This is a genomic window from Burkholderia paludis (genome assembly GCF_000732615.1).
Lineage (GTDB): Bacteria > Pseudomonadota > Gammaproteobacteria > Burkholderiales > Burkholderiaceae > Burkholderia > Burkholderia paludis.
This window is the reverse complement of sequence record NZ_JPGL01000054.1, coordinates 1-56,785: the sequence shown is the minus strand read 5'-3', so window position 1 is coordinate 56,785 and position 56,785 is coordinate 1. Positions and strand designations below refer to the sequence as shown.

Annotated in this window: 49 protein-coding genes (1 of these 49 cut by a window edge); 19 read left to right on the top strand and 30 right to left on the bottom strand. The window is 67.7% G+C overall.

All coding sequences use genetic code 11. From position 1 onward, the window contains the following. From GQ56_RS0128110 to GQ56_RS0128085, 6 genes are all read right to left on the bottom strand, one after another. Positions 1-702, bottom strand: partial view of a succinylglutamate desuccinylase/aspartoacylase family protein gene (locus GQ56_RS0128110; protein ID WP_031401824.1) — the 5' portion only. The gene continues 414 nt to the left of window position 1, outside the view; 702 of the gene's 1,116 nt are visible here — the first part of the coding sequence; the start codon lies at positions 700-702; its stop codon lies off the left edge, out of view. A 226-nt stretch (positions 703-928) separates the two neighbouring features. Beyond that, a complete protein-coding gene (locus tag GQ56_RS0128105; RefSeq protein ID WP_031401823.1) occupies positions 929-1,711 on the bottom strand; it encodes an ABC transporter substrate-binding protein in 783 nt (260 codons plus the stop codon). Between the two features lie 226 nt (positions 1,712-1,937). After that, a complete protein-coding gene (locus GQ56_RS0128100; RefSeq protein ID WP_031401822.1) occupies positions 1,938-2,858 on the bottom strand; it encodes a LysR family transcriptional regulator in 921 nt (306 codons plus the stop codon). Between the two features lie 265 nt (positions 2,859-3,123). Further along, positions 3,124-3,717, bottom strand: a complete 594-nt coding sequence (locus tag GQ56_RS0128095) for a hypothetical protein (protein ID WP_031401821.1) — start codon at positions 3,715-3,717, stop codon at positions 3,124-3,126. 205 nt (positions 3,718-3,922) lie between these two features. Then, positions 3,923-5,311, bottom strand: coding sequence for an NCS2 family permease (locus GQ56_RS0128090; RefSeq protein ID WP_031401820.1), 1,389 nt, complete (start codon positions 5,309-5,311; stop codon positions 3,923-3,925). A 544-nt stretch (positions 5,312-5,855) separates the two neighbouring features. Next, positions 5,856-6,533, bottom strand: coding sequence for a TetR family transcriptional regulator (locus GQ56_RS0128085; protein WP_031401819.1), 678 nt, complete (start codon positions 6,531-6,533; stop codon positions 5,856-5,858). Between the two features lie 48 nt (positions 6,534-6,581). Between GQ56_RS0128085 and GQ56_RS0128080 the strand changes: the two genes are divergently transcribed. Next, the gene (locus GQ56_RS0128080; protein ID WP_031401818.1) at positions 6,582-7,247 is read left to right on the top strand and encodes an O-methyltransferase; all 666 of its coding nucleotides are present in this window, start codon (positions 6,582-6,584) and stop codon (positions 7,245-7,247) included. A gap of 124 nt (positions 7,248-7,371) precedes the next feature. Here the strand turns inward: GQ56_RS0128080 and GQ56_RS0128075 are convergent, their stop codons facing one another. The 3 genes from GQ56_RS0128075 to dkgB all read right to left on the bottom strand — a co-directional run bounded on the left by GQ56_RS0128075 (position 7,372) and on the right by dkgB (position 10,035). Further along, positions 7,372-7,899, bottom strand: coding sequence for a DUF3455 domain-containing protein (locus tag GQ56_RS0128075; protein WP_031401817.1), 528 nt, complete (start codon positions 7,897-7,899; stop codon positions 7,372-7,374). 149 nt (positions 7,900-8,048) lie between these two features. After that, positions 8,049-9,164, bottom strand: a complete 1,116-nt coding sequence (locus tag GQ56_RS0128070) for an alkene reductase (protein ID WP_031401816.1) — start codon at positions 9,162-9,164, stop codon at positions 8,049-8,051. Positions 9,165-9,228: 64 nt separating this feature from the next. Next, positions 9,229-10,035 (bottom strand): 2,5-didehydrogluconate reductase DkgB, encoded by an 807-nt coding sequence (gene dkgB, locus GQ56_RS0128065; RefSeq protein WP_031401815.1) that lies wholly within the window; start codon positions 10,033-10,035, stop codon positions 9,229-9,231. A gap of 222 nt (positions 10,036-10,257) precedes the next feature. Here dkgB and GQ56_RS0128060 point away from each other — a divergent pair, with 222 nt between their 5' ends. After that, entirely contained in the window at positions 10,258-11,193 is a 936-nt protein-coding gene (locus GQ56_RS0128060) for a LysR substrate-binding domain-containing protein (RefSeq protein WP_031401814.1), read from the top strand. 52 nt (positions 11,194-11,245) lie between these two features. On the opposite strand, the gene zwf is transcribed toward GQ56_RS0128060, so the two are convergent. The 3 genes from zwf to GQ56_RS42055 all read right to left on the bottom strand — a co-directional run bounded on the left by zwf (position 11,246) and on the right by GQ56_RS42055 (position 14,206). Next, entirely contained in the window at positions 11,246-12,721 is a 1,476-nt protein-coding gene (gene zwf / locus GQ56_RS0128055) for a glucose-6-phosphate dehydrogenase (RefSeq protein ID WP_031401813.1), read from the bottom strand. Positions 12,722-13,124: 403 nt separating this feature from the next. Beyond that, the gene (locus GQ56_RS0128050; RefSeq protein WP_031401812.1) at positions 13,125-13,703 is read right to left on the bottom strand and encodes a peroxidase-related enzyme; all 579 of its coding nucleotides are present in this window, start codon (positions 13,701-13,703) and stop codon (positions 13,125-13,127) included. Then, positions 13,700-14,206, bottom strand: coding sequence for a TetR/AcrR family transcriptional regulator (locus tag GQ56_RS42055; protein ID WP_235212780.1), 507 nt, complete (start codon positions 14,204-14,206; stop codon positions 13,700-13,702). The genes GQ56_RS0128050 and GQ56_RS42055 overlap by 4 nt, the downstream gene beginning before the upstream one ends. Before the next feature lie 228 nt (positions 14,207-14,434). On the opposite strand from GQ56_RS42055, the gene GQ56_RS0128040 reads away from it, so the two are divergent. Then, positions 14,435-15,625 (top strand): M20 aminoacylase family protein, encoded by a 1,191-nt coding sequence (locus GQ56_RS0128040; RefSeq protein ID WP_031401811.1) that lies wholly within the window; start codon positions 14,435-14,437, stop codon positions 15,623-15,625. Between the two features lie 52 nt (positions 15,626-15,677). Further along, entirely contained in the window at positions 15,678-17,009 is a 1,332-nt protein-coding gene (locus GQ56_RS0128035; protein ID WP_031401810.1) for an MFS transporter, read from the top strand. A gap of 52 nt (positions 17,010-17,061) precedes the next feature. Here GQ56_RS0128035 and GQ56_RS0128030 read toward each other — a convergent pair whose 3' ends face one another. After that, positions 17,062-17,982 carry a LysR family transcriptional regulator gene (locus tag GQ56_RS0128030; RefSeq protein ID WP_031401809.1) on the bottom strand — a complete coding sequence of 307 codons (921 nt, stop codon included), beginning with the start codon at positions 17,980-17,982 and terminating at the stop codon, positions 17,062-17,064. Positions 17,983-18,119: 137 nt separating this feature from the next. Here GQ56_RS0128030 and GQ56_RS0128025 point away from each other — a divergent pair, with 137 nt between their 5' ends. Together GQ56_RS0128025 and GQ56_RS0128020 are read left to right on the top strand one after the other, a co-directional pair. Next, positions 18,120-18,893, top strand: coding sequence for a transporter substrate-binding domain-containing protein (locus GQ56_RS0128025; protein ID WP_031401808.1), 774 nt, complete (start codon positions 18,120-18,122; stop codon positions 18,891-18,893). 47 nt (positions 18,894-18,940) lie between these two features. Then, a complete protein-coding gene (locus GQ56_RS0128020; RefSeq protein ID WP_031401807.1) occupies positions 18,941-20,056 on the top strand; it encodes a succinylglutamate desuccinylase/aspartoacylase family protein in 1,116 nt (371 codons plus the stop codon). 377 nt (positions 20,057-20,433) lie between these two features. Here the strand turns inward: GQ56_RS0128020 and GQ56_RS0128015 are convergent, their stop codons facing one another. Beyond that, the gene (locus GQ56_RS0128015) at positions 20,434-21,420 is read right to left on the bottom strand and encodes a LysR family transcriptional regulator (protein ID WP_031401806.1); all 987 of its coding nucleotides are present in this window, start codon (positions 21,418-21,420) and stop codon (positions 20,434-20,436) included. A 141-nt stretch (positions 21,421-21,561) separates the two neighbouring features. Here GQ56_RS0128015 and GQ56_RS0128010 point away from each other — a divergent pair, with 141 nt between their 5' ends. Continuing rightward, entirely contained in the window at positions 21,562-22,881 is a 1,320-nt protein-coding gene (locus GQ56_RS0128010) for an MFS transporter (protein ID WP_031401805.1), read from the top strand. A gap of 332 nt (positions 22,882-23,213) precedes the next feature. Further along, positions 23,214-24,728 carry a M81 family metallopeptidase gene (locus GQ56_RS0128005; RefSeq protein ID WP_031401804.1) on the top strand — a complete coding sequence of 505 codons (1,515 nt, stop codon included), beginning with the start codon at positions 23,214-23,216 and terminating at the stop codon, positions 24,726-24,728. 66 nt (positions 24,729-24,794) lie between these two features. On the opposite strand, the gene GQ56_RS0128000 is transcribed toward GQ56_RS0128005, so the two are convergent. Continuing rightward, a complete protein-coding gene (locus tag GQ56_RS0128000; RefSeq protein ID WP_031401803.1) occupies positions 24,795-25,580 on the bottom strand; it encodes an IclR family transcriptional regulator in 786 nt (261 codons plus the stop codon). Positions 25,581-25,890: 310 nt separating this feature from the next. On the opposite strand from GQ56_RS0128000, the gene pcaF reads away from it, so the two are divergent. After that, positions 25,891-27,093: a 3-oxoadipyl-CoA thiolase gene (gene pcaF, locus GQ56_RS0127995; protein ID WP_031401802.1), complete on the top strand. Its 1,203-nt coding sequence runs from the start codon at positions 25,891-25,893 to the stop codon at positions 27,091-27,093. Positions 27,094-27,201: 108 nt separating this feature from the next. Here the strand turns inward: pcaF and GQ56_RS0127990 are convergent, their stop codons facing one another. From GQ56_RS0127990 to GQ56_RS0127980, 3 genes are all read right to left on the bottom strand, one after another. Beyond that, a complete protein-coding gene (locus GQ56_RS0127990) occupies positions 27,202-27,681 on the bottom strand; it encodes a DUF523 domain-containing protein (RefSeq protein WP_425322005.1) in 480 nt (159 codons plus the stop codon). A 123-nt stretch (positions 27,682-27,804) separates the two neighbouring features. After that, positions 27,805-28,365, bottom strand: coding sequence for a GNAT family N-acetyltransferase (locus tag GQ56_RS0127985; protein ID WP_043301688.1), 561 nt, complete (start codon positions 28,363-28,365; stop codon positions 27,805-27,807). After that, positions 28,362-29,219: a class I SAM-dependent methyltransferase gene (locus GQ56_RS0127980; protein ID WP_031401799.1), complete on the bottom strand. Its 858-nt coding sequence runs from the start codon at positions 29,217-29,219 to the stop codon at positions 28,362-28,364. The genes GQ56_RS0127985 and GQ56_RS0127980 overlap by 4 nt, the downstream gene beginning before the upstream one ends. Positions 29,220-29,536: 317 nt before the next feature. On the opposite strand from GQ56_RS0127980, the gene GQ56_RS0127975 reads away from it, so the two are divergent. Both GQ56_RS0127975 and GQ56_RS0127970 read left to right on the top strand, forming a co-directional pair. Next, on the top strand, positions 29,537-31,081 hold the full coding sequence (locus tag GQ56_RS0127975) for a methyl-accepting chemotaxis protein (RefSeq protein ID WP_031401798.1): 1,545 nt from the start codon (positions 29,537-29,539) through the stop codon (positions 31,079-31,081). Positions 31,082-31,494: 413 nt separating this feature from the next. Next, positions 31,495-33,039, top strand: a complete 1,545-nt coding sequence (locus tag GQ56_RS0127970) for a methyl-accepting chemotaxis protein (protein ID WP_031401797.1) — start codon at positions 31,495-31,497, stop codon at positions 33,037-33,039. 66 nt (positions 33,040-33,105) lie between these two features. On the opposite strand, the gene GQ56_RS46720 is transcribed toward GQ56_RS0127970, so the two are convergent. The 6 genes from GQ56_RS46720 to GQ56_RS0127940 all read right to left on the bottom strand — a co-directional run bounded on the left by GQ56_RS46720 (position 33,106) and on the right by GQ56_RS0127940 (position 38,832). Then, positions 33,106-33,381: a hypothetical protein gene (locus tag GQ56_RS46720; RefSeq protein WP_235212779.1), complete on the bottom strand. Its 276-nt coding sequence runs from the start codon at positions 33,379-33,381 to the stop codon at positions 33,106-33,108. 239 nt (positions 33,382-33,620) lie between these two features. Beyond that, complete coding sequence (locus GQ56_RS42045; protein ID WP_075123047.1) at positions 33,621-34,112, bottom strand: hypothetical protein; 492 nt, start codon at positions 34,110-34,112, stop codon at positions 33,621-33,623. Beyond that, on the bottom strand, positions 34,112-34,786 hold the full coding sequence (locus GQ56_RS42040) for a M35 family metallo-endopeptidase (protein ID WP_075123046.1): 675 nt from the start codon (positions 34,784-34,786) through the stop codon (positions 34,112-34,114). Before GQ56_RS42040 ends, GQ56_RS42045 begins: the two co-directional genes overlap by 1 nt. Beyond that, positions 34,773-35,327, bottom strand: coding sequence for a PAAR domain-containing protein (locus tag GQ56_RS42035; protein ID WP_075123045.1), 555 nt, complete (start codon positions 35,325-35,327; stop codon positions 34,773-34,775). The genes GQ56_RS42040 and GQ56_RS42035 overlap by 14 nt, the downstream gene beginning before the upstream one ends. Before the next feature lie 662 nt (positions 35,328-35,989). After that, a complete protein-coding gene (gene gabD, locus GQ56_RS0127945) occupies positions 35,990-37,459 on the bottom strand; it encodes an NADP-dependent succinate-semialdehyde dehydrogenase (protein ID WP_031401795.1) in 1,470 nt (489 codons plus the stop codon). A gap of 89 nt (positions 37,460-37,548) precedes the next feature. Beyond that, entirely contained in the window at positions 37,549-38,832 is a 1,284-nt protein-coding gene (locus tag GQ56_RS0127940; RefSeq protein ID WP_031401794.1) for a 4-aminobutyrate--2-oxoglutarate transaminase, read from the bottom strand. Between the two features lie 126 nt (positions 38,833-38,958). Between GQ56_RS0127940 and pdxR the strand changes: the two genes are divergently transcribed. Further along, a complete protein-coding gene (pdxR, locus tag GQ56_RS0127935; RefSeq protein ID WP_031401793.1) occupies positions 38,959-40,470 on the top strand; it encodes a MocR-like pyridoxine biosynthesis transcription factor PdxR in 1,512 nt (503 codons plus the stop codon). 131 nt (positions 40,471-40,601) lie between these two features. On the opposite strand, the gene GQ56_RS0127930 is transcribed toward pdxR, so the two are convergent. Genes GQ56_RS0127930 through GQ56_RS0127920 form a run of 3 tightly spaced genes read right to left on the bottom strand, consistent with a single transcriptional unit; the run spans position 40,602 to position 43,791 of the window. Next, positions 40,602-42,092, bottom strand: a complete 1,491-nt coding sequence (locus tag GQ56_RS0127930; RefSeq protein WP_031401792.1) for a YfcC family protein — start codon at positions 42,090-42,092, stop codon at positions 40,602-40,604. A gap of 29 nt (positions 42,093-42,121) precedes the next feature. Next, positions 42,122-42,895, bottom strand: a complete 774-nt coding sequence (locus tag GQ56_RS0127925) for an IclR family transcriptional regulator (protein ID WP_031401791.1) — start codon at positions 42,893-42,895, stop codon at positions 42,122-42,124. Further along, the gene (locus tag GQ56_RS0127920) at positions 42,892-43,791 is read right to left on the bottom strand and encodes an N-formylglutamate amidohydrolase (protein WP_031401790.1); all 900 of its coding nucleotides are present in this window, start codon (positions 43,789-43,791) and stop codon (positions 42,892-42,894) included. Before GQ56_RS0127920 ends, GQ56_RS0127925 begins: the two co-directional genes overlap by 4 nt. Before the next feature lie 352 nt (positions 43,792-44,143). On the opposite strand from GQ56_RS0127920, the gene GQ56_RS0127915 reads away from it, so the two are divergent. After that, on the top strand, positions 44,144-45,247 hold the full coding sequence (locus GQ56_RS0127915; RefSeq protein ID WP_031401789.1) for a porin: 1,104 nt from the start codon (positions 44,144-44,146) through the stop codon (positions 45,245-45,247). Between the two features lie 26 nt (positions 45,248-45,273). On the opposite strand, the gene GQ56_RS0127910 is transcribed toward GQ56_RS0127915, so the two are convergent. Next, positions 45,274-46,110 (bottom strand): DMT family transporter, encoded by an 837-nt coding sequence (locus GQ56_RS0127910; protein WP_031401788.1) that lies wholly within the window; start codon positions 46,108-46,110, stop codon positions 45,274-45,276. A gap of 110 nt (positions 46,111-46,220) precedes the next feature. Here GQ56_RS0127910 and selD point away from each other — a divergent pair, with 110 nt between their 5' ends. The 3 genes from selD to GQ56_RS0127895 all read left to right on the top strand — a co-directional run bounded on the left by selD (position 46,221) and on the right by GQ56_RS0127895 (position 49,281). After that, a complete protein-coding gene (gene selD / locus GQ56_RS0127905) occupies positions 46,221-47,285 on the top strand; it encodes a selenide, water dikinase SelD (protein ID WP_031401787.1) in 1,065 nt (354 codons plus the stop codon). 64 nt (positions 47,286-47,349) lie between these two features. Next, positions 47,350-47,940 (top strand): LysE family translocator, encoded by a 591-nt coding sequence (locus tag GQ56_RS0127900; RefSeq protein ID WP_031401786.1) that lies wholly within the window; start codon positions 47,350-47,352, stop codon positions 47,938-47,940. Positions 47,941-48,213: 273 nt separating this feature from the next. Beyond that, on the top strand, positions 48,214-49,281 hold the full coding sequence (locus tag GQ56_RS0127895; protein ID WP_031401785.1) for a purine-nucleoside phosphorylase: 1,068 nt from the start codon (positions 48,214-48,216) through the stop codon (positions 49,279-49,281). Positions 49,282-49,487: 206 nt separating this feature from the next. Here the strand turns inward: GQ56_RS0127895 and GQ56_RS0127885 are convergent, their stop codons facing one another. Beyond that, complete coding sequence (locus tag GQ56_RS0127885) at positions 49,488-49,781, bottom strand: DUF4148 domain-containing protein (RefSeq protein ID WP_027790465.1); 294 nt, start codon at positions 49,779-49,781, stop codon at positions 49,488-49,490. 393 nt (positions 49,782-50,174) lie between these two features. Further along, positions 50,175-51,179: a putative multidrug efflux transcriptional regulator CeoR gene (gene ceoR, locus GQ56_RS0127880; protein ID WP_031401784.1), complete on the bottom strand. Its 1,005-nt coding sequence runs from the start codon at positions 51,177-51,179 to the stop codon at positions 50,175-50,177. 224 nt (positions 51,180-51,403) lie between these two features. Here ceoR and GQ56_RS0127875 point away from each other — a divergent pair, with 224 nt between their 5' ends. The 3 genes from GQ56_RS0127875 to ceoB are packed head-to-tail and all read left to right on the top strand — an operon-like array spanning position 51,404 to position 56,760. Further along, the gene (locus GQ56_RS0127875; protein WP_031401783.1) at positions 51,404-52,264 is read left to right on the top strand and encodes an alpha/beta hydrolase; all 861 of its coding nucleotides are present in this window, start codon (positions 51,404-51,406) and stop codon (positions 52,262-52,264) included. 32 nt (positions 52,265-52,296) lie between these two features. Beyond that, positions 52,297-53,514 carry a multidrug efflux RND transporter periplasmic adaptor subunit CeoA gene (gene ceoA, locus GQ56_RS0127870; RefSeq protein ID WP_031401782.1) on the top strand — a complete coding sequence of 406 codons (1,218 nt, stop codon included), beginning with the start codon at positions 52,297-52,299 and terminating at the stop codon, positions 53,512-53,514. Positions 53,515-53,559: 45 nt separating this feature from the next. Next, positions 53,560-56,760 (top strand): multidrug efflux RND transporter permease subunit CeoB, encoded by a 3,201-nt coding sequence (ceoB, locus tag GQ56_RS0127865; RefSeq protein ID WP_031401781.1) that lies wholly within the window; start codon positions 53,560-53,562, stop codon positions 56,758-56,760. The last annotated feature ends 25 nt before the right edge of the window (positions 56,761-56,785 follow it).

Here is a 56,785-nt window from a genome sequence, read left to right as displayed (position 1 = left end):
GCCGTTCGGGATCGGGAAACGATCGCCGAAACGGTTGCGCAGATCGGACCAGCAGAAGCTGTGGATCTCGTCGAACGGGTTGCCGACCGAGTTCAGCGCGAGCAGCGACGCCTGCGCGTCGAGATAGCGCGACAGCGGTTCGACGTCCGGCCACAGATCGGGATTCGTGTAGAGGTGCATGACCGCATCGCTGTCGCAGTGCAGGTCGAGCACGATATCGGCGTCGAACGACAGCTTCTGCAGCGCGAGGCGCTGCGAGTCGAGCTCGGTGCGCGGCTTCTGCTCGTCGAGCGCTTCGCGCATCGCGGCGCGCACGGCCACGAGGTTGCGCTGCGCGTCGCTCGTGAGCCGGCTTTCGACGCGCGGCAGCACGAGCGCCGCGAGATCGTAGAAATTGCGGTTGAAGTTCTGCATCGAGCCGAGCTCGAAGCGGCCCAGGTGATCGCCGAACACGTGCTGCGACAGGCCGATCGGGTTCGGCACGGGCACGACGACGATTTCGCCGCGCAGCTTGCCGGCCGTCTCGAGCGCGGCGATCTTGCGGCGCAGCAGCGTGGCGACCAGCATGCCGGGCAGTTCGTCCGCGTGCAGCGACGACTGGATGTAGACCTTTTTGCCGCCGCGCGGGCCGTAGTGGAAGCTCGTGATCTGGCGTTCGGTACCGACGGCGGGGGAAATCAGCGGATGGGTCTGCGTTTGCATGATGAAGGGAGGGCGGCGCAGCCGCGAATGTCCGGTGTGCGTGGAAGATCGATTGTACGTTGCCTTCCTCGCCGCCATCAAACCGGCGCCAGAACACCCGGTTTCCCTTTGAGAATCATCAGGTTGGCACGAAAAAAATAATGCGGCCGGCGCCGTGCGCGCAAAAAAAACGGGCTCCTCCCGGAGCCCGTCTGCAGCGCGGCGCATCGCGCGCCGGCGTGCCGTGTTACTTGCCGTAGACGTCGAAATCGAAATACTTCTTCGCGATCTTGTCGTACGTGCCGTCCTTGCGCATGCCGGCGATCGCGCCGTCGATCTTCGACTTCAGGTCGGCGTCTTCCTTGCGCAGGCCGATGCCGGCGCCTTCGCCGAGCGTCTTCGGATCGTCGAGATCCTTGCCGGCGAAGTCGAAGCTCGCGCCGCGCGGCGTCTTCAGGAAGCCGATCTCGGCTTGCACCGCGTCCTGCAGCGCGCCGTCCAGGCGGCCGGAGATCAGGTCGGCATAGACCTGGTCCTGGTTCTGGTAAGGCACGACGTTCACGCCCTTCGACGCCCAGTAGGTCTTCGCGTACGTTTCCTGGATCGTGCCCTGCTCGACGCCGATCGACTTGCCCTTCAGCGATTCGGCCGTCGGCATCAGGCCGGCGCCCTTCTTCGTGACGAGGCGGGTCGGCGTGTTGAACAGCTTCGCCGAGAACGCGATCTGTTCCTGACGCGCCGGCGTCATCGACATCGACGACAGCACGCCGTCGAACTTGCGGGCCTTCAGCGCGGGGATCATTCCGTCGAAGTCGTTTTCGATCCACACGCACTTTGCCTTCATGCGGCGGCAGATTTCGTTGCCGAGATCGACGTCGAAACCCACAACCTTGCCGTCAGCACCTTTCGATTCGAAAGGCGGGTAGCTTGCGTCGACGCCGAACCGCACGGTCGTCCACTCCTTCGCGTACGCGCTGCCGGTCGAAACGGCAAGCAGGGCAACGGTCACAGCCGCAAGAATTTTTTTCACTCGGTGACTCCTCGTTTTGTTCGATGGGTGCGCGGTTGTGCCGCGCCGTAAGCCTTCGGCCCGGCGCGGCTTCGCGTCAGGCTGTCCGTTTCGCCCGCCCGATGCGGGCGCGCGACGTGCGCAAGATTATCAAGACAAAATACCGGCGGGGCGCCTAGGACAAGCCCCGATACCGGGCCCGGCGGCGGCGCGTCAGGCGCGCCGCCGTTTCAGACACAGGAACGATTCAGCCGAGCGTTTCGTTGACGGCGCGCTGCAGGCAGGCGACGAACTGCGACACGGCCGGCGTGGGCAGCAGGTCGCGCCGCGAGATGATCGACAGGTCGAAGCGCGGCATGCTTTCGTCGAGTTCGGCCGTGCGGACGCCGAGCGGCGCGACCATCGCGGCGAGCGGGCGCGTGAAGCAGCCGATCACGTCCGAGCGCGCGACGAGCCCGAGCGTCACCGCGAACGACATCGGCGAGCGCAGCATGCGCTTCGGCAGCGGCAGCCCGCGCGCCTCGAACATTCCCACCATCACGCTGTGCGGAAACTGCTCGGCGCCGACGGTGACGATCCACTCGGCGTCGAGCAGTTCCTCCAGCCGGCGCGCGTGCGCGAGCGGGTGGCCGTCGCGCATCACGACGGTGAATTCGGTCGACAGCAGCGGCGCTTGCGTGAAATCGCGGTCGAGCGCGGGCACATGGTGCATCGCGGCGATGTCGAGCGTGCCGTTGCGCAACTGCGCGAGCGCGTCGGGCACCGTCACTTCCTCGAGATGCAGGTTCACGTCCGGCATCGACCGGCGGAACGCCGTCACCGCGTGCGGCAGCGCCGTCAGCGCGATCGACGGCATCGTGCCGACCGCGACGCGTCCCGACATCTCGCCCTTCACCTGCTCGACGGCCTCGACCGTGCGGCGGATGTCGCCGAGCAACTGCTCGGCGCGCGGCAGCAGCGCCTGGCCGCAGGCGGTCAGCTCGACGCCGCGTACGCTGCGCGCGAGCAGTTCCGCGTTGAGCGCCGTCTCGAGCTCGCGGATCGTATGCGTGATCGCCGGCTGCGTGACGCCGAGTTCGCGCGCGGCGGCGCGCAGGCTCTTGTGGTGCGCGGCGGAGACGAACGCCTGGAGCTGCGCGAGGTTCAGGGGATTGCGAATGCGGGTCATCGATCGGATCCGGTGGCGGTGTTCGGTAGCGATCCTGAAGAATCTCGCGTGCCGGTGCGTGCGCGGGACGTCCGGCAATACCGCTGCGGCGCATGCCGCGCGGCGATCCTGCCGTCGCGCCGGTGCGGTGGCTCGGGCAGGCGGCGGGCGCTGTCGCGGTTGCGACGGGGCGCGTCGTCGGGCTGGCCGTGCGCGAGCCGTTCCGACGGGGGCGGCGCGAACCGGCTGCCGGCGCCGACGGGCCGACGTTGCGCGACGCGCAACGCTATGCCAGCGCCGTTTCGACGGCCGCCAGCGTGCGGCGCCGAATCCAGCCGCTCGCGAGCCGGATCGCGAGCCAGTACGGCGTGAACAGCAGCCGCGTGCGGGCGGTCGGGCAATGCACGAAGGTTTCGGTGCGCAGGACCTGCGAGCCGGCGGGCCGCCCGACCACCTCGAAGCGCAGCACCAGCCGCGCGTCGCGCGGGTCGTCGTGCCGGACGAACGCCGCCGTGTCGGCGATCGTCCGCACGCCGAAGTCGGGGCGCCAGAAGCGGCCGACGAGGCCGAGCGACAGCGACGTATCGTCGCGTTGCAGCACCGTGAACGTGTGGAGGCCGAAGCGTGCGCGTGCGCGGCGAGGGGTGCCGTGGCGCAGCGAGGCGGCGAGGGTCGTCGGGAATTCGCGGACGTTGAGCAGCGCGTCGACGATCGGATCGGTGCGCATGTCGATCGCGGTGACCGCCTCGATGATGCGTGCCGGGGCGGCGTCGATCGGCTTCGATTCGTGCATCTCGTGGAAGCCGAACGACGGGATGAACGGGGGCTTGCACGCCGAGGTCCGGGTGCTCGATTCGGAGACGATGCCGAGTGCGTTCATGGTGGCTTCCGGGCGAAAACCGCGATCGTAGCACCGGCGCGCAATGCGTGCCCGGCTGCTTCGCTCGGGGTGCCGCCGCCGTTGAAAAAAAGCCTGGAAACACGTGTTCCCAGGCCTGGAGACCATCGGCGACGATGGTGGAGGAGACGAAGGTCGTCCCGATGCGCGCCGTCCTTCAGCCGGCGACGGCGCGCCCGATGCGCGCTCAGATCGCCCAGCCGCCGAGATAGAAGACGACCAGCACGGCCGCGATCAGCACGGTGCCGACATTGAGCTTGCGGAATTCGCCGCTGGCGATGCGGCCGATCACGAGCGTCGAGAAGCCGAGCATGATGCCCGTCACGATGTTCGCGGTCAGCACGATGAACACGGCGCACACGAGGCCCGACATCGCGTCGACCATGTCGTCCATGTGCAGCCTGCTCACGCTGCCGAGCATCAGCAGGCCGACGTACATCAGCGCGGGGGCCGTGGCGTACGACGGCACGAGGCCCGCGAGCGGCGAGAAGAACATCACGACGAGGAACAGCAGGCCGACCACGGCCGCCGCGAGGCCCGTCTTCGCGCCGGCGGCCACGCCGACGCTCGACTCGATGTAGGCCGCCGCCGGTGCGCCACCGAGGAAGCCGGAGAAGATCGAGCTGAGCGAATCGGCGGTCAGCGCGCGGCCGCCGTTGATGATGCGGCCGTTCTCGTCGAGCTGGCCGGCCTGCCCGGCGACCGCGCGAATCGTGCCGGTCGCGTCGAACACGGCGGTCATCACCAGCGCCAGCACGCTCGGCAGCACGGCCATCGACAGCGCGCCCTTGATGTCCATCGCGCCGATCAGCGACGCATGGCCCGGTGCGCTCAGCGACGGCAGCGCGAAGATGCCGTGATACTTCACGGCCGGATCGAACACGAGGCCGAACACCGAGATCGCGATCACGACGAGCAGGATGCCGCCCGGCACGCGGCGCTTCTCGAGGCCGAAGATCGCGGCGAGGCCGACGACCGACATGATGACCGGGAACGCGGTGATCTGGCCGAGCGAGACCGGCAGGCCGGCGCCCGGGTTCTTGATCACGAGGCCGACGTCGTTCGACGCGATCAGCAGCAGGAACAGGCCGATGCCGATGCCGGTGCCGTGCGCGACGCCCGCGGGCAGGTTGCGCAGGATCCACGAGCGCACGCCGGTCACCGAGATGCCGGTGAACACGAGGCCCATCAGGAACACGGCGCCGAGCGCGACCGTCGGGTGCAGGCCCTTGCCGAGCACGAGGCCGAACGCGGTGAACGCGGTCAGCGAGATCGCGCAGCCGATCGCGATCGGCAGCTTCGCCCACAGGCCCATCAGCAGCGAGCCGAACGCGGTGGTGAGGCAGACCGCGACGAACACGGCGCTCGTGTCGAAGCCGGCCTTGCCGAACATGCCGGGCACGACGAACACCGAATAGACCATCGCGAGGAAGGTGGTGACGCCGGCAACGATCTCGCGGCGCTGCGTGCTGCCGCGCGATGAAATGCCGAAGTACCGGTCGATGACTCCCTTGGTGCCAAAGTCAGTTTCTTCCGCGCCGACGCCGACCGTCGGCTGCACCGGGGTATCACTCATGAGCTTGCTCCTTTATCAGCATGCTGAAACGGCCCGTAGCGAACCGTCGTCAGGGTGTCTCGTATCTGGTTGGGATGGTCGGCAGCGTCGTGGGGACGAATGACGCGTGATGCGTGTCGTTACGTGCGCATCGAAACGAGCGCGAGGGTGTCGCGTCGGACGACGCGTGGTGTGGTCGACCCCGTCACGTGTGCTTTGCCGTAGCGAAGGTTAGGCGAGCCGCTCATCACGTCCCATCGGGGGACGAGCATGCAGCGCATGTCGCAGCGCTTATATCGGCGTGCGACCGGGCTCCGTCGCGACGACACGCGTGTATACGCCTAGTTCGAATCCGTTAAGGCGACTATTTGAACGCGGGGCCGGCGGGCAGGGCGGGAGCGGGTGAGACATGGGATATTGCAAATCACTTTCATTGAGGCTGTGCGCACGCATGCGGATGACGGCCGCGGCGTGCGACGCGATGCGCGGCCGTGCGCACGCGGCACCCGGATGATACCGGTGCCGCGCGCGGCTTGCGCTCGCGTTCGTTCCGTCCCTCGTCGCGTCAAGCGCGCGCGAGATGCGCGAGGTACGCGCAGAACATGTCGGCCATCGCGGAGGAATGAGCGTCGATTTCCGTCGGCGTGCGCTCGGTTTCGGAGAACGCCTTGCCGCCCGCCGTGAGCGTCGTCATGATCAGCTCGCAGGCCAGCGCATGCGTGGCGTCGGACACCTCGGGCAGCGCTTCGCGCATGAACGCGCTGAAGATCCGGTTGCCCTCGGCCTTCACTTCCTGCGCCTCGGGCGCGTCGCGATAGAGGGGCGCGGCGTCGTCGAGTGCGATGCGCATGCGCGCCTCGTCGCATTCCGAGCGGATGAACGCGTGGACGGCAGTGCGCAGCCGCTCGGGCGGTGTCTGTTGCGTGTCCTGCAGCATCCCGCACAGCATGTCGGAGGTCTGCCGCCATTCGTCGTGCTGCAGCCGGAACAGCACCGATGCCTTGTTCGGGAAGTACTGGTACAGCGAGCCGACGCTCACGCCGGCGCGTTCGGCGACGCGGGCCATCGTGAAGCGCTGCGCGCCTTCGGTCGCCAAAACCTGAATAGCGGCCTGGAGGACGTCTTCGACGAGACGGGTCGAGCGCGCCTGCCGAGGCAGCTTGCGCGTGGCGATCGGGGCGTTGCGGCGGGCGGTCATGGGCGGTTTGCCAATGCGAATAGTAAAACCTGAATAGTTCGTCATATTCTAGTCGGGTGCAACGACGCACTCAACCCGATACCGGAGATTCGCATGACCACTCTTGCGCTCGACCCGCTGGCTTCGCTGCTGGCGCGCCTGTTCGACGAAGCCGATTCGTTGTCGCCGGCGACGAGCCCGGCCTTCGCCGGCCTGTCGCACGACGAGCAGACGCGACTGATGCGCAGCAAGACGGGCTACACCGATCTGTATGCGCGCCTGAAGGACTTCCCGCTTCCCGTGTCGCGCGAGACGGGCAGGCTGCTGTACATGCTCGCGCGCAGCGGCGGCGCGCGGGCGATCGTCGAATTCGGCATGTCGTTCGGCATTTCGACGCTGCATCTCGCGGCCGCGCTGCGCGACAACGGCGGCGGCCGGCTGATCACGAGCGAGTTCGAACCGTCGAAGGTCGTGCGTGCGCAGGCGAACCTGGCGGCGGCCGGGCTGGCCGACCTCGTGGAGATTCGCGAAGGCGACGCGCTGCGCACGCTGGCCGCCGATCTGCCGGATACGGTCGACCTGCTGCTGCTCGACGGTGCGAAGTCGCTGTATCCGGAGATCCTGGCGCTGGTCGAGCCGCACCTCAGGACGGGGGCGTTCGTCGTGGCCGACAACGCGGAATACAGCCCCGACTACCTCGCGTACGTGCGCGCGCCGGAAAACGGCTATCTGTCGGTGCCGTTCGGCGGCGACGTCGAGTTGTCGATGCGGATGCGCTGAGCCGCGTGGAACGCGGGCGAGGCTTTCATGCTGCCTCGGCCGGCATGGACGACAGCCGATCCGGCGTGCGTGCCGAGGATCGCACCGGAAGCGCGTACGGCGGGCGCTTCGCGTGCCGCACGCGTCACTTCAGGAACACGTAGCGCGCGAAGTACGGAAAGCGGCCGACCGCATGCTCGGTCGTGCACGTCGCGGCCGGCGGCGTGCCGCCCGACGTGTCGAGCCGCTGCACGAAGCGCACGCCGGCCAGCGTGCCCGTCGTCGCCGTGGCGGCCGGCAGCGCGGCGAGCAGCAGCTGCGGAATGCTGCCCGCGCGTGCGCTCGGCGCTTCCGCGAGTTTCTTGCCGGTAATGCGGCTGCCGTCGAGCGCTTCCCACGACGGCCCAGCGCCGTGCCGGACGACGAGCGTGCCGCCGTCGTCGAACAGCATGGCCTCCGGGTGCTGGAAGGCCCACGCGAGCCGATGCTCGGCGTCGTATTCGCATGAATAGACCTGCACGCCGCTCGCGGTGGTCGACAGTACCGGCGCGGCCGGTTCGGGCGGCGCGAGGCGCGCTGCGTCGTCGGCGCAGGCCGGCGCGGTGAAGGCCGCACAGGCAAGGCCGGCCGCGACGGCCCGCAGCAGATCGCGTGTCGGGGAACGGCGTGGCATGGCGGGGTGTCCTTTCAGGTCGGTGGATGGCGTCGTGCAGGGTCGATCCCGACAACTCTAGACGCCGATTGCGCGGGCCGCCATTCGGAAATGGCAATCGCGGCGATAGCGGCCGCGATTGCCGGGGGCCGGCCGCGCATGCGCGCGGCTCAGGCCGCGGCTTGCGCGAGCGTCGGATAGTCGGTCAGGCCCCGGGCGCCGCCGCCGAACAACGTGTTGCGGTCGTGCGGCGCGAGCGCGGCGCCGGCGCGCAGGCGTTCGGGCAGGTCGGGGTTCGCGACGAACGGGCGGCCGAAGGCGACGAGGTCGGCCCAGCCGGCGGCGATCGCTTCGCGCGCACGCGCGGCGGTGTATGCGCCGGCGTAGATCAGCACGCCCGGATAGGCGGCGCGCAGCCGCTGCTTGAATTCGACCGGCATCGGCGGTGCGTCGTCCCAGTCGGCTTCCGCGATGTGCAGGTAGCCGACGCCGAGCGTGCCGAGCAGCGTCGCGGCGGCGAGGTAGGTCGTTTCCGGATCGGCGTCGACGCAGCCGTTCAACGTCGTCAGCGGCGCGAGGCGGATGCCGACGCGCGACGCGTCGCCGGTCCCGTCGATCAGCGCCTGCGTGACTTCACGCAGGAAGCGCAGCCGGTTGTCCAGCGAGCCGCCATATGCGTCGGTGCGCGTGTTCGCGTTCGAATCGATGAACTGGTTCACGAGGTAGCCGTTCGCGCCGTGCAGCTCGACGCCGTCGAAGCCCGCGTCGATCGCGTGGCGCGCGGCGGCGCGGTACTGGTCGACGATCTCGTGGATCTCGTCGATCGACAATGCGCGCGGCTCGGACGCCTGCACGAAGCCCGGCGTGCTGCCGTCTTCGCTTGCGACGAACACGTTCACGCCCTTCGCCTGGATCGGCGACGACGACACCGGTTGCCGGCCGCCGAGCAGGCTCGTGTGGCTCAAGCGGCCGACGTGCCACAGTTGCGCGAAGATGCGGCCGTGTGCGGCATGCACGGCGTCCGTCACCTTGCGCCAGCCGGCGACCTGCGACGGCGTGTGGATGCCGGGCGTCCATGCGTAGCCCTTGCCGAGCGGCGCGATGTAGGTGCCTTCGCTGACGATCAGGCCCGCGCTCGCGCGCTGCGCGTAGTACGCGGCCATCAGGTCGTTGGCTTCGTCGCCGGGCCGGCTCGCGCGCGAACGCGTCATCGGCGGCATCACGATGCGGTTGGGCAGCGTCAGCGCGCCGAGTCGCAACGGCTGGAAAAGCGGATCCTGGGTCATGGTGAGGTCCTGTCGGTGCCGCGGCCGGACGGCCGCGGACGGGGCGGTGGAGGGGGCGGTGCGCTCAGTCCCATTCCGGCGCGAGGCCGGCCGGGTCGACTTCGCGGCCGTTGCGCTCGAGCGCGGCGATCTGCGCCATGTCGTCGTCGGTCAGGCGCAGCGTCTGCGCGAGCAGATTGCTCGCGAGGTTCTCGCGTTTCGTCGACGACGGGATCACCGAGTAGCCGAGCCGCAGCGCCCACGCGAGGGCGACCTGGGCGGGCGTCGCGTCGTGACGGCGCGCGATCGCGCCGATCACCGGGTCGCCGAGCACCTTGCCGTACGCGAGCGTCATGTACGACGTCACGTGAATGCCCGCGCCGTTCAGGAATTCGACGAGCTTGCGGTTCTGCAGGTACGGGCTCAGTTCGATCTGGTTCGTCGCGATCGCCTCGGCGCCGACGGCCGCGATCGCCTCCTTCGTCAGGGCGATGTTGAAGTTCGAAATGCCGATCCGGCGCGTGAGGCCCTTCGCCCTTGCATCGGCGAGTGCGGTCATGAACGACGGGAGCGACACGCCGTTGCCCGGGGCCGGCCAGTGGATCAGCGTCAGGTCGACGTAGTCGGTGCGCAGCTTGCGCAGGCTTTCCTCGAGGCTTGCGGCGAGCTTTTCCGGGGCGTAGTGGTCGACCCAGATCTTCGTGGTCAGGAACAGGTCGTCGCGGCGCACGCCCGACGCGGCGATCGCTTCGCCGACGTCGGCTTCGTTGCCGTAGATCTGCGCGGTGTCGATCGCACGGTAGCCGGCTTCGAGGCCGTCGCGGACCGAGTCGACGGCAACCTGGCCCTTGAGCCGGAAGGTGCCGAGGCCGAATGCGGGAATCCTGTTCATCGTGTGCTCCTGGGAATGAGGGGAACGGCGTGATCGTGAAACCGATTGTGGCCGCCGGAGCGAACGGGATAAACGCCGTCGCGGGACAAAAATAGTTGAATCGGAATCAATAATCGACGCGTCGGACGCGCTGCCGGCGAAATGAACGGGATGCCGCGCCGATGCTTTGCTCTTGCGCGAAAACTGGCCTATAACGCGGGATGTCTTGATTCGGGATCAACAATGAAAGTCACGCTCGACGAACTCCAGGCCTTTGCCGCCGTGGTCGACACCGGCTCGATCACGGCCGCCTCCCAGCAGCTCGACCTCACCGTATCGGCGACCAGCCGCACGCTCGCACGGCTCGAGGAGAAGCTGAAGACCACGCTGCTGCGCCGGACCACGCGCCGGCTCGAGCTGACCGAAGAGGGGCGCGCGTTCCTGCAGGATGCGCGCGCGATCATCGAATCGGTGGAGAACGCGGAGGAGCAGATGCTCGCGCGGCGCGAGATGCCGTCGGGGCGCCTGCGCGTCGATGCGGCGACGCCGTTCATGCTGCACGTGATCGTGCCGCTCGTGCGCGGTTATCGCGAGCGCTTCCCGCAGGTCGAGCTGGAGCTGAACAGCAACGAAGGGATCATCGACCTGCTGGAGCGGCGCACCGACGTGGCGATCCGGATCGGCCGCCTGAAGGATTCGACGCTGCACAGCCGCAAGATCGGCACCAGCCGCCTGCGCGTTCTGGCGAGCCCCGCGTATCTTGCCGCGCACGGGCAGCCGCGGAAGGTCGACGAGCTCGGCAAGCACACGCTGATCGGCTTCACGCAGCCGGAATCGCTGAATATCTGGCCGGTGCTCGGCACGGACGGCGAGCCGTACCGGATCGAGCCGGACATCTGGTCGTCTAACGGCGAGACCGTCAGGCAACTCGCGCTGGAAGGAGCGGGCATCGCGTGCCTGTCGGATTTCATGACCGCGCACGATCGCGACAGCGGGCGGCTTGCCCAGCTGTTCGCGCGGCAGACGCTGGACATCCAGCAGCCGATTCATGCGGTGTACTACCGGAACACCGCGATCTCGTCGCGGATCGCGTCGTTCGTCGATTATCTGATCGAGGCGCTGGGTGGCGGCGGCGATGCGCCCGCGCGGCACCCGGCCGCATGGCTGGCGCCGCGATAGGGCGGCGCCGGGCGCGGCGAAGGCGGCTCGGGTGCGCCGCGCCGCGCGGCGGTTACGCTTCTTCGGACCAGGACATCCCGTCGCGCGCGAGCAGCGCCGACGAAGCCGCGGGCCCGAACGTGCCGGCCGTGTACAGGCGCGGACGGTCGCCGAGCTGCTTCCAGCCGTCGAGGATCGGCTCGACCCACGACCAGGCGGATTCGAGCTCGTCGCGGCGCATGAAGTGCGTGAGGCGGCCGCGGATCACGTCGATCAGCAGCCGTTCGTACGCTTCCGCGCGGCGCTCCGGAATCGCCTGCTGCAGGTCGAGGTTCAGGCTCACGGGCACCATGTTCATCCCGCTGCCCGGCTCCTTCGCGAGCATCTGCAGCTGGATCGACTCTTCCGGCTGGAGCTGGATCACGAGGCGGTTGCTGTAGTGGCGCGGGCCGGTCGGGATGATCGAGAACGGCATGTCCGCGAACTCGATCACGATTTCCGACTGGCGGCGCTGCAGCCGCTTGCCGGTGCGCAGGAAGAACGGCACGTTCGCCCAGCGCCAGTTGTTGATGTGCGCGCGCAGCGCGACGAAGGTTTCCGCGCGGCTGTCGGCCGGCACGTTGTCTTCCTCGAGATAGCCCTTGACGGGCTGGCCGTCGACCGCGCCGGCCGTGTATTGGCCGCGCACCGTGTCGCGCGCGACGTCCGACAGCGCCATCGGCCGCAGCGAGCGCAGCACCTTCAGCTTCTCGTCGCGCACCGCGTCCGGGTCGAGCGACACCGGCGGTTCCATCGCGACGATGCACAGCAGCTGCAGCAAGTGGTTCTGCACCATGTCGCGCAGCGCGCCCGTATGGTCGTAGAAGCCCGCGCGGCTGCCGACGCCGACCGTTTCCGCCACCGTGATCTGCACGCTGCGGATGCTCGGCGCCTGCCACAGCGGCCCGAAGATCGGGTTGCCGAAGCGCAGCACCATCAGGTTCTGCACGGTTTCCTTGCCGAGATAGTGGTCGATCCGATAGATCTGCGATTCCTCGAAGTGCTTGCCGACCGCATCGTTGATCGCCTTGGCGGACGCGAGATCGTGGCCGAGCGGCTTTTCGAGGACGACGCGCGAGTGCGCGTCGACGAGTTGCGCGGCCGACAGGTTGTCGCAGATCGTCGTGAACAGTTCCGGCGACGTCGACAGGTAGAACACGCGGACCGCGTCGCCGCGCGCCGCCTCGGCGAGCCGCAGGTAGTCGTCCGGCGCGTTCACGTCGATCAGCACGTACTTGAACAGGTCGAGGAAGCGGCCCCATGCTTCGGCGTCGAACGCCTTTTCGTCGATGAACGGGCGCGACTGCTCGTCCACGAACTTGCGATAGCCGTCGATGCCCCAGTCGCGGCGGCCGACCGCGATGATGCGCGTGTCGGGCGGCAGGTTGCAGTGCAGGTGCGCCATGTACAGCGCGGGCAACAGCTTGCGGGCGGCCAGATCGCCGCCGCCGCCGAAGATGATCATGTCGACGGGACGGTCGGCTGCGGTCTGAGTGGGCTGATTCGTCATGGATGGTTCGCGTCTGAAACGGTGAGCGTGGAACGAACGTCGAAGGCGTCGGGCGCCGGTACGGCAAAACCCTAATAGTGCACGCTTTTGATGGATCGCGTGCGTGTCGGTGTCCGTTTCGCGGCGCGAAGCGGCCGGGCGGCGTGCCGTCGTCGACGGGGCTGGAGTGAGCGCTGACATCCGGTTTGCGGGCCGGGTTTGCCGGCTGGCGCGGCGGGTGGCCGCGCCGATGCGGGCGCGTTCGGGCCGGCGCCGCCCGTGTGCTGCGTGTGACGGGCGCGCCCGGGTATCGGCCCGGTCGTCCCGGCCGGGGGGGCCGGTCCTGCGGGCGCGAGCGCTGCCCGCGCGGCGTTGGCCCATGCCACGGCGTCTGCCACGCGGCGGCGCGGGACCGCGTCCGCGCTCAGCGGCCCAGCGCGTAGAACGCCGCGTTGGGCCGCATGTTCGTCACGTTCGCGATGCGATTGGACATGCCGAAGAAGGCCGAGATCGCCGCGATGTCCCAGATGTCTTCCTCGCCGAAACCGTGCGACTTGAGCGTGTCGAAGTCCGCTTCGCCGACCAGGTGCGCGGATTGCGAGACCTGCATCGCGAAATCGAGCATCGCCTTTTGCCGCGCGGTGATGTCGGCCTTGCGGTAGTTGGTGGCGACCTGGTCGGCAATCAGCGGGTCCTTCGCGCGAATGCGCAGGATCGCGCCGTGCGCGATCACGCAGTACTGGCACTGGTTCGCGCTGCTGGTCGCCACGACGATCATCTCCCGCTCGGCCTTGCTCAGGTTGCCCGGCTTGTCCATCAGCGCGTCGTGGTAGGCCATGAACGCGCGAAACTCGTCCGGACGGTGCGCGAGGGTCAGGAAGACGTTCGGGATGAAGCCCGACTTTTCCTGGACGGCCGCGATGCGTTCGCGAATGTCGTCGGGCAGGTCTTCAAGCGCCGGCACGGGAAAGCGGCTGACGGGAGCGGTGTCTGCAACGGTCATGGTGGTTCCTCGACAGGGTGGTTCGGTGGCTGGGGCGATCTCGATGCGCGAGCGGCCGGGCCGGATGAAAGCGGCGACGACGCGTCGCCGGCAGGCGTATTACGCGTCGACGCCTGCGCCGCAGCCGTTCGGCACGGCCCGATCGTCGTGGCGGTAGACGTAGCGTGCCATGCCGTCCGGGGCATCGTCGACGAAATCGCGGACGCGCTGCAGCGGCGGCGGTCCGGCTGGTTGGAATGGCGGTCCCGCTGACGGGCGAAGAAACCGGCGCAGCAGTCGATTCGCGCGAGGCCGAATGCTTCCTTGCCGTCGAAGTAGCGATGGAAGGAGCCTTTGGGCACGCCGGCACGAGCGAGGCTCCCGTCGAGCCCGGTGGCCGGGAAGCCCGTTTCGGTGAGCACGTCCAGCCCGGTGTGCAACAGCATGTCGCGCGCGGCGGCGAGGCTCTCGTCCTGCTTCGGCGGCCTGCCGCGACGGCGAGACGGATCGGTTCGAGCGTCCATGCGCGAATCATGGACCGCTCGTCGGGAAAATGCATGGCCGGGGTGCTGATGGCCTCCGCGCACGGGGCCCCGCGTGCCGATCCGGCCGGCATTCCCCGTATTAACCCTGATAAAAAAATCTTATCGCGGTGAAAAATTCCGCATCTTATTGAACGGATATCGGCTCGATATAGTGGCTCGCTTTCCCGCACGCGTCTTCAGCGTGCGCAGACAAACGCAGGAGCCCCCATGACCACCGATACCCGCTTCACCGAAGTCGAGGATCTGATGCCCGCCGCCGGCGGGCTGCGCGAGATCCGTCATCACATCCATCGCCATCCGGAGCTCGCGTACGAAGAGCACGACACGGCCGCGCTCGTCGCCGACAAGCTCGGGGAATGGGGCTGGCAGGTGACGCGCGGGGTCGGCAAGACCGGCGTGGTCGGTACGCTGCGCGTGGGCGACGGGACGCGGAGCATCGGCATTCGCGCCGACATGGATGCGCTGCCGATCGTCGAGGCGACGGGGCTGCCGTATGCGAGCGGCACGCACGGCAAGATGCACGCCTGCGGCCACGACGGCCACACGACGATGCTGCTCGGCGCCGCGCAGCATCTCGCGAAGACGCGCAACTTCTCCGGCACCGTGCATCTGTATTTCCAGCCGGCGGAAGAGCATGGCGTCGACAGCGGCGCGAAGAAGATGATCGACGACGGCCTGTTTGAGCGCTTCCCGTGCGACGCCGTGTTCGGCATGCACAACCACCCGGGCGCGGCGCCCGGCGTGTTCCTCACGCGCCGCGGCCCGTTCATGTCGGCCGGCGACAAGGCGATCATCACGATCGAAGGCGTCGGCGGCCACGCGGCGCGGCCGCACCTGACGGTCGACCCGGTCGTCGTCGCGGCGAGCATCGTGATGGCGCTGCAGACGATCGTCGCGCGCAACGTCGACCCGGCGCAGCCGGCGGTGGTCACGGTCGGCTCGATGCATGCGGGCACCGCGAACAACGTGATCCCGAACGGCGCACGCCTCGAACTGAGCGTGCGCTCGTTCAGCCCCGACGTGCGCGCGCTGCTCAAGCGCCGCATCACCGAGCTGGCCGAAACGCAGGCCGCGAGCTACGGCGCGACCGCGAACGTCGACTACATCGAAGGCTACCCGGTCGTCGTCAATACGGATGCCGAAACGGATTTCGCCGCGCAGGTCGCGCGCGAACTCGTCGGCGATGCGCACGTGGTCGAGCAGACCGACCTGCTGATGGGCAGCGAGGATTTCGCGTTCATGCTGCAGAAGCGGCCCGGCTCGTTCGTGCGGCTCGGCAACGGCGAAGGCGAGGACGGCTGCATGGTGCACAACCCGAAATACGACTTCAACGATCGCAACCTGCCGGTCGGCGCGGCGTTCTGGACGCGTCTCGTGGAGCGCTACCTCGGGCGGTGATCGCGGCGGCGGCGCGGCCGGCGCTTCCGGCCGCATAGAGGAGACGATGACAATGCAGAAAGACCATCTGGTGCTGCACCCCGCGTCGACGGGGGCCGCCGAAGCCGATGCGCCCGGCGCGCGCGCCGTCACGCGGCGCGGCGCGATCGCGGCGGCCGTGATCGGCAACTGGCTGGAGTTCTTCGATTTCACCGTGTACGGCTTTTTCGCGGTGCTGATCGGCAAGCTGTTCTTCCCGTCGAGCGACCCGACCACGTCGCTGCTGCTGTCGGTGGCGACGTTCGCCGCCGGCTTCTTCACGCGGCCGCTCGGCAGCGTCGTGCTCGGCGTCTACGCGGACCGCAAGGGGCGCAAGGCCGCGCTGAACCTGACGATCATGCTGATGGCGCTTGGCACCGGCCTGATCGCGATCGCGCCGACCTATGCGCAGGTGGGCGTGGCCGCGCCGCTGCTGGTCGTATTCGCGCGGCTGCTGCAGGGCTTCTCGCAGGGCGGCGAATTCGGCGCGGCGACGTCGACGCTGCTCGAGCAGGGCGGCACGTCGCGCCGGGCGTTTCACGCAAGCTGGCAGCTCGCGACGCAAGGCGGCGCCGCGCTGATGGGGTCGGGTTTCGCGGCGCTGCTGTCGAACACGATGACGAAGGATGCGCTCGAAAGCTGGGGATGGCGGCTGCCGTTCCTCGTCGGTTTGCTGATCGCGCCGGTCGGCATGATCCTGCGCCGCCGGCTCGCGGACGATGCGCCCGGCGACAGCCATCACGGTATCGAGCGCGGCGTGCTGCACGAGCTGTTCTCGCGGCACGCGCGCACGGTGCTGCTGCTGATGCTCACGGTGATGGGCGGCACGGTGTCGACCTACATCCTGACCTTCTACATGCCGACCTATGCGATCCACACGCTCGGCCTGCCGATGGGGCTGTCGATGTTCGTCGGCGTCGCGTCGGGCTGCGTGATGCTGGTCACGTGCCCGCTGTTCGGCTGGCTGTCGGACCGGCTCGGCAGCCGGCGTCTGCCGATCTTCGTCGGCCGCGGCGTGCTGGTCGCGCTGCTGTTCCCGGCGTTCTGGCTGATGAACCATCACCCGACGCTGTCGGCGATCCTGCCGCTGACCGCGTTGATGCTGCTGTTCTATTCGCTCGGCTCGGCGTCGGAAATGGCGCTGATGTGCGAATCGCTGCCGCGCCACGTGCGGGCGACGGGCATCTCGATCGCGTATGCGCTCGCGGTGACGATCTTCGGCGGCACCGCGCAGCTCATCGCGACCTGGCTCGTGAAGACGACCGGCAGCAAGCTTGCGCCGGCCGGCTACGTGGCCGCGTGCGTGGTGGTGTCGCTGATCGCGGTCGCGATGCTGCGCGAGACGGCGCGGGAATCGATCGACTGACGAGCGGGGCGCGGCAGGCGGCGGACCGCGGACGGCAGGCGGTAATACGCGCCTAGCGTCCGCGCACGACCCGCAGGTACGACGCAAGCATCGTCGCGAGTTCCTGCGCGGCCGGCGTCAGCGGCACGGCCGCGCGCTGCAGCAGGCAGATGTCCTGCGCGTCGGCCTGCTCGCGCACGGGCACCTTCGCGAGCGCGCCGGCGAACGGCCCGTGCCGCGTCACGGCTTCGGTTTCGAGCGACAGGCAATCGGTCTGGGTGACGAGCTGCAGCGTCTCGAACATCCCCTCGACGGTGGCGAGAATCCTCGGCGGCGGCAGGCCGTGCGTGTCGAAGTAGGCGAGCAGCCGGTTGACGACGGGATCGGCGCTGAGGTTCGGCGATCGGGTCGACACCCACGCGTAATCGGCCAGCTCGGCGAGCGATTGCGCGTGCATGGCCGGATGCCCGTTGCGGCACACGACCACCGGGGCCGATGCGCGCAGCGGCGTGACCGCGAGGTCGGTCGTGTCGGTCTGCTTCGCGACCAGCGCGATCGCGAAATCGACCGCGCTCTCCCGCAGCCAGCCGATCATCATCCGCGACGTACCGGTGCGCAGGTGAACGTCGACCCTGTCGAAGCGCGCGCGGAACGCGCTCAGCACGGGCGCGAACGCGTCGATCAGCGGTTCGGCCACGAGGCCGAGCGTGACGGTGCCTTCGTATTCGCCGCTCAGTTGCCGGATTTCCCGCTCGACCTGCTCGCATTCGCCGAGGATCGAGCCGGAGCGCGCGAGCAGCCGCTGGCCGACGGCTGTCGGCACGATGCCGCGATTGGTGCGCGTGAACAGCGTCGCGCCGAGCGCCGCCTCGAGGCCTTGCAACTGCTGCGTGACGCCGCTTTGCGCGAGATCGAGCGCGCGCGCCGCGGCGCGCAGGCTGCCGTGCTCGACGACGGCCTGGAAGATGCGGAGCTGGGACAGCGTGAACGCCATGGGCGAGCGGCGGGGCCGGTGATCGGAAATACCGATCATGATAAGGCAGCCGGCGATTCCGGCGGCGGTGCGTGCGCACTACGATCGCAGACAGTCCGGCTCGTGCCGTTTGTCCCTCGTCCCGCACCCGATCGACCATGAAACGCACCTTCCTCCCGCTCGTTTCCCTGTGCCTCGCGTTCACGGCCGGCGCCGCGCATGCGCTCGACGCCCGCACCGTGCGCCTCGGCATCGACCCGACCTATCCGCCGATGGATTCGAAGGCGCCCGACGGCAGCCTGAAAGGCTTCGACGTCGATCTCGGCAACGAGATCTGCCGCCGCGCGCAATTGCACTGCCAGTGGGTTGAGCTCGAATTCTCCGGGATGATTCCCGCGCTGCAGGCGCGCAAGATCGACGCGATCCTGTCGTCGATGGCGATCACCGAGAAGCGCGAGAAGCAGATCCTGTTCTCGTCGAAGCTGTTCCGCTTCAGGTCGCGGCTCGTCGCGCGGCCCGAACTCGGGCTCGGCAGCTCGGCCGCGTCGCTTGCGGGCAAGCGCGTCGGCGTGCAGTCGGGCACGCAGTTCGAATCGTGGGCGCTCGCGCACTGGGCGCCGGCAGGCGTCAGCGTGGTGCCGTACAAGAGCCAGGACGACGTGTTCGCCGATCTCGTCAACGGCCGCCTCGACGCGGCGCTGCTCGGCACGGTCGAAGCCGATTACGGGTTCCTGCGCCAGCCGCGCGGCAAGGGTTTCGCGTTCGTCGGCGCGCCGCTCGACATGGGCGACCGTGGCGTCGGCATCGGCATGCGGCAGTCGGATACGGCGCTCAAGGCGTCGATTGACGGCGCGATCGCGTCGATGCTGAAGGACGGCACGTACGACCGGATCGCGAAGAAGTATTTCGATTTCAACCCGTACGGCGACTGAGCACCGGGCCGCCCGATTTTTCCCGTTTCTTCCGTTCGAGACCCTCGATGCAGATTCGCACCACGCCGCTCCTGTCGCCGTCGATCGGCACGCAGCGCACGCTGACCAGCTTTCATTTCGGGCCGGCCGACACCGGCCGCAAGATCTACCTGCAGGCCGCGCTGCACGCGGACGAGACGCCCGCGATGCTCGCGGCGTTCGTGCTGAAGCAGCGCCTCGCGCAGCTCGACGCACAAGGCCGGCTCGCGGCCGAGGTCGTGCTCGTGCCGGTCGCGAACCCGGTCGGCCTCAACCATCATCTGCTCGGGCAGTTCATCGGCCGTTTCGACCTGGCGAGCGGCCGCAACTTCAACCGCGGCTTTCTGCCGCTCGCGGAGATCGCCGCGCGCGCACGCGACCGGCTCGGCGACGACGGCGAGCGCAACCGGGCGATCGTGCGCGAGTGCGTCGGCGCGGCGCTCGACGGCATCGCGCCGCGCACCGAATTCGACGCGCTGCAGCTCGCGCTGCTGAAGCTGTCGCATGACGCGGACGTGGTGATCGACCTGCATTGTTCGCTCGAAGCGGTGATGCACGTGTACACGAGCGACACCGCATGGCCGGAAGTTGAGCCGCTCGCACGCTATCTCGGCGCGGAGGTGTCCCTGCTCGCGGAGGATTCGGGCGGGCACGCGTTCGACGATGCGCATCACCTGCTGTGGTCGCAATTGCGGCCGTTGCTGCCGGAAGGCACGCCGCTCGCGGCCGGCGCGGTCGCCGTGACCGTCGAATGCCGCGGTCAGCGCGACGTGACGTATGAGCATGCGCAACGCGATGCCGATGCGCTCGTCGACTATCTCGTGTGGCGCGGCGCGGTGCGCGGCGAACGCACGCCGCTGCCGCCGCTCGCCGCGCCGGCCACGCCGCTCGCGGGCAGCGAGCAGTTCTACGCGCCGGTGAGCGGCATCCTCGTGCACCGCGCGGCGGTCGGCGCGACGATCCGCGCCGGCGATCCGCTGTTCGACATCGTCGATCCGCTGACGGATGCGATCACGACGATCTCGAGCGGAACCGACGGCGTGTTCTACATGCGCCGCGCGATCCGCTTCGTGACGGCCGGCGCGCCGCTCGGCCGCGTGACGGGCACGGTGCCGGTGCGCAAGGGGATGCTGCTCGGTGCGTGAGCGGCGGATGCGCGGCGCATGCCGCGCGCCACACTCAGCATCCGCACACCGCACACCGCACACCGCACGCCGCACACCGCACGCCGCACACCGCACGCCGCACACCGCACACCGCACACCGCACACCGCACACCGCACACCGCACACCGCACACCGCACACCGCACACCGCACACCGCACGCCGCACGCCGCACGCCGCACACCGCACACCGCACACCGCACACCGCACACCGCACACCGCACACCGCACACCGCACACCACACGCCACACGCCGCGCCCCGCGCCCCGCGCGCGATACCCGGCCGTTCGATACCGGCCTGCACCGTAGCGGCCGCCTGTCGAAGGCCGGCGATGCAAACCGCTTCGCCGACGAGGGTCACGGCCCGCCGCGATTTCCCGCGGCCCGCTTGCGGGCCTTGCCGCGCGCCGTCGTCCTGCCGTCGCGTCCGCCCGGGTCCGAGAACATCTTCATGTCCCGGAGGATGCCGCGCAGCAGCGTATCGGCGGCCACCCCGAGCGTGCGTCCGGCCTTGACCAGCAGCCGTGCCTTGGCGGTTTCGAGCAACGGATGCGCGATGGGCAGCGCGACGAGTTCGCCGGCCTCCAGCTCCCGATACGCGGCCACCGTGGCGAGCAGCGTGACGCCGTCGTTGCGCTTGACGAAGTGGCGCAGCACGGCCAGCGAGTTGGTGGTGAGCGTCGGGTGGATCTGGAGGTTCTCCGCGTACGCGAGCATCTGTACGGCCTGTCCGAGACCGAACGCGGGCGGCATCAGCGCGAGCGGGTACCCGGTCAGCTCGCGGACCTCGACCGGCCGGCCCCGCACCGCGAGCGGGTGCCCCGGATGCACGAGCGCCACCACCGGCTGCGGCGCGGTCGCGACGTATTCGATGTCCGGATGCGCGGGCGGGTTGTAGGCCAGCCCGATATGCGCGCGGCTCTCGGCCACTTCCTGGAGCAACGTGCTGACCGGCAGGGTGTCGACGGTGACGTCGAGCTTCGGATGGCGCGCACAGAAATCGGTGAGCACCTCGTCCATCAGGCGGTCGATATAGCCTTCGCTGGTGACGATGCGGATCTGGCCGCGCTGCAGCCCGCGCAGCGCCTGCAGGCGGTCCTCGAACAGCTCCTGCTGCGAGCGGCAGCCGCGCCAGTATTCGAGCAGGTACGCGGCGGCCTCGGTCGGCTGCACGCCGCGAGGCTGGCGCTCGAACAGCGGGGCCCCGATTTCTTCCTCGAGCAGCCGGATCTGCCGCGTGATGACGGACGGCGACGTGTTGATGCTGTCGGCCGCGCTGCGGATGGAGCCGTGCGACAGGACTTCATGGAAATAGCGCAAGCGGCGCTGGTTCAGTTCGCGCATGATGTCGGTTGGTGTGCCGGTGAAGTGTTGCCCGTTGAGCAACGATAACTCGCTTAGGTTGCTCTTGCGCCGCTTTTTCGTCTCCTCGACGATTCGAACATCGATGCGGGATTTGAAGCAATACGCCCTAAAGGAGAGCGCATGTCCGCCGTTCCATCCCCTCAACTTCCGGCCGCGCCGGACAGCCCGGCGCATCAGGCCCTGTATCGCAAGCTGAACTGGCGCCTGCTGCCGTTCCTGCTGCTCTGTTACACGTTCGCGTACCTCGATCGCGTGAACATCGGGTTCGCGAAGCTCGCCATGCAGAGCGAGCTGGGCATCTCCGATGCGGTGTACGGGCTCGGCGCGGGCATCTTCTTTCTCGGCTACGTGCTGTTCGAGATCCCGAGCAACCTGCTGCTGCCGAGGATCGGCGCTTGCAAGACCATCAGCCGGATCATGGTGCTGTGGGGCCTGACGTCGGCCGGCATGATGTTCGTCCACAACGAGACCACGTTCTATGCGATGCGCTTCCTGCTCGGCGTGTTCGAAGCGGGTTTCGCGCCGGGGATGATCTTTTACCTGACCTACTGGTACGGCCAGCGCCGGATGGCCGGCGTGATGGCGGTCGTCATGCTCGCCGGCCCGATCGGCGGCGCGTTCGGGTCGCCGCTGTCGGCGTGGCTGATGACCGGGCTGTCCGGCGCCCACGGCCTGGCCGGCTGGCAGTGGATGTTCGTCGTCGAAGGCCTGCCGTGCGTGCTGCTCGGCGCGCTCGCGCTCAGGGTGCTGTCCGACCGGCCGGCCGATGCGAAATGGCTGACCGACGACGAGAAGCGAATGCTCGCCGCCGAGCTGCACACGCGCGGCGCGGGGCATCACTCGTTCGGCCAGGTGGCGCGCGATCCGCGCGTGTACCTGCTGGCGTTCGCGTACTTCACGATCATCTGCGGGATCTACGCGGTGAGCTTCTGGCTGCCGTCGATCATCAAGGCAGACGGCGTGACCGACACGATGCAGATCGGGCTGTACTCGATGATTCCGTACGTGTGCGCCGCGCTCGCGATGGTCGTCATCGGCCGCAGGTCGGACCGCCGCGGCGAGCGGCGTTACCACAGCGCGGTGCCGGCGCTGATCGGCGCGCTCGCGCTGGCCGTGGCGACGACCGCCAACGGCAATCTCGCCGTCTCGCTGGTCGGCATGACGATCGCCACGTCGATGATCTGGGCGGCGTACACCGTGTTCTGGGCGATTCCGTCACAATACCTGAAGGGCGACGCGGCCGCGGGGGGCATCGCGCTGATCAATACGATCGGCCTGATCGGCGGCTTCCTGAGCCCGACCATCATCGGGGCGATCCACTCGGCCACGGGCAGCATGGCGGCCGGCCTGCTGGTGATGGTGGCGCTGCTGGTCGCGGGCGCCGCGGTGCTGGTGGCGAACCGGCTGCCCGCGCCGCACGACGAGCTGGCGACGGCTTAGGGCCCGTTCACACGCATACCGGGCTTGCGCCGGCCCCCGGAAGGGCCGGGCGCAAGGAATACGACGAAGCGAATACTCGACGTATTCGCGAGCAGCCTGACGCGGCGATCGGCCCTTCCGGGGGCCAGCCCCGCGAACGATTTTTTCCAGACAGGCGAACGTGCCTTTGCGCCCGCGTTGCGGCGTCGCTCGTCGTTGCGATGCCGACGGCCATTGCGCGCCGCCTTTCTCCTTGCCCTGCGGGCGCAAAGGCACGTTCGCCAGCCCGTTACTAGCGTGAACAGGCCCTGGCGTTGCCGGTGCCTTGACAACCTGTTTCCGGAGACACGCCTTTGAACACACGCATCCTGATCGCCGGCTTTCAGCACGAGACCAATACGTTTGCACCGTCGAAAGCCGCCTACGAAAACTTCGAGCGCGGCGAGGGCTTCCCGGCCATGGTGCGCGGCGACGACATGCTCGCGCTGCGCGACGTCAATATTCCCGCGGGCGGCTTCATCGTCGCGGCGCAACGGCGCGGCTGGACCTTGCTGCCGGTCATCTGGGCGGGCGCCAGCCCGTCGGCCCACGTGACCGAGGACGCGTTCGAGCGCATCGCCGGCGAAATCCTCGCGGCGGTGCGCAACGGCGGCTACGACGCGGTGTATCTCGACCTGCACGGCGCGATGGTCGCCGAGCATACCGACGACGGCGAGGGAACGCTGCTGGAGCGCGTGCGTGCCGCGGTCGGCCCGGACGTGCCCGTGGTCGTGTCGCTTGACCTGCACGCCAACGTCACCGGGAAGATGCTGCGCGAGGCCGACGTCCTGGTCGCCTTCCGCACCTATCCGCATGTCGACATGGCCGAGACCGGCGAACGCGCTGCCGCGCTGCTCGGGCGCCTGCTCGACCTGAAGGCGGCGGGCGGCCGCCCGCTGCATCGCGCGGTGCGCCGGCTGCCGTTCCTGATCCCGATCAACGGCATGTGCACGCTGCTCGAGCCTTCGTGCGGCATGTATGCGCAGCTCGCGGCGCTGGAGACCGGGGCCGTGGCGTCGTTGTCGTTTGCGCCGGGCTTTCCGGCGGCCGATTTCCCCGAATGCGGCCCGGTCATCTGGGGTTACGGCGACGACGTCGCGTCGGCGGAGGCCGCCGTGGACGCGCTCTACGCCAGGATGCTGGCGGACGAGGCCGCGTGGCAGGTGCCGTTCCTGTCGCCCGATGCCGCCGTGCGCGAGGCGATGCGGCTTGCGGAGGGGGCCGGCAAGCCGGTCGTCATCGCGGATACGCAGGACAATCCCGGCGCGGGCGGCGATTCGAACACGACGGGCATGCTGCGGGCGCTGCTGCGCAATGGCGCAAAGGGTGCGGCGATCGGCCTGATCTGGGACCCGGCCGCCGCGGCCGAGGCCCATCGCGCCGGGGTCGGCGCGTTCATCGAGGTGGCGCTCGGCGGTGTCGCCGGCGTGCCCGGCGACGAGCCGTACCGCGGGCGCTTCGAGGTCGTGACGCTGTCCGACGGCGTCTGCCGGTACGACGGCCCGATGATGAACGGCATGCGGGCGGATGTCGGCCCGGTCGCGTGCTTGCGGATCGACGGCGTGCTGATCGTGGTGAGCAGCGGCAAGGCGCAGATGCTCGACCGCAATCTCTATCGCGTGGGCGGCGTCGAGCCGGAAGCGATGCGCATCCTCGTCAACAAAAGCTCCGTGCATTTTCGCGCCGACTTCCAGGGCATCGCCCACGCGGTGCTCGTGGCCAAGGCGCCCGGCCCGATGACGGCCGATCCGGCCGATCTGCCGTGGACCCGGCTGGCGCCGGGCATCCGGACGAAGCCGATGGGAACGGCGTTCGCCGGCAACGGTTGACGCGCTGCCCGCCGACGGCGGCGCTCGGTCGTGCGGGTGCGGTGCGCCCGCATGACCGCTTGCCGCTCATCCGCGCCGCGCGACCAGTTCCGACACGGTCTGCGCGGCCTGCTGCAGCGGCCCGAGAAATTCCTTCACCATCTGCTTCGCGGTGTGCCGCTGCGCATTGCCGCTGATGTTCATCGCCGCGATGATCTGCCCGCGCCGGTTGCGGATCGGCGCGGAGATCGACATCAGGCCCACTTCGAGTTCCTGGTCGACCACGGCCCAGCCCTGCTGGCGCACCTGCGCGATCGTCGCCTTCAGTTCGCCGAGGTCCGTGATCGTGCGCGGCGTATGCGCGCGGATGCCGCTTTGCGCGAGCGTTTCGTCAAGCGCCGCGTCGTCGAGCGCGGACAGCAGCACGCGGCCCATCGACGTGCAGTACGCGGGCAGCCGGCTGCCGATCGACAGGTTGATCGTCATGATCTTGTGGGTCGGCACGCGCAGCACGTAGACGATCTCGGTGCGGTCGAGCACGGCCGCCGAGCAGCTTTCGTGGATCTGCGCGGACAGTTGCTCCATCACCGGGTCGGCGAGATTCCAGAACGGCATCGACGTCAGGTACGCGAAGCCGAGCTCGAGGATCTTCGGCGTGAGCCGGAACAGCCGGCCGTCGGCCTCGACGTAGCCAAGCGTCTGCAGCGTGAGCAGGATCCGGCGCGCACCCGCGCGCGTCAGGCCGGTGGCCGCCGCGACTTCGGTGAGCGTCTGCTCCGGGCGCTGCGCGTCGAACGCGCGGATCACCGCGAGCCCGCGGGCGAACGACTGGACGTAGGAGTCGCCGGGTTTCTGAGTGTCTTCGGTTGTCATGAGCGGTCGGAATATCGTGCAGCCGAGAAGATAGCGCATGGGGCCTGACACGCCAACCGCACGGCAGGCCGGGCGCTTGACAGGTCGTCCCCGGACTCCCTATGATGCGTTGAACGTTCGATACACGATCTTATGTTCGTATATAGAACATTTAAGCGCATCCCGGCGGGCAATGCAAGGGGCGCGCCCCGTTCATTTCCCCGCGTTGCAGGTGGCCGCAGCGGGCGCCGGTTCTCCGGTGCCGGCCGACCGCGAAGCGTGGGACCGGAGCAAGCGCGCCCGCGCCCGTTCCGGCCGACTGGAGACACTGATGACCGAAGCTTTTCTGTGTGATGCGATCCGTACGCCGATCGGGCGTTACGGCGGTGCGCTGTCCGGCGTGCGCGCCGACGATCTCGGCGCGGTGCCGCTCAAGGCGCTCGTCGAGCGCAATCGCGACGTCGACTGGACGGCGATCGACGACGTGATCTACGGCTGCGCGAACCAGGCCGGCGAGGACAACCGCAACGTCGCGCGCATGTCGGCGCTGCTCGCGGGCCTGCCGCAGGGCGTGCCGGGGTCGACGATCAACCGCCTGTGCGGTTCCGGGATGGACGCGGTCGGCGTGGCCGCGCGCGCGATCAAGTCCGGCGAGGCCGCGCTGATGATCGCGGGCGGCGTCGAGAGCATGACGCGCGCGCCGTTCGTGATGGGCAAGGCCGCGAGCGCGTTCGCGCGCCAGGCCGACATCCACGACACGACGATCGGCTGGCGCTTCGTCAATCCGTTGATGAAACAGCTGTACGGCGTCGATTCCATGCCGGAGACGGCCGAGAACGTCGCGGTCGACTACAACGTCAGCCGCGCCGACCAGGACCTGTTCGCGTTGCGCAGCCAGCAGAAGGCCGCCCGCGCGCAACAGGACGGCACGCTCGCCGAGGAAATCGTGTCCGTCACGATTCCGCAGAAGAAGGGCGATCCGGTGGTGGTGTCGCGTGACGAACATCCGCGCGAAACGTCGCTCGAGGCGCTGGCCAAGCTGAAGGGCGTGGTGCGCCCGGACGGCTCGGTGACGGCCGGCAACGCGTCGGGCGTCAACGACGGCGCAGCCGCGCTGCTGCTCGCGAACGAGGCCACCGCGAAGCGCTTCGGCCTGACGCCGCGCGCCCGTGTGCTGGGCATCGCGACGGCCGGCGTCGCGCCGCGCGTGATGGGTATCGGCCCCGCGCCGGCCACGCAGAAGCTGCTCGCGCGGCTCGGCATGACGATCGACCAGTTCGACGTGATCGAGCTGAACGAGGCGTTTGCGTCGCAGGGCCTCGCGGTGCTGCGCATGCTCGGCGTCGCCGACGACGATCCTCGCGTGAACCCGAACGGCGGCGCGATCGCGCTGGGCCACCCGCTCGGCGCATCGGGCGCGCGTCTCGTGACGACCGCGATGTACCAGCTGCATCGCACGAACGGCCGCTTCGCGCTGTGCACGATGTGCATCGGCGTGGGCCAGGGCATCGCGATCGCGATCGAACGCGTCTGACGCATGTCATGCGGCGACGCGGCCGGATCCGCGCCGCGTCGCCGCTTGACCGCCATACCGCTGGTGCAACGATGCGCGGCACGACGATCGTCGTGCCGCGCATCGTCGTTAACCGGCCTGCGAAATCAGCTTGAGACGTGCGTCGAGCGCATCGATCTCGGTATCCGCGAACACCTCGATGCCGTGCTCGCGCAGCAGCGCGGCGGTAACGCCGTCGCCCGCGTGCCGCCGGTTCGCGAAACTCCCGTCGTAAATGAACGTGCTGCCGCACGACGGACTGCCGTCGGCGAGGATCGCGAACCGGCAATCGTGCGTGCGCGCCAGCGCCAGCGCGGTGTGCGCGCCGGACACGAACGGCGCGGTCACGTCGGTACCGTTCACGTCGACGATGCGCGCGGCGCCCGACAGGACCCGCTGCCCCGACGCGCCGTCCGCGATCTCGGCGGGCGGGCGCGGCACGCTGAAGCCGCCGGCCAGCTCGGGGCAAACGGGCACGAGGCGCCCTTCGCGCTGCCACCGTTCGAGCGCCTCGTGCGCGGCGGTCTTCGCCGAGCCGTTGTAACGAACCGGATGACCGACCACACACATGCTGACGAGGATCTTGGGCAGCGCCTGCGGCTGCGGTTCGTTCTGCAATTGCGCTCTCCGTGATGGCCGATGGCGGCCGTGGCAAGGCGGGAAATTCTACGCTGCGCGCGCATGCGCGGCGCGTCAGGCCGCCGGCCCTTCCAGATGAATGTCTTCCGGCTCCAACGCGTGGAGCGCCGGATCGGGCGATGCGCTGACCGTGAAGCCGAGCCGCAGGTAGAAGTCGATCGTGCGCTGCGACGGCGTGGCCGACACGTACAGGCGCGTGGCGCCCATGGCGCGCGCCTGCGCCCGGGCCGCGCGATGAAGCTGCTCGCCGAGCCCGCAGCCGCGCCAGTCGCGGCTCACGTGCAGGAACTTCAGTTGCAGCATGTCGCGGTGCGGACCGAGCGGCCGGCTGTCGACGACGGCCGCCGCGACGAGCCGCGCGCCGTCGAACGAGCCGAGGAACCAGCCGCCGCGATCGTGGCAGTCGAGCAGGATCGGCGTGTAGTGGTCGGCTTCGCCGTCGGGCCAGCCGCCGACGTCGTAGAACTCGGGTACGCGCTGCAGCGTGCCGTCGCGCAGCACGTACAGGTGCTCGATGATTTCGCGCCGGTCGATGGTCCACACGAGCGGCACCTCGTCGCGTGCGAGCAGGCGCGCGGACAGCGCGTCGCGTTCGGCGGCGGTGCGGCGCGTCATGCGGCCACCCGGTGCGCGGCAATTGCGTACATCAGCGGCAGGCGCGGCATGCCGTCGGGCGGCGCCATCCGACGGCCGTCCAGCTCGCGCATGCCGTCGAAGCCCTTCCAGCCGTTCGCATACGGATATTCGGTCAGGCGGCCGATCGCGAGCCCGGCCGACACGAGTGCGTTCACGACGTCGCCGATGCCCCACATGAACTCGTAGCTCGGATGCGGGTTCGCGAAATCGACGACGCCCGGCTGGTCGTGCTGCGCGCCGAGCCCCGTGCCGGACGCGGCGACATAATCGCCGACGCCCGACGGCTCCTCGGTCGCGCCGGTCTTGAAGTAGTCGTAGCGCGGCGTCCAGTGCGGGTCGAAATACAGCGCGAACGGATGGAACTCGACCATCGCGAAGCGGCCGCCCGGCGCGAGCAGCGCGGCGATCCCGCGCGCCCACGCGGTCAGGTCGGACAGCCAGCAGAGCGCACCGTACGACGTGAATACGCGCTCGAAGCGCTCGCCGCGCGCGGCCGCCGCGGGCATCCAGTCGAGCACGTCGGCGCGCTCGAAGCGCGCGGGCAGGCCCGTGTCGGCCGACAGTCGCTGCGCAAAGCCGATCGCTTCGTCGGAGATGTCGACGCCCGTCGCGACCGCACCTTCCCGCACGAGGCTGAGGGTGTCCTGCCCGGCGTTGCATTGCAGGTGCAGGAGCCGCAGCCCGGCGACATCGCCGAGCAGTTCGCGTTCCTCCGGAAAGAGCGTCGAGCCGCCCGCGCGGAAAAACGCGGCCTGGTCGCCTTTGTGGCTGTTATGCGCGACGGTTGCCGTATTCCAGGACAGCCGGTTCAGTTCGTGCAATGCCTTTTTCATCAAGTGCGCATATCGGTTGAATGAAGCCTGCAGAAGGATAAACGGAATCGTTTCTTCGTGCGCAACGGTTGACGGCATTGGCGTTCCGTGTGGCGCGATGTGACGGGAGCGTGAACGGTCGCGTCGATTATTTCAGCATTATTTGATCGAAATCATGGCATTGGCCGAAACGGATATTTTATGCGGGGAAAGGGTAAGGTTTTTCCCGAATATGCCGACAGCAAATGAAGACCGTCGTAAAGCGATAAACCGTTTTTCGGCTACTGAGCGTGAAGTCAGCGCGGCGCGGACGACAGATCCGCCTTTCGGAGCCTTGCATGCGCAATAACCAGCCCGTTACCCAACAGGAATTCGACTTTCCCGACGACGTCACGCTGATGTCGACGACCGACGCCGACAGCGTCATCACCTACGCGAACACCACGTTCGCGCAGGTGAGCGGCTTCACGAACGAGGAACTCGTCGGCCAGCCGCACAACGTGGTGCGCCACCCGGACATGCCGCGCGAGGCGTTCGCCGACATGTGGGAGACGCTCAGGCGCGGCGAGCCGTGGACCGCGCTCGTGAAGAACCGCCGCAAGAACGGCGATCACTACTGGGTGCGTGCGAACGCGATTCCCGTCATGCGCAACGGCGAGCCGCAGGGCTACATGTCGGTGCGCACGAAGGCGCCGGGCGACGAGACCGAGGCCGCCGACGCGCTGTATCGCGCGTTTCGCGAAGGCAAGGCCGGCCAGCGCCGGTTCCACAAGGGGCTGGTGATCCGCACGGGGCTGCTGCGCGTCGCGTCGCTGTCGCAGACGATGTCGGTGCGCGCGCGCGTGCTTTCGGCGCTGTGCGTGCTGGTGCCGGTCGTCGTCGGCACGGGCTGGGCGTGCGGGCTGGCCGGCGGCGGGCTCGCGGCGTTCGCCGGCGTGGCGGTCGGCGCGGCGGCGGCCGCCGGCCTGTGGCTCGACGCGCAGATCGTCCGGCCGCTGAAGCGGCTGCACGACCAGGCGCTGAACGTCGCGACCGGCGAGAGCCGGCGCGGCGTGCGGATGAACCGCGTGGACGAGATCGGCATGACGCTGCGCACGATCAACCAGCTCGGGCTGATGTTCCGCTGGCTCGTCGACGACGTCAGCGAACAGGTGCACAACGTGCAGCGCGCGAGCAACGAGATCGCGCAGGGCAACAACGACCTGAGCGCCCGCACCGAGCAGGCCGCGTCGAGCGTGCAGGAGACGGCCGCGTCGATGGCCGAGATGACGGCGACCGTCGACAGCAACGCGGAAACCGCGCTGCAGGCGAACCGGCTCGCGATGTCGGCCAGCGAGGCTGCCGGGCGCGGCGGGCAGGCGGTGGGCGAGGTCGTCGCGACGATGAGCGACATTACCGCCAGTTCGCGCAAGATCGCGGACATCATCGGCGTGATCGACGGCATCGCGTTCCAGACCAACATCCTGGCGCTGAATGCGGCGGTCGAGGCGGCGCGCGCGGGCGAACAGGGGCGCGGCTTCGCGGTCGTGGCGGGCGAGGTGCGTGCGCTCGCGCAGCGCAGCGCGAACGCGGCGAAGGAGATCAAGACGCTGATCGGCGCGAGCGTCGACCGGGTCGAATCGGGCGCGCGGCGCGTGGACGAGGCGGGCAAGACGATGGAGGACATCGTCACGCAGGTGAAGCGCGTGTCGGACCTGATCGCGGAGATCAGCTCGTCGACGGTCGAGCAGAGCACGGGCGTGTCGCAGGTCGACCAGGCGGTCGTGCACCTGGACAACATCACGCAGCAGAACGCCGCGCTGGTCGAGCAGAGCACCGCGGCATCCGAGAGCCTGAAGCAGCAGGCGACGCGCCTCGTGGACGCGGTGAACGTGTTCCGGTGATCGTCGGGGCGCGCACCCGGCGTGCGCGCCCGATCGATGCATTCCGGTTGTCGCGCGCGATGCGCATCCGGATTTGCCGATTCAATAGAAATACGCAGCACGAGCAACAACCGTATCAAGGATTTTGTATTGATGTTTTAAGTCGATTTTAAAGAATGGCGCATAATAATCAGACGAATAGCCGCCAAACCCTTGCCTGGTCTTGCTTTCCATTTCATCAATAAATGAATGTTTTGGTAAAAGCAGGATGATGCGCGTCTAATGAATGTTTTCACTGATACACCATAATGTTTTTGCCGAATATGCCGAAAGCGCAGGAGTCAGATTCATGCGCATACGGCCAGGCCGTATTGCGCGGGGTCTCGATTCAATCGACAAGCGGACGCAAGATCCGTTACCCGGAGCTCCACACCATGCGCAATAATCAACCCGTCACGCAACGCGAATTCGATTTTCCCGAAGACGCGACGTTGATGTCGACCACTGACTCGAACAGCTACATTACGTACGCGAATGCGGCATTCATCCAGGTCAGTGGATTTTCTCCCGAAGAGATCGAAGGCCAGCCGCATAACGTCGTGCGCCACCCGGACATGCCGAAGGAGGCGTTCGCCGATATGTGGGCGACGCTCAAGGGCGGCGAGCCGTGGACCGCGCTCGTGAAGAACCGCCGCAAGAACGGCGATCACTACTGGGTGCGTGCGAACGCGATTCCCGTCATGCGCAACGGCGAGCCGACGGGCTACATGTCGGTGCGCACGAAGGCTTCGCGCGACGAGATCGCGGCGGCCGAAGCGCTGTACAAGACCTTCCGCGAAGGACAGGCGGGCAACCGCCATTTCCACAAGGGGCTGGTCGTCCGCAAGGGGCTGGCCGGCTTCGCGTCGCTGTTCCAGACGATGTCGGTGCGCACGCGGCTCCATGCATCGCTGTGCGTGCTCGCGCCGGTCGTGATGGCCGGCGGGTGGGCGTGCGGGCTGACCGGCGGCGGGCTTGCGGCGTTCGCGGCGGTGACGGCGGGCGCCGCCGCGGCCGCGGGGCTGTGGCTCGATGCGCAGATCGCGCGTCCGCTCATGCAGTTGCGCGACGCGGCGCTGAACGTCGCGACCGGCGAGAGCCGGCGCGGCGTGCGGATGAACCGCGTGGACGAGATCGGCATGACGCTGCGCACGATCAACCAGCTCGGGCTGATGTTCCGCTGGCTCGTCGACGACGTCAGCGAACAGGTGCACAACGTACAGCGCGCGAGCAACGAGATCGCGCAGGGCAACAACGACCTGAGCGCGCGCACCGAACAGGCATCGACGAGCGTGCAGCAGACGGCCGCGTCGATGGCCGAGATGACGGCGACCGTGTCGAGCAATGCGGAGACGGCGCTGCAGGCGAACCAGTTGTCGGTGTCGGCGAGCGAAGCGGCCGGGCGCGGCGGTCAGGCGGTGAACGAGGTCGTCGCGACGATGAACGACATCACCGCCAGCTCGCGCAAGATCGCGGACATCATCGGCGTGATCGACAGCATCGCGTTCCAGACCAACATCCTGGCGTTGAATGCGGCGGTCGAGGCGGCGCGCGCGGGCGACCAGGGGCGCGGCTTCGCGGTCGTGGCGGGCGAGGTGCGGGCGCTCGCGCAACGCAGCGCGAATGCGGCGAAGGAGATCAAGACGCTGATCGGCGCGAGCGTCGAACGGGTCGAATCGGGTGCGCGGATCGTCGACGGCGCGGGCAAGACGATGGAGGACATCGTCACGCAGGTGCGGCGCGTGTCGGACCTGATCGCGGAGATCAGCTCGTCGACGGCGGAGCAGAGCACGGGGGTCGCGCAGGTCGACCAGGCGGTCGTGCATCTGGACAACATCACGCAGCAGAATGCGGCGCTGGTCGAGCAGAGCGCCGCGGCGTCCGAGAGTTTGAAGCAGCAGGCGACGCGGCTGGTGGATGCGGTGAACGTGTTCAGGTGATCGCGGGGATGTGCGAGGAAGGCGGCCCGCGTTGCGCGGGCCGGCGTTGGGGGGCGTCGTGCTACGTCACGGCGCACTCGGTACGGGATTCGGGTTCGGGCAACGGTGGTCGGGGCATCCGGAACTGACGTTCACCTCGACGCGTCGCCCGGATTGACCGAACTCGTCCGGCTTGAAAATTTTCCCTGCCAGAGCGCTTTTCTCGCCACGGATCGAATGCTGATCCAGCACTGCCATCACGTTTTCTGCTCGTTGCGTTGCAAGCTGCTGCGCATTATGTTCGGTTTGTTCGGCCAGTCCGATAAGCCACACCGTATCAAGGATCGGAAAGCACTTGTGCATGTCGCTCGACCATACCGACAACCGCTACAGTTCGGTTGGAGAAATCGCGCTCGAATCAGCATCGAAAACTATATCGATGTAATGGGCGGGCATGTTCGACGCACCGTCACAGGCGAGCGACGCATCTGCGCGGCTCAATACGAGCGCGGCGGCCAAGAGTTTAGTCGCCATCGATATCGTACCCGCGGCACTGTCGGCATTTCGGAATGAGAGCATGTGCATGCGCGAGCGTTCAGGGATCAGCGATCGATGAGTTTGCTGTGTGGTGTTACGCGAGGGTCGTTGCACATCCATGCGCAGCTACCTTTGCATATCGGCGTAAATTCCACGACTATCTGATTGGTTTTCATTGTTCCATCAGGAAGTCGTGTAATCATTTCATCGGTGAATGTCTTTTTTTCGATGAAGATGTGATCGGCACTGATGCCTAGCTGTTGTAAGTAATCTTTTATGTTTTCTCCGCGCATGGTCTTCAATTTTTCGATGTTTTTCTCGTGAACGAAGGCGCCTGAAATTACTATTGCTTGAATTTTCACGTCAGGCCATTTTTTTGCCTCGATGACGCTATCGGCTATCGTCACTCTGTCCGCATTGGAAAGTGTAGTTGCGTTGAGTGGAAGTTGCAGCCGCGCTTCCTCACCTATTGTGCATGCCATCGCCACGTTCGATAGCATTGTCGACAGAGTAAGCGTACAGGCTGCAACGCCGGATTTGAAGGAATTTCGGCTCATTATTCGATTGTCTTGTCAAAGGTTGCTATGTATCCGGTAATGCTGTCGGCATTGCTCATGGCGAGATCCGGATTTTTCATTGCGAAAATCTTCATTCCGGATTCGCTGTTTCCATACATGATGTCATCTGAATCGAATGTGTCGATGAAGTGAGTGCACTCGTGAATTAGTATCTTTATTTGTGCCTCATGATATAACTCGCCAAACGAGTTGCTGCAAAATGAAGAGTAAATGGCAATGATTCGCTTGTCGGAGTCGGGCTTGCAAACGGCGGCACGGTTTTGGTTGCTGTCAGGTACGACTGCGCAAGATAGATTCCTGCTGGTTTCGCTGTCCCATCGAACAATTTTTTCTGGCACTAACTCTTGCATCGCGGAGCGCAGTCGTGGAAGGCCGGCCGACAACGTGGTGCGAACCTGCGCGTTGGCGCGCCCAAAATAAGTTGTGACCCGTGCTTGTTCTCCCGCGTCCCATCTCGCTAGCGCTGCAATGCGAGCATTAATCAGATGGACGGCTTCGTCGCGAGCGCGTATTACGATCTTTCTGAACGCTTCATTGCTCATGTTCGGGCATATCGGCTTCGTGTTGATATCGACATACACCTTGGAACCGGGCCTTGTGTTCGTCATGGCCGTGTCGTGTACCAGCACGTAGTCGTCTTCAGGATGCGGCATTTCCACTCCTTGCTATCTCGAACTTGAGCGATTCTGCATACACTGTCGTGACGCGTTGCGTGTGGCCTGCCGCGTTTGTCACGCCGGTGAATATCTTTCCGGATGACAGGCGAATCCGATAGGGAACGTACGCGAGCGGTCGCCCGCTCTCTGCTTCGCGTAGTACATACTGTTCGTCATGTGTGTCCGATGCGATTACATGCCGGGCGGGTGCGAATGCAGAGCGCGTGGTCGTTGAGTGTGCGTTGCCGCGGCCACTGTTGCCATCGCTGTAGAAAAAAGTGCAATCGCTACCAGCGATGAGCAGGTTTTGCCCGCACGGGCAGAGTACCGCGTCGCCCTCCAAAGCCAAGCATCTCCCGCGAGATATCAAGCGTACCGCGCTGCCAACTATCGGAAACGTTCCCGCGCAATTTCCGCACGTCGCCTGGTCACCGTCTACGGCAATGGTTTTGCTGTTGCTGAACATGTTTGACGAACCACTGACGACGACTCCACCTGTCGTTGTCGGGTCGCCGATCCTGACTGCCCGTCGGCTCATGGCTATCTCCTCAATCGAAGTGGGTAAAGACCGGATTGGCTGACTCCGGGTCATGAAACGAGTATTGATCGGCTGTGGCGTCTTCAGCTGCGACGGCCGGCGGCATATTCCTCTTCCATGGACTTGGATACCTTATGCAAGGACAAGCTATGGACGGTGACCTGTGAGATTTTCCTTGTCTATAGGATGAGTACGATTTTGTTTTGAAGTGCGACAGAAGTGGGTGATGTGAAACGATCGTTGACGCCGAGGCGAGGGAGGGTTCGGCAGAAAGCGGCTGGGCGGTGGCCTACCCGTAAATCATGCCGGCGACTGTTGACGTGTGTCACTTCGCATCCGGATCGAACGGCACGTGAGTGCGCTGACTCTGCGCACACGAGACCGTCGGGAAATGTTCATGCGCGGACACCCCGGATCGAGACGGAGCACTCAATCCAGCGGCTTGCAGCGGAGCGAGAAACGAGACTAGAGGGATAGTCGCGCGCGATATGAGGTATCGGCGGATGCAACGTCGGAATCGAGTGCGCAGTGCGGGCCGATCTCGTGCGCAGCGAGATGAGAGATGACGCGGGCGCGACGGAGAGGGACGCCGGCCCGCGTCGGACCGCCCGGTTCCGGCCGGGCGGTCAGGGCCCGTCGCCGAGGCGGCAGGCCCTGAACCGTCAGACGGCCAGGCAGAGGTACTTGATCACGACGTAGTCGTCGATGCCATAGTGCGAGCCTTCGCGGCCGAGGCCCGACTGCTTCACGCCGCCGAACGGCGCGACTTCGTTCGAGATCAGGCCCGTGTTCACGCCCACCATCCCGTATTCGAGCGCTTCCGCAACCTTCCACACGCGGCCGATGTCGCGGCTGTAGAAGTACGCGGCGAGACCGAACTCGGTGTCGTTCGCGAGGCGGATCACCTCGTCGTCGCTGCCGAACTTGAACAGCGGCGCGAGCGGCCCGAACGTCTCTTCCTTCGCGACCTTCATCGCCGGCGTGACGCCCGTCAGCACGGTCGGCTCGAAGAAGCCGTGGCCGAGCGCGTGGCGCTTGCCGCCCGTCACGACGGTCGCGCCCTTCGCGAGCGCGTCCTCGATGTGCGCCTCGACCTTCAGCACCGCCGCTTCGTTGATCAGCGGGCCTTGGGTGACGCCCGCATCGGTGCCGCGTCCGACCTTCAACTGGCCGACCGCCGCCGCGAGCTTCTGCGCGAACTGGTCGTACACCGCCTCATGCACGTAGAAGCGGTTCGTGCACACGCAGGTCTGGCCGCTATTGCGGTACTTCGACGCGATCGCGCCCTGCACGGCCGCGTCGAGATCGGCGTCGTCGAACACGATGAACGGCGCGTTGCCGCCGAGTTCCAGCGAGACCTTCTTGACCGTCGCCGCGCATTGCGACATCAGCAGGCGGCCGACCGGCGTCGAACCGGTGAACGACAGCTTGCGCACGATCGGGTTGGACGTCAGTTCGCCGCCGATCGCCTTCGGGTCGCCCGTGACGACGCTGAACACACCGGCCGGCACACCCGCGCGCTCGGCCAGCACGGCCATCGCGAGTGCCGAGAACGGCGTCGCCTCGGCCGGCTTCACGACGATCGGGCAGCCTGCGGCGAGCGCCGGGCCGACCTTGCGCGTGATCATCGCCGCCGGGAAGTTCCACGGCGTGATCGCCGCGCACACGCCGATCGCTTCCTTCGTCACGACGATGCGCTTGTCGCTCGCCGGCGTCGGGATCGTGTCGCCGTACACGCGCTTGCCTTCTTCGGCGAACCATTCGAGGAACGATGCGGCATAGCCGATCTCGCCTTTCGCTTCGGCCAGCGACTTGCCCTGCTCGGTCGTCAGGATCAGCGCGAGGTCGTCGGCGTTTTCCATCATCAGGTCGTGCCACTTGCGCAGGATGACCGCGCGTTCCTTCGCGGTCTTCTTGCGCCACGCCGGCCATGCGGCGTTCGCGGCTTCGATCGCGTGACGCGTCTCGGCCGTGCCCATCGCCGGCACGGTGCCGAGCAGGCCGCCCGTTGCCGGGTTGCGGACTTCGAACGTCTCGCCGTTCGTCGCGCCTTGCCATTCGCCGTTGACGTACGCCTGCTGGCGGAACAGCGACGGGTCTTTCAGTGCCAGGGTTTCCTGAACCGTGCTCATATGCATCACCTGCTTTGAAATGGACGGATGAAACGGCCGCCGCCGTCGTGAAGACGGCGGCGGCGCATTCAATTGAAGTCGAAGGGAACTCAGGCCGGCACGCCGACCGTTTCCTTCAGCACTTCCTCGAGGATCGCGAGCGCTTCGTCGAACACGGCTTGCGGGATCGTCAGCGGGAACAGGAAGCGCACGACGTTCGAGTACACGCCGCACACGAGCAGCAGCAGGCCGCGTTCGAGCGCGCGGGTCTGCACGCGCTTCGTGAATTCCGCATCCGGCTCGCCCGAGCCCGGCTTCAGGAACTCGACCGCGATCATCGCGCCCGGGCCGCGCACGTCGGCGATCTGCGGCACGTCGGCCTGCAGCGCGTTCAGCTTCGCCTTCAGCACGTCGCCGAGTTGCGTGGCGCGCTCGCACAGCTTCTCTTCGTCGATGATCTCGAGCACCGCGTGCGCCGACGCGACCGCCAGCGGGTTGCCCGCGTACGTGCCGCCGAGGCCGCCGGGGGCTGCCGCGTCCATCACGTCGGCACGGCCGACGACGCCCGACAGCGGCATGCCGCCCGCCAGGCTCTTCGCCATCGTGATCAGGTCGGCCAGCACGTCGTAGTGCTGCATCGCGAACAGCTTGCCGGTGCGCGCGAAGCCCGTCTGCACTTCGTCGGCGATCAGCAGGATGCCGTGTTCGTTACAGATCTTGCGCAGCGCGCGCACGAATTCGGCCGGCGCCGGGTTGAAGCCGCCTTCGCCCTGGACCGGTTCGAAGATGATCGCGGCAACGCGCTTCGGATCGATGTCGGCCTTGAACAGCATCTCGATCGCCTTGATCGAGTCGGCCGTCGTCACGCCGTGCACGGCGTTCGGGTACGGGGCGTGGAACACGTCGCCCGGGAACGGGCCGAAGTTCAGCTTGTACGGGGCGACCTTGCCGGTCAGCGCCATGCCCATCATCGTGCGGCCGTGGAAGCCGCCCGAGAACGCGATCACGCCCGGACGGCCGGTCGCGGCGCGCGCGATCTTGATCGCGTTTTCGACGGCTTCGGCGCCGGTCGTGAAGAACGCGGTCTTCTTCGGGAAATCGCCCGGCGCACGCGCGTTGATCTTCTCGGCCAGTTCCACGTAAGACGCGTACGGGACGATCTGGTAGGCGGTGTGCGTGAAGCTGTTCAGCTGATCCGCGATCGCCTTGACGATCTTCGGGTGGCGGTGGCCGGTGTTCAGCACCGCGATGCCGGCGGCGAAATCGATGAAGCGGCGGCCTTCGACATCCCACAGCTCCGCGTTCTCGGCGCGGGCGGCGTAGAAATCGCACATCACGCCGACGCCGCGCGGGGTGGCGGCGTTCTTGCGGGCCTGCAGGTCGGCATTCTTCACGGTCATCTCCTTGATGTTCTTTCCGGTGAGTAGGGAATCGGGCGCCTTGGCAGCCCATGCAGGGGAATATAATCACATTTGGCTCTGGCAATCAGAGCCATTTCAATAAATATACAGGAGCCAATCATGCGCGCGAGCGTGTTGTCGGACTGGCTGGCGCAGCGCCTCGTGCGCGGCGGCGAACAGCCGATCTACCGGCAGCTTCACCGGCTGCTGCAACAGGCGATCCTGTCGCGCGAACTGCCGGCCGGCACGCGCGTGCCGTCGTCGCGGCTGCTGGCCGCCGAGCTCGGGATCGCGCGCAATACGGTCACGCAGGTTTACGAACAGCTTGCGCTTGAAGGCTACGTGAACTCGGCGACGGGCCGCGGCACGTTCGTGGCCGACAGCGCGCCGGACGAGATCGTCGGCGCGCCGCCCGACGCGGCGGCCGGCCCGGCCGTCATGCTGCCTTCGTCCGCGCGGCGGCTGTCGGCGCGCGGCACCCGGCTCGTCGAAGGGGCCGGCGTGTCGAAGCGCCAGGGCGGCGCGTTCATGCCGGGCGTGCCCGATGTGTCGCGCTTTCCGGCGCGCGTGTGGACGCGGCTGCACAACAAGTACTGGCGGCGCCTGCGCCCCGATCTGCTGACTTACGCGCCGGGCGGCGGGCTCGCGCTGCTGCGCGAGGCGCTGGCCGACTACCTGCGCACGTCGCGGTCGGTGCGCTGCACGCCCGAGCAGATCGTGATCACGACCGGCATCCACCAGTCGATCGACCTCGCGGTGCGGTTGCTGACCGACCCGGGCGACGCGATCTGGACCGAGGATCCGTGCTACTGGGGCGTGCGCAGCGTGCTGAACGTGTCGGGGCTCAAGACGCGGCCGGTTCCGGTCGACGACGAAGGCATCGCGCCGTCGGCCGCCGATCTCGCCGAACCGCCGAAGCTGATGCTCGTCACGCCGTCGCACCAGTATCCGCTCGGCATGGTGATGAGCCTCGCGCGGCGGCGCATGCTGCTCGAATACGCGCGCCAGCACGGTTGCTGGATCATCGAGGACGATTACGACAGCGAATTCCGCTACGGCAGCCGGCCGCTTGCGTCGCTGCAGGGGCTCGATACGGCCGGGCAGGTGATTTACGTCGGCAGTTTCGGCAAGACGCTGTTCCCCGGGTTGCGGGTCGGCTATCTGGTCGCGCCGGAGCCGCTCGCGGAAAGCTTCGCGACCGCGAGCGCCGAGCTGTATCGCGAAGGGCAATTGCTGCAGCAGGCCGTGCTCGCGGAATTCATCGCGGAAGGGCACTTCGTGTCGCATATCCGCAAGATGCGCACGCTGTACGGGCAGCGCCGCGAGGTGCTGCTCGACGCGGTCGCGCGGCGCTACGGCGACACGCTGCACGCGCTCGGCAGCGACGCGGGGCTGCATCTGGTGACGCAATTGCCGCAAGGCGTCGACGATCGCGCGGTCGCGCAGGCCGCGCTCGAACGCAATATCGTGGTGCGGCCGCTGTCCGGCTATTACGCGGACCGCACGCGCGCGGCGTCGGGGCTGCTGCTCGGCTATGCGTGCGTGCCGGAGGACGAGATCGCGACCGCGTTTGCCACGCTCGCCGAGGCGATCGACGAGCGGGCGTTCGGCGGCGCGGTCGCGTTGGCCTGAGCGCGGGGCCCGGCCGCGGCATCGGGCGGCGACGCCTGGCTCCGGGGCGTCGGCAAACCCGCTTTACGCGGCGCGCGGAAAAAGGCGGAGCGGGCGCACGGAGAAGGCGGGATCGGGCGCGCGGCCGAACCTCAATACCCGGTCCACACCGCGAACGTCAGCGCGACGCACGACAGCGCGAGCAGCGTCAGGAACAGCGGCAGCACGAAGCGGATCCATGCGCCGAAGTCGACGCGCGCGGTCGCGAGGTAGGCCAGCAGCATCCCCGACGTCGGCGTGACGAGGTTCGTCAGTCCGCCGCCGAGCACGAACGCGAGCACCGACGTCTGCCCGCTCACGCCCGAGAGCTGCGCGATCGGCCCGATGATCGGCATGCTGACCGCGGCCTTGCCCGACACCGACGGAATGAAGACGTCGAGCACCATCTGCACGCCCATCAGCCCGTTGGCGACCCACACCGGCGACTGCCCGTCCGCGAGCCGCGTGAAGAAGTGGATCAGCGTATCGAGCACGAGGCTGTTCTGCAGCAGCAGTTCGACGGAGGCGGCGAGCCCCATCAGCAGGGCGGCGAGCATCATGTTCTTCATCCCGTCGACGAACGCGTCGGCCGCGCTGCGCGAATCGAGCCCGCCGATGATGGCCGTCGCGATGCTCACGGCCGTGTAGAACGCCGCCAGCTCGACATTGCCCCACTTCAGCTCGCGCGTGCCGTAGATCAGCATCGCGACCGCCGCGGCGAACACGGCCAGCGTCGCCTTGTGGCGCAGCGACAGCTTCGCGGCCGTGTGCGCGGCATGCCCTTCGGCGGTCTGCCCGGCCCGGTAGCCGCTGTTGCGCACGTAGCGCAGCAGGTACAGGATGCCGATCGTCAGGAACACGACGAATACGACGGCGCGCAGCGCGACGCCGCTGAACAGCGGCACGCCGACGAGCGGCTGCGCGACGGCGAGCGCGAGCGGATTCGTGACCGACGCGATATAGCCGATCTTTGCGGCGATTGCGACGAGCGCGACCGCGAACAGGTCGGACAGGCCGAGGCGCCGGGCGATCACGACCACCATCGGAATGATCACGAGGTACTCGGAGATGAAGCCGAGCAGCGTGCTGCCGAGCCCGATCAGGATCATCAGCATCGGCGTCAGCAGGTACGCGTTGTTGCCGGTGAGCTGCAGCAGCCGGTCGATGCCCGCATCGACGACCCCCGTGCGGCGCATCACGCCGAACATCCCGCCGACGAACATCACCATCACGATCAGCGGCGCGTTCTTCAGCAGCCCTTGCGGGACCGCGACGAACGCGGAGACGAGGCTTGCCGGCAGCGCATGCGCGGACGTGCTGTGGCTGACGGCCGGCGCGACGAGCGTCGTGAGCGCAGTCGTCTTCGGCACCACGTGGTAGGTGCCCGGCACGACGAGCCGGCCGTTGCGCGCGAACTGGCCCGAGTCGACGAGCCACGTGAGCGCGATCGCGGCGGCCAGCACCCACAGCATCATCACGACCGGGTGCAGCATCTTGCCGTGCGGATGCGGCGCATGACCGGCGCTCGCCGCCGGCTGGTCGGCCGCGCACGCGGCGGTGTCGGCGCCGTGCGCGCCGACCGGGTTCGGGGAAGAGGCGGACATCGGATCCTCGTCGAAGAAGAAGCGGGCCGTCAGGCCGGTTGCAGCGCGGCGCGCGCCGGGACGTAGCCGAGTTCGGCGGAAATGGCGAGGCTGCACGCCTGCAGGCGTTCGAGATAGTCGGGAATGTCGGCGTGGCTCACGCGCACCTCGGGGCCCGTCACGCTGACGGAGGCGACCGTCGCGCCCGTCAGGTCGCGCACCGGCACCGCGATCCCGACCGCGCCGGGCGTCACCTCGCCGCTGCTCACCGCATAGCCCTTGCGCGCGACCGCGTCGAGTTCGCCCTCGAGCGTCGCCGGCGCGTCGGCCCGGGCGTTCCGGCGCAGTTGCGCGAGGTATTCGTCGCGCACCGCGTCGGGCGCGAACGCGAGCAGCACCTTGCCCGATGCGCCGAAATCGATCGGCCGGCGGTTGCCGACCGCACCGACGGTGCGCACCGCGTGCGTCGTCTCGCATCGCGCGACGCACACCGATTCGAGCCCTTCGCGCACGCGCAGCACGACGGTCTCGTTGATCGCCTGGTTGAGCGCGAGCATGTGCCGGTGCGCGGCGCGCACGAGCGCGTTCTGCTGCGACGCGGCCACGCCGATCACGAACGCCTGCGGGCCGAGCGCATAGGTGGACGTGCGCGGGTCCTGCACGACGAAGCGGTGCAGTTCGAGCGTGCACAGCATCCGGTACGTGCGCGACTTGTTGATGCCGAGTTGCGACGCGAGTTCGGTCACGCCGAGGTTCGGATGCTCGGCCACGTAGGTCAGCAGTTTCAGCGCACTGTCGACGGCGTCGACGATATAGGTCGTCATGCGGTGCCTCCCGGCGCTGCGATGCGCGCGCGCACGTAATCGGCGAGCGCGTCGAGGTACGCGTCCACCGAGCGCTTCAGCGCGGCGAAGCCCACGTGCTTCGCGAACGCGGCTTCGTCCATATACAGCGCGCGGTTGAATTCGATCTGGATGCCATGGCGCCGCCGGGCCGGATCGGCAAGCGCGTTCAGCAGATCGCCGCCCTGGTAAGGGTCGTTGACCTGCACGCGATAGCCGGCGTCGGCGAACCATTGCGCGGTCCATGCGGTGAAGGCCGGGTCGGCGGTCGTGCCGCGCCGGTCGCTGACGACGACGTCCGGCCGTAGCGCGCCCGCGTCGACGTTCATCGCGTTGCCGCGCGACTTCATCGAATGGCAGTCGATGTGCCACAGCGCGCCGTGCGCGGCATGCAGCGGCTCGGCGATGGCGGCGAGCGCGCGGCGGTAAGGCCGGTAGTACGCGTCGATCCGGTGGCGCACTTCTGCGAGCGACAGCTTGCGGTCGTACAGCGGCACGCCGGGCAGCGCGTCGCGGCGGATCAGCCCCATCCCGCGCTGCGTATACGGCTGCGGCGACAGCGGCTCGGGCCACGGCTCGGCAAGCAGCATCGCGTCGATGTCGGTTTCCGCGCGGTTCGGATCGATGTATGCGCGCGGGAACGTCGCCGCGAGCAGCGTGCCGCCGCGCGCGGGCGCGCCCGCCCACAGTTCGTCGATGTACGCGTCCCACGTCGTGCGGATCGCGTCGTCGGGGGCGACGGTGGCGAAGTCCGGCGGATAGGCGATGCCGCTGTGCGGCGAGTCGACGACGATTGGCAGGGCCGGCGCTGTCGGCGGGGTGACGACATGCGCGGGTGCCGCGCCGGCGGCCGCGGTGTTGCAATTAAACGTCAGCATGGGGATCAGGTTCTTTACCTAGTTTCGCGAGATGTCTCGTTCGTTGGTTTTAATCATTAAAACAGCGTATCAATATTTCACAACGACTGAAAATTGCGGTCAAGGGCTTTTTGCGATACCGGGATTACGTGTTGCGATCGGCCCGTCAGGCCCGCCGTTATTAGGACTGTTTCATTCCTCGAAACGCCTTGCTGCTCAAGGGCATTTGATGCCCGCATGCGATTTTTGGCGTCGCTTGACGCCTCAAATCGACGAATTCGACAATGAATAAGACGATGTTTTATTCAATAAAACACGTTGCGGGGCGAAATAAATCGCTCCCCATATTCAATCGACAAAAAAGGGGCTGGAGATGAAGCGGAAAGGGATGGCGGTCGCGCTGGCGGGTATCGCAATGGCGGCGGGTGCGACGCATGCGCAGGCGCAGTCGAGCGTGACGCTGTACGGCGTGGTCGATTCGGGGATCACCTACACGAACAACCAGAACGGGCACGCGGCGTGGCAGGCGACCGGCGGCAACGAGCAGGGCACGCGCTGGGGGCTGCTCGGCAAGGAGGAACTCGGCGGCGGCACGCGCGCGGTGTTCCGGCTCGAGAACGGCTTCAACATCGAGAGCGGCGCCGCGAGCCAGGGCGGCCGGCTGTTCGGGCGCCGCGCGTACGTGGGGCTGGAAGACGACCGCTGGGGCACGCTGACGATGGGCCGCCAGTACAACGCCGCGCAGGAAGTGCTGGAGCCGCTGCAGATCGGCGCGACCACCGCGCTCACGCAGTACGCGCTGCATCCGTTCGACACCGACGACCTGAACAACACGTTCCGCACCAACAACTCGGTGCAGTACCAGACGCCCACCTGGTACGGCCTGCACGCGGTCGGCCTGTACGGCTTCTCGAATTCGACGTCGTTCGCGCAAAACCGCGTGTGGAGTCTCGGCACGAGTTACGAGAACGGGCCGCTGCAACTCGGCGCGGCCTATGTGCGCGTCGACCATCCGGCGCTCGACACGACCGGCGCGGTCGCGTCGGACAACTATTACACGTTCATCAAGGGCGTGACGCGCCAGCAGATCTGGGGCGCGGGCGGCGCGTATGCGTGGGGCGCCGCGACGTTCGGGCTGCTGTACACGAGCTCGCTGTTCAACCTGCAGACGGGCGGCGCGATGCGCTTCAACAACTACGAGGGCAGCGTGCGCTACCTGATGACGCCCGCGCTGCAGTTCGCGCTCGGCGAAACCTATACGCAGGTGCTCGCGTCACAGGGGCCGAAGCCGAGTTCCCACTACCTGCAGACGAGCGTCGGTGCGCAGTATTTCCTGTCGAAGCGCACCGACGTCTACGTGAACGCGTTCTACCAGCGCGCCTCGGCGAACGCGGTGGCCGCGATCGAGGGGATCTCGAATCCGTCGAGCACGCGCACGCAGATCGTCGCGGTGACGGGCATCCGCCACAAGTTCTGACGCGTGTCGCGGCGTGCGCGCGGCGGTTACATCCGGATCAGCACCGCGCCGGTGACGACCAGCGCGCACGCGACGAGCCGTTTCGCGCCGGGCCGCTCGCGCATCGCGAGCCAGCCGATCAGCACCGCGAAGATCGAGCTGGTCTCGCGCAGCGCCGACACGGTCGCGACCGGCAGGTGACGGTACGCGAGGATCGCGGTGCCATAGGCGGCGAGCGAGAGCGTGCCGGCGATCGCCCCCTGCCGCAGCCCGGCGCGCGAGCCGAGCACGACGCGCGGGCCGCCGCGCAGCGCGCACACCAGCACCATCTGCGGAATGCTCCACAGCAGGAACACCCATGCGATGTAGCCGAGCACGCTGCCCGACATGCGCGAGCCGATCCCGTCGCAGATCGAGTACGCGGCGATGAACACGCCGGTGAGCAGCGCGTAGGGCACGCCTTCCCCGGAGAACCGGAAGCCGCGCCGCAGCGCGAGCGACATGATGCCGAACGACACCATCGCGATGCCCGCGAAGCCGAACGGCGTCGGCTGCTCGTGCAGGATCGCGAACGCGAGGATCGACACGAGCAGCGGCGACATCCCGCGCGCGATCGGATAGATCTGCCCGAACTCGCCGCTGCGGTACGCGCGCGCCAGCGTGAAGCAGTACCCGACCTCGAGCGCGGCCGACGCGGCAATGTACGGCCACGACGCGGGCGCCGGCGCGGGCAGCAGCGCGGCGCCGACGGCGCCGAACGCGAAATACGGCAGCGACATCGTGCCGAGCTGCACGAGCCGGTCTTCGCTGACGTGGAGGAAGGCGTTCCAGATGGCGTGCAGCAGGGCGGAGCACAGCACGAGGCCGATGAAGAGGTGGTCCATGGGAGAAGGGCGTGACGGGCAGGGTCAGGGGCGCCGTCATTATGTCGGGATTGCGCGCGCTCGCGCGGAATTGTCGATAATGGCGTGTTGTTATTCACCGGATGCCGACGATGACCGAAGCCACCCCATCCCAGCCCGCCGTTCCGCGTCTCACGAGCCTGTCGCACGGCGGCGGCTGCGGCTGCAAGATCGCGCCGGGCGTGCTGTCCGAGCTGCTGAAGCGCGCGACGCCGCCCGCGCTGTTCCCGGATCTGCTGGTCGGCACCGAGACGTCCGACGACGCGGCCGTCTACCGCCTCAACGACGAGCAGGCGATCGTCGCGACCACCGACTTCTTCATGCCGATCGTCGACGATCCGTTCGACTTCGGCCGCATCGCGGCCACCAACGCGCTGTCCGACGTCTATGCGATGGGCGGCAAGCCGATCCTCGCGCTCGCGCTGGTCGGCATGCCGATCAACGTGCTGCCGCACGAGACGATCGCGGCCGTGCTGCGCGGCGGCGAATCGGTGTGCGCGGAGGCGGGCATTCCGGTCGCGGGCGGCCATTCGATCGACTCGGTCGAACCGATCTACGGGCTCGCGGCGATCGGCGTCGTGCATCCGTCGCGCGTGAAGCGCAATGCGGCCGCGCGCGCGGGCGACGTGCTCGTGCTCGGCAAGCCGCTCGGCGTCGGCGTGCTGTCGGCCGCGCTGAAGAAGAACCGGCTCGACGATGCCGGTTACGCACAGATGGTCGCGACCGCCACCCAGCTGAACCGGCCGGGCGCCGAGCTCGCCGCGCTGCCGGGCGTGCATGCGCTGACCGACGTCACGGGCTTCGGGCTGCTCGGCCATACGCTCGAACTGGCGCGCGGCGCGCAGCTCACCGCGCGCGTGCACTACGCATCGCTGCCGTGGCTCGCGGGCGTCGAGGCGTTCGTCGCCGACGGCGTGCTGACCGGCGCGTCGGGCCGCAACTGGGCCGCATACGGCGCCGACGTACGGCTGGCCGACACGCTGCCGCCCGTCGCGCAGGCGCTGCTGACCGATCCGCAGACCTCCGGCGGCCTGCTGGTTGCGTGCGCACCCGAAGCCGTCGACGAGGTGCTCGCGTGTTTCCGTGCCGACGGTTTCGACCGCGCGGTGGTGATCGGCGAGATGGCGGACGGGCCCGCCCGCGTCGACGTCGCATGACGGAGGCTCGTCGTTTGCGGTTGCCAGGGTCGATGCCTTCCGTCATCGAAGGCATCGGCGACCGATGAACGACTTCCTGTTCGGGCTGACGATCGCGCTGTCGGTCGGGCCCGTGGCGCTGCTGATCGCGAACTACGGCATGCGCGCCGGCACCGCAAGCGGCGTGTGCGCGGCGGTCGGCGTCGCGACGGCCGACGGCTGCTACGCGCTCGTCGCTTTCACGCTCGGTGCGATGCTCGCCGGTACGCTCGCCGCGCATCTGCCGCTGTTCCGCCTGGTCGGCGCGCTCGTGTTGCTCGCGATGGGCGCGCGGATGCTGTGGCAGGCCGTGCGGGATCGCCGCCGCACGCTCGACGGCGATGCGCGGCCGCCGGGCAGCCGACCGTTTGTGTCGATGTTCTTCGTCACGCTGGCGAATCCGCTGACGATCCTGTTGTTCTACGGCTATGCGACGGCCGCCGCCGGCGCGCATCGGCACTGGCTGCTCGGCGCCGCTTGCGTGTTTGCCGGCAGCCTGACGGGGCAGCTCGTGTTTGCGTTCGGCGGGAGCGCGATCGGCCGGATCGTGAAGTCGCCGGGGCTGCTGGCGGCGAGCCACGTGGTCGCGGCGCTGGTCGTGCTCGGTTACGGGGTGGCGGGCCTGGCTCGGCTGTAGCGGTCAGCCGGCCGATGCGCGTGCGGGCGCGATGCGCGTGCGGGCGCGATGCGCGTGCGGGCGCGATGCGCGTGCGGGTCGACCGGATAGCATTCCTGATCATGTTGCGCGGGCGGATGCCGCGTTCGTCGCGCGCCCGGATCGCCCGATCCGCACCGGAATGCCCGCGGCCGTTTCGTAGTCGGGTTCCGCATTGCGCATGCCCGTTCTATACTCCGTCGCGCAGTCTCCGAGAGCCGTTCTCACCCAACATCATCGAAACAAGGAACGCCGATGCTGACTCGCTCCATCCTTTCCGCCGCCGCATTCTCGCTCGCGGCCTGCGCAACCGCACCGTCGATCGCGCAGGACAGCCAGGGCAACAATGCATTCGCCGAGACCGGTGCACAGGGCCGCCCGGTCAAGGTCATGATCGTCACGATGTTCGGGCCGGAGGGCCAGGCATGGCTCGACCGGCTCGGTCCGTGGCGCGACATCGCCGTGCCGGGCCTGTCGCCCGATTACCCGAACGTTCACTGCAACAAGCAGGACGTGTGCGTGGTGACGACCGGCATGGGCTACGCGAACGCGTCCGCGACGATCATGGCGCTCACGTTCTCGCAGCGCTTCGATCTGCGCCGCACGTACTTCCTGGTTTCCGGCATCGCGGGCGTCGACCCGGCGCAAGGTACCGTCGGGTCGGCCGCGTGGTCGAAGTACCTCGTCGATTTCAGCCTGCAGTGGGAGCTCGATGCGCGCGAGATTCCGGCCGGCTGGAATACGGGCTATCTCGGCATCAACACGAAGAGCCCGAACGACAAGCCGCCGCTCGACTATCGCACCGAAGTGTTCCAGCTCAACCCGCAACTGACCGACGCCGCGTACGCGCTGTCGCGCAACGTCGTGCTCGCCGACAGCGCACAGGCGCAGGCCGCGCGCGCGAAGTTCACGTATGCGCCGGCCAACCGGCCGCCGACGGTGATCCAGTGCGACACGTCGTCGGGCAACACGTGGTTCTCGGGCACGCTGATCGGCGAGCGCGCGCGCCAGTGGACGAAGATCCTGACCGACGGCAAGGGCACCTACTGCATGACCGCGCAGGAAGACAACGCGACGTACGAAGCGCTCAAGCGCGCGGCGAGCGTGAAGCGGGTCGACCTGTCGCGTGTGGCGGTGCTGCGCACCGGGTCCGATTTCGACCGGCCGTATGCGGGGCAGACGAGCGCCGACAACCTGCTGAACTACGCGGACCAGGGCGGCTTCGCGCCGGCGACCGAAAACCTGTACCGCGCGGGCAATCCGCTCGTGCAGGACATCGTGACGCACTGGGGCGAATGGCGCGACGGCGTGCCGCGCCGTTGAGGCCGGGCGACACCCCGGCCGGCGCTCAATGCGCGTGCGGCGCCGAACGGAACGGCGTCCACACCGGCGTGGTGTCGTCCCAGTGATCGAGCGGCGAAGGAAGCGGGTCGTTCATGATGTACTCCTGCAACTGACTGACTCGACGGGCCGTCGAGGGGGTGTCGGGACGCCGCGCGCGGGGCAACCCGCCGCGCGGCGTTGTACGTTTACCGGCCTCCGCCGGCGAGCTGGTTGCTTTCCGGCATCGAGCGATACGGCCCTTGCGCCAGTTCGAGCCCTTGCGGGTACGAATTCGCCTTGCGCAGGTAGGCGAGCGTGCCGTCCTTGCGCGCCTGCTCGACTTCGGCGCTGACTTCGGCGCGCGTACGCGGGCCGTAGTGCTGCGAGTACCACGACGTGTTGCCGTAGTCGCCGGCATGCGGCGTGCCCGAATCGGCGAAGGCCGGTGCGGATACGGCGAGGGTGAGCGCGAGGGCGGAGAGAAGATGGCGGCGGTTCATGGCAAGACTCCTGTGTCGATACGAGCGAGCGCCTGGGCGCCGGCTCCGGCCCCGTCAGGCGGGTCCGTTCGATGCGCAACGAGGTGCGCGACAGGGTTTACTCTAGGTATCTGCTCCGTCGCGATAAATGCGGCAGACGCGAATTGATTTGTCGTCGCAAAGGAACAATCGACATCCGCACGGCCGGCAGGGTGATTCCGGAATCGCCCGGACCCGCCTGCGGCGGGCCTCTCGGGCAGCCGCGGCGAGACGCGACGACGCCCGCGCGCGACTGTCGCGCGCGGCACAAAGGATTGCTGCGGATTCGGGAACGATCGGGTGCGCGGTGCGGGAGCGCGGCGCGAAGGCGGGACGACGCGCGGGCCTCGCAGCCCGCGCGTGCGGTTCAGACGGTCAGGCGACCCACTCGTTGATGACCGGCGTGTCGAGCACCGGCGCGCGTTCGGCTTCCTCGAACGTGCGCTTGCTGCACGTCGCGTCGAGGCTGCCCTTGCCGCTCAGCAGCGGACAGCGGTCGAACACCTCGGCGACCCAGTCGACGAACACGCGGACCTTCGGCGACAGGTGGCGGCTGTGCGGGTACACCACCGAGATCGGCATCGGCAGCGGCCTGACGCCGGGCAGCACTTCCTTGAGGCGGCCTTCGCGCAGGTGCGGCAGCACCATGAACAGCGGCGGCTGAACCAGTCCGAAGCCTTCGAGCCCGCAGGTCACGTACGCATCCGCATCGTTCACCGACACGATGCCTTCCATCTTCATCTCGACTTCCTGGCCTTCGATCAGGAAGGTCCAGTCGATCGTGCGGCCGGTGCGGCTCGAGAAATAGTTGACGGCCTTGTGCTGGCTCAGGTCGTCGATCGTCTGCGGCTCGCCGTAGCGCTCGAGATAGTTCGGCGCGGCAACCGTCACGCATTCGAACAGGCCGACCCGCCGCGCGACCAGCGACGAATCCTGCAGCGCGCCGACGCGGATCACGCAGTCGACGCCTTCCTGCAGCAGGTCGACCGGCCGGTCGGACAGGCCGAGCTGCAGGTCGATGTCCGGGTAGCGCGTATGAAATTCGCACAGCGACGGAATCACGAGCAGCCGCCCGATCGAGCCCGGCATGTCGATACGCAACTTTCCGTGCGGCTTCCGGTTGTTGGCCTGGAAGCTCGCTTCGGTTTCCTCGACGTCCGCGAGGATCCGCACGCATCGTTCGTAGTACGCCGCGCCGTCCGGGGTGAGCGACAGCCGGCGCGTGGTCCGGTGCATCAGCCGCACGCCGAGGAATGCTTCGAGATTCTGGATGATCGTCGTGACGGACGCCCGCGGCAAGCCGAGCGTTTCCGCCGCCTTGGTGAAGCTGCTCGTATCGACGACGCGAGTAAACACCTGCATGGCCTGAAGCCGGTCCATCGCAACCTCCGCAATCTGGGGCCCGCCAGCCGATGGGGCGCGTGTGAACGCCGCAGGCAGCAGGCCCGATGAGCCCCCGGAACGACAAGGCTGCGCTACCTCGTGGGTAAACGCAGCCTCGGATTGTTCGGGGGCGTTGAATTGTGTTGCCGGATTATAGGCATTTATCCCGATGTCTGCCGGACCCAGAATTCGTTCCATCTCGAAATGGATGCTGCATCGTCATGGACGCTTCTGAATTCAGCAAATTCCTGAAGGCCGCACTGCCCGCGCAAGCCACGGCGGGCGCGGCGCTGACGGTCGCGGAAGTGGAAATTCCCGGCTACGCGCAGGACATCGTGCTGCGCCTCTACCGGCGGCCGGACAAGACCGGGTTGCCAGTAGTGCTTTATTTTCACGGCGGCGGCTTCGTGCGCGGTTCGCTCGAGGACGCCGATTTCGCCGCGCGTTATTTAGCAGAACGCTTACCGGCGCTCGTCGTGTCGGTCGACTATTCGCTCGCGCCGGCCTTTCCTTTTCCGGCCGCGCCGGAGGATGCGTATCGCGCGGCCGTATGGGTCGCGACGCGCGCCCGCGCGTTCGGCGGCAACCCGAAGAAGCTCGGTGTCGCGGGCCACGACGCGGGCGGCCAGCTCGCCAACTGCCTCGCGTTCATCGCGCGCGATCGCGGCGAAGTGTCGATCGCCGCGCAGGCGCTGTTCGGACCGATGCTCGACCCGAGCATGACGCGCATGGGCGACGCCGAGCGTCTTGCGTCCGACATCACACCGCGCGAATGCGCGGCCTGTTATCGCGCGTATCTGCCGCAGGCGGCGCAGCGCATGCACCCGTACGCGGCGCCGCTCGAATCGGTGCGCCTCGCGGGGCTGCCGCCGACGCTCGTGGTCACGGCGCAGAACGACGTGCTGCACGTCGAGGCGGAGAAATATGCGGGCTGCCTGATCTCGTCGGGCGTGCTCACGCAGGTGATCCGCTATCCGGACATCACGCACGCCGCGCTCGCCACGCACGAAGCCGCGTTCGAGGAAGCCGTGCGCTTCTTCCAGTGCCGCTTCCAGGCGCGCCAGCCGGCCCGTTCCGAATAATCAGAACCAATCCACGCTTACCGGAGATCCACATGGCCATCCTACGCACCTCCCGTTCCCGAATCGCGACGGCGGCGATCGTGACGCTCGCCGTCGTCGGCCTCGGCACGTTCGGCGCGATGCGCGTGAACGCCAACGCACCCGACAAGGCGGCCGCACCGCTGCCCGAAGTCGACGTCGCGACCGTCGTGCCGCAAACCGTGACCGACTGGCAAAGCTACTCGGGCCGCCTCGAAGCGGTCGAGAAGGTCGACGTGCGCCCGCAGGTGTCGGGCACGATCGTCGCGGTGAACTTCAAGGACGGCGCGCTCGTGAAGAAGGGCGACGTGCTGTTCGTGATCGACCCGCGCCCGTACCAGGCGGAAACCGACCGGGCGGCCGCGCAGCTTGCCGCCGCGCAGGCGCGCAACGGCTATGCGCAGACCGACTGGCAGCGCGCGCAGCGGCTGATCGGCGACAACGCGATCGCGAAGCGCGACTACGACGAGAAGCAGAACGCGGCCCGCGAGGCGACGGCGAACCTGAAGGCCGCCGAAGCCGCGCTGGAAACGGCGCGCATCAACCTCGGCTATACGCGGATCACCGCGCCGGTGTCGGGCCGCGTATCGCGCGCGGAAATCACGCTCGGCAACGTCGTGTCGGCCGGTGCGTCGGCCGCACCGCTGACGACGCTCGTGTCGGTGTCGCCGATCTACGCATCGTTCGACGCCGACGAGCAGACCTACCTGCAGTACATCAACGGCGCACGCAACGGCCGCAAGGTACCGGTCGAGCTGGGCCTCGCGAACGAGACGGGCTACTCGCGCAGCGGCGAGATCGATTCGGTCGACAACCGGCTCGACACGTCGTCGGGCACGATCCGCGTGCGCGCGCGCTTCGACAACGCGGACGGCACGCTGGTCCCGGGCCTCTACGCACGCGTGAAGGTGGGCGGCAGCGCGCCGCACGAGGCGCTGCTGGTCGACGACGCGGCGATCAACACCGACCAGGACAAGAAGTTCGTGTTCGTCGTCGATGCGCAGGGCCGCGTGTCGTATCGCGAGGTGCAGCAGGGGATGCAGCACGGCAACCGGCGCGTGATCGTGAGCGGGCTGTCGGCGGGCGATCGCGTCGTCGTGAACGGTACGCAGCGCGTGCGCCCCGGCGAACAGGTGAAGCCGCACATGGTCCCGATGACGGGCGGCGATGCGCCGTCCGAGCCGCTCGCGAGCAACGCGAAGCCGGCCGCATCGGCGAAGGCGGATTCGTAAGCGGCACGCCGCTTCGCATCCGCGTTCAACCAGACAGAGCAATCCATGAACATATCCAAATTCTTTATCGACCGGCCCATCTTCGCAGGAGTCCTATCGGTGATCATCCTGCTCGGCGGGGTGATCGCGATGTTCCTGCTGCCGATCTCGGAATATCCGGAGGTCGTGCCGCCTTCCGTGATCGTGAAGGCGCAGTATCCGGGCGCGAACCCGAAAGTGATCGCCGAGACGGTCGCGTCGCCGCTCGAGGAGCAGATCAACGGCGTCGAGGACATGCTCTACATGCAGTCGCAGGCGAACAGCGACGGCAACATGACGATCACCGTCACGTTCAAGCTCGGCACCGATCCGGACAAGGCCACGCAGCTCGTGCAGAACCGCGTGAACCAGGCGCTGCCGCGCCTGCCGGAAGACGTGCAGCGGCTCGGCATCACGACGGTGAAAAGCTCGCCGACGCTGACGATGGTGGTCCACCTGATCTCGCCGGACAACCGCTACGACATGACCTACCTGCGCAACTACGCGCTGATCAACGTGAAGGATCGCCTGTCGCGGATCCAGGGCGTCGGCCAGGTGCAGCTGTGGGGATCGGGCGACTACGCGATGCGCGTCTGGCTCGATCCGCAGAAGGTCGCGCAGCGCGGGCTGTCCGCCGAGGACGTCGTGCAGGCGATCCGCGAACAGAACGTGCAGGTCGCGGCCGGCGTGATCGGCGCGTCGCCGTCGCTGCCCGGCACGCCGCTGCAGCTGTCGGTGAACGCGCGCGGCCGCCTGCAGACGGAAGACGAGTTCGGCGACATCGTCGTGAAGACGACGCCGGACGGCGGCGTCACGCGCCTGCGCGACATCGCGCGGATCCAGCTCGACGCATCCGAGTACGGGCTGCGCTCGCTGCTCGACAACAAGCCGGCCGTCGCGATGGCGATCAACCAGTCGCCGGGCGCAAACTCGCTGCAGATCTCCGACGAAGTGCGCAAGACGATGGCCGAGCTGAAGCAGGACATGCCGGCGGGCGTCGACTACAAGATCGTCTACGACCCGACGCAGTTCGTGCGTTCGTCGATCAAGGCGGTCGTGCACACGCTGCTCGAGGCGATCGCGCTGGTCGTGATCGTCGTGATCGTGTTCCTGCAGACCTGGCGCGCGTCGCTGATTCCGCTGATCGCGGTGCCGGTGTCGATCATCGGCACGTTCTCGCTGCTGCTGGCGTTCGGCTATTCGATCAACGCGTTGTCGCTGTTCGGGATGGTGCTCGCGATCGGGATCGTGGTCGACGATGCGATCGTGGTGGTCGAGAACGTCGAGCGCAACATCGAAAGCGGGATGAACGCGCGACAGGCGACCTACAAGGCGATGCAGGAAGTGAGCGGGCCGATCATCGCGATCGCGCTGACGCTCGTCGCCGTGTTCGTGCCGCTCGCGTTCATGTCGGGCCTGACCGGTCAGTTCTACAAGCAGTTCGCGATGACCATCGCGATCTCGACGGTGATCTCGGCGTTCAACTCGCTGACGCTGTCGCCGGCGCTGTCCGCGATCCTGCTGAAGGGCCATGGCGACAAGGAAGATTGGCTCACGCGCGTGATGAACCGCGTGCTCGGCGGCTTCTTCCGCGGCTTCAACAAGGTGTTCCATCGCGGCGCGGAGAACTACGGCCGCGGCGTGCGCGGCGTGCTGTCGCGCAAGACGCTGATGCTGGGCGTGTACCTCGTGCTGGTGGGCGCGACCGTGCTCGTGTCGAAGGTGGTGCCGGGCGGCTTCGTGCCCGCGCAGGACAAGGAATACCTGATCGCGTTCGCGCAGCTGCCGAACGGTGCATCGCTCGACCGCACCGAGAAGGTGATCCGCGACATGGGCTCGATCGCGCTGAAGCAGCCGGGCGTCGAGAGCGCGGTTGCGTTCCCGGGGCTGTCGGTGAACGGCTTCACGAACAGCTCGAGCGCGGGCATCGTGTTCGTCACGCTGAAGCCGTTCTCGGAACGGCATGGCAAGGCGCTGTCGGCGGGCGCGATCGCGGGTGCGCTGAACCAGCAATACAGCGCGATGAAGGACTCGTTCGTCGCGGTGTTCCCGCCGCCGCCGGTGCTCGGCCTCGGTACGCTCGGCGGGTTCAAGATGCAGATCGAGGATCGCGGCGCGGTCGGTTATGCACGGCTCGCGGATGCGTCCAACGACTTCATCAAGCGCGCGCAGCAGGCGCCTGAACTCGGCCCGTTGTTCACGAGCTACCAGATCAACGTGCCGCAGCTCAACGTCGATCTCGACCGCGTGAAGGCGAAGCAGCTCGGCGTGCCCGTCACCGACGTGTTCAACACGATGCAGGTGTATCTAGGCTCGCTGTACGTGAACGACTTCAACCGCTTCGGGCGCGTGTACCAGGTGCGCGTGCAGGCCGATGCACCGTTCCGCCAGCGCGCGGACGACATCCTGCAGTTGAAGACGCGCAACGACAAGGGCGAGATGGTGCCGCTGTCGTCGCTCGTCACGGTGACGCCGACGTTCGGCCCGGAAATGGTCGTGCGCTACAACGGCTACACGGCGGCCGACATCAACGGCGGCCCGGCGCCGGGCTTCTCGTCGGGCCAGGCGCAGGCCGCGATCGAGCGCATCGCGCATGAAACGCTGCCGCGCGGCGTGCGCTTCGAGTGGACCGACCTCACGTACCAGCAGATCCTTGCGGGCGATTCGGCGATGTATGTGTTCCCGATCAGCGTGCTGCTCGTGTTCCTCGTGCTCGCGGCGCTGTACGAAAGCCTGACGCTGCCGCTCGCGGTGATCCTGATCGTGCCGATGAGCATCCTGTCGGCGCTCACGGGCGTGTGGCTCACGCAGGGCGACAACAACATCTTCACGCAGATCGGCCTGATGGTGCTGGTGGGGCTGTCCGCGAAGAACGCGATCCTGATCGTCGAATTCGCGCGCGAACTCGAACACGACGGCAGGACGCCGCTCGAGGCCGCGATCGAGGCGAGCCGGTTGCGGCTGCGCCCGATCCTGATGACGTCGATCGCGTTCATCATGGGCGTCGTGCCGCTCGTCACGTCGACCGGTGCGGGTTCGGAGATGCGTCATGCGATGGGGGTCGCGGTGTTCTTCGGGATGCTCGGCGTGACGCTGTTCGGGCTGATGCTGACGCCGGTGTTCTACGTCGTGTTGCGTACGCTGGCGGGCGGCAAGATCCACGTCGCCGGCAAGGACTCGGCCGGCTACGGCGTGCCGGCCCAGGGCGTACCGGCTTCGGATGCTTGAGGATAACAAGATGGACAACATGCAC

Coding starts and splice junctions, on each gene's coding strand:
- GQ56_RS0128100 (WP_031401822.1), bottom strand. CDS start 2,858: ATGACCCGCATTCGCAATCCCCTGAACCTCGCGCAGCTCCAGGCGTTC.
- GQ56_RS0128095 (WP_031401821.1), bottom strand. CDS start 3,717: ATGAACGCACTCGGCATCGTCTCCGAATCGAGCACCCGGACCTCGGCG.
- GQ56_RS0128090 (WP_031401820.1), bottom strand. CDS start 5,311: ATGAGTGATACCCCGGTGCAGCCGACGGTCGGCGTCGGCGCGGAAGAA.
- GQ56_RS0128085 (WP_031401819.1), bottom strand. CDS start 6,533: ATGACGAACTATTCAGGTTTTACTATTCGCATTGGCAAACCGCCCATG.
- GQ56_RS0128080 (WP_031401818.1), top strand. CDS start 6,582: ATGACCACTCTTGCGCTCGACCCGCTGGCTTCGCTGCTGGCGCGCCTG.
- GQ56_RS0128075 (WP_031401817.1), bottom strand. CDS start 7,899: ATGCCACGCCGTTCCCCGACACGCGATCTGCTGCGGGCCGTCGCGGCC.
- GQ56_RS0128070 (WP_031401816.1), bottom strand. CDS start 9,164: ATGACCCAGGATCCGCTTTTCCAGCCGTTGCGACTCGGCGCGCTGACG.
- dkgB (WP_031401815.1), bottom strand. CDS start 10,035: ATGAACAGGATTCCCGCATTCGGCCTCGGCACCTTCCGGCTCAAGGGC.
- GQ56_RS0128060 (WP_031401814.1), top strand. CDS start 10,258: ATGAAAGTCACGCTCGACGAACTCCAGGCCTTTGCCGCCGTGGTCGAC.
- zwf (WP_031401813.1), bottom strand. CDS start 12,721: ATGACGAATCAGCCCACTCAGACCGCAGCCGACCGTCCCGTCGACATG.
- GQ56_RS0128050 (WP_031401812.1), bottom strand. CDS start 13,703: ATGACCGTTGCAGACACCGCTCCCGTCAGCCGCTTTCCCGTGCCGGCG.
- GQ56_RS42055 (WP_235212780.1), bottom strand. CDS start 14,206: ATGGACGCTCGAACCGATCCGTCTCGCCGTCGCGGCAGGCCGCCGAAG.
- GQ56_RS0128040 (WP_031401811.1), top strand. CDS start 14,435: ATGACCACCGATACCCGCTTCACCGAAGTCGAGGATCTGATGCCCGCC.
- GQ56_RS0128035 (WP_031401810.1), top strand. CDS start 15,678: ATGCAGAAAGACCATCTGGTGCTGCACCCCGCGTCGACGGGGGCCGCC.
- GQ56_RS0128030 (WP_031401809.1), bottom strand. CDS start 17,982: ATGGCGTTCACGCTGTCCCAGCTCCGCATCTTCCAGGCCGTCGTCGAG.
- GQ56_RS0128025 (WP_031401808.1), top strand. CDS start 18,120: ATGAAACGCACCTTCCTCCCGCTCGTTTCCCTGTGCCTCGCGTTCACG.
- GQ56_RS0128020 (WP_031401807.1), top strand. CDS start 18,941: ATGCAGATTCGCACCACGCCGCTCCTGTCGCCGTCGATCGGCACGCAG.
- GQ56_RS0128015 (WP_031401806.1), bottom strand. CDS start 21,420: ATGCGCGAACTGAACCAGCGCCGCTTGCGCTATTTCCATGAAGTCCTG.
- GQ56_RS0128010 (WP_031401805.1), top strand. CDS start 21,562: ATGTCCGCCGTTCCATCCCCTCAACTTCCGGCCGCGCCGGACAGCCCG.
- GQ56_RS0128000 (WP_031401803.1), bottom strand. CDS start 25,580: ATGACAACCGAAGACACTCAGAAACCCGGCGACTCCTACGTCCAGTCG.
- pcaF (WP_031401802.1), top strand. CDS start 25,891: ATGACCGAAGCTTTTCTGTGTGATGCGATCCGTACGCCGATCGGGCGT.
- GQ56_RS0127990 (WP_425322005.1), bottom strand. CDS start 27,681: ATGTGTGTGGTCGGTCATCCGGTTCGTTACAACGGCTCGGCGAAGACC.
- GQ56_RS0127985 (WP_043301688.1), bottom strand. CDS start 28,365: ATGACGCGCCGCACCGCCGCCGAACGCGACGCGCTGTCCGCGCGCCTG.
- GQ56_RS0127980 (WP_031401799.1), bottom strand. CDS start 29,219: ATGAAAAAGGCATTGCACGAACTGAACCGGCTGTCCTGGAATACGGCA.
- GQ56_RS0127975 (WP_031401798.1), top strand. CDS start 29,537: ATGCGCAATAACCAGCCCGTTACCCAACAGGAATTCGACTTTCCCGAC.
- GQ56_RS0127970 (WP_031401797.1), top strand. CDS start 31,495: ATGCGCAATAATCAACCCGTCACGCAACGCGAATTCGATTTTCCCGAA.
- GQ56_RS46720 (WP_235212779.1), bottom strand. CDS start 33,381: ATGCACAAGTGCTTTCCGATCCTTGATACGGTGTGGCTTATCGGACTG.
- GQ56_RS42045 (WP_075123047.1), bottom strand. CDS start 34,112: ATGAGCCGAAATTCCTTCAAATCCGGCGTTGCAGCCTGTACGCTTACT.
- GQ56_RS42040 (WP_075123046.1), bottom strand. CDS start 34,786: ATGCCGCATCCTGAAGACGACTACGTGCTGGTACACGACACGGCCATG.
- GQ56_RS42035 (WP_075123045.1), bottom strand. CDS start 35,327: ATGAGCCGACGGGCAGTCAGGATCGGCGACCCGACAACGACAGGTGGA.
- gabD (WP_031401795.1), bottom strand. CDS start 37,459: ATGAGCACGGTTCAGGAAACCCTGGCACTGAAAGACCCGTCGCTGTTC.
- pdxR (WP_031401793.1), top strand. CDS start 38,959: ATGCGCGCGAGCGTGTTGTCGGACTGGCTGGCGCAGCGCCTCGTGCGC.
- GQ56_RS0127930 (WP_031401792.1), bottom strand. CDS start 42,092: ATGTCCGCCTCTTCCCCGAACCCGGTCGGCGCGCACGGCGCCGACACC.
- GQ56_RS0127925 (WP_031401791.1), bottom strand. CDS start 42,895: ATGACGACCTATATCGTCGACGCCGTCGACAGTGCGCTGAAACTGCTG.
- GQ56_RS0127920 (WP_031401790.1), bottom strand. CDS start 43,791: ATGCTGACGTTTAATTGCAACACCGCGGCCGCCGGCGCGGCACCCGCG.
- GQ56_RS0127915 (WP_031401789.1), top strand. CDS start 44,144: ATGAAGCGGAAAGGGATGGCGGTCGCGCTGGCGGGTATCGCAATGGCG.
- GQ56_RS0127910 (WP_031401788.1), bottom strand. CDS start 46,110: ATGGACCACCTCTTCATCGGCCTCGTGCTGTGCTCCGCCCTGCTGCAC.
- selD (WP_031401787.1), top strand. CDS start 46,221: ATGACCGAAGCCACCCCATCCCAGCCCGCCGTTCCGCGTCTCACGAGC.
- GQ56_RS0127900 (WP_031401786.1), top strand. CDS start 47,350: ATGAACGACTTCCTGTTCGGGCTGACGATCGCGCTGTCGGTCGGGCCC.
- GQ56_RS0127895 (WP_031401785.1), top strand. CDS start 48,214: ATGCTGACTCGCTCCATCCTTTCCGCCGCCGCATTCTCGCTCGCGGCC.
- GQ56_RS0127885 (WP_027790465.1), bottom strand. CDS start 49,781: ATGAACCGCCGCCATCTTCTCTCCGCCCTCGCGCTCACCCTCGCCGTA.
- ceoR (WP_031401784.1), bottom strand. CDS start 51,179: ATGGACCGGCTTCAGGCCATGCAGGTGTTTACTCGCGTCGTCGATACG.
- GQ56_RS0127875 (WP_031401783.1), top strand. CDS start 51,404: ATGGACGCTTCTGAATTCAGCAAATTCCTGAAGGCCGCACTGCCCGCG.
- ceoA (WP_031401782.1), top strand. CDS start 52,297: ATGGCCATCCTACGCACCTCCCGTTCCCGAATCGCGACGGCGGCGATC.
- ceoB (WP_031401781.1), top strand. CDS start 53,560: ATGAACATATCCAAATTCTTTATCGACCGGCCCATCTTCGCAGGAGTC.